We start from the raw sequence: 56,093 nt of genomic DNA on the forward strand, positions 1-56,093 counted from the left end.
GACGCCGTCGACGACGCGCTGGGGGCCCTGGTGGAGCCCGGCGGCAACGCGGTGCGCGCGGTCCGGGCGGCCGCGCTGCGACCCGGGGATCGGGCGCTCGTGCTCGGCCCCGGGACGATCGGGCTGCTCGTCGCGATGTTCGCCCGGGCCGCCGGCGCCGAGGTGCACGTCCTCGGCGTGACCGAGCGGTCGCTCGCGTTCGCGCGCACGCTCGGCCTCGACGGCGTCTGGGGGCCCGAGGAGCTGCCCGGCCTGCGCTGGGACGCGGTGATCGACGCGTCCACCGGCTCCCGGGTTCCCGCGGAGGCGGTGCGGCTCGTCGAGCCGGGCAAGCGGGTCGTGCTCATCGGCGTCGCCGGCAGCCGCAGCCCGATCGACAGCCGGGAGCTCGTGCTGAAGGACGTGACGGCGGTCGGGGTGCTGAGCGCGTCCGGAGGGCTCCAGCAGGCGATCGACGCCTACGCAGCGGGCGCGGTCGATCCGCGTCCGCTGGTGGCCGCGACGGTCGCGCTCGACGGGGTCGCTGCCGTCCTCGCGGGGGAGCGACCCGCGGAGGCCGGCGACGGCCCGAAGGTCCACGTCATGATCCGCTGACCGCAGCACGAACGCCGTCGGGCGGTCGGCCCCCCAGCCGACCGCCCACGGCGCTTCGCGGGTCCGGCGTCTCGAGCCTCAGCCCCCCAGCTGATGCGAGCATCCGGTGCAGCAACCCTAGGCACACCCTCGCGGATCGCGCGCCCCCAGTTGACGGGCCGTGCGCTCAGCCGCGGAACGCGGCCGTGAGGATCCCGGCCAGCCGCACGAGCGACGGCTTCGCGGCGAAGCGCGTCATCCGCCTCCCTGTGGTCGCTGCCGTACGAGCCGTGACGAACCAGGGCGGCCGCGGTGAGAGCGCCGGCTCGCCGGCGAGCACCGAGGCGGGGAACGGCCTGAACGGACCGCGGACGACCGTCCGCTCCGGGCCGTCGAGCAGCAACGCGTTGTGCACCACGCCCCGGCCGCTGCCGACGTCGGTGATCGGGTTGCCCGGGTAGGCGCCCCACGGCGCGGCCGCGAGCAGGAAGCCGACTCCCGTCCAGGCGTTGATCGCGATCGTGCCGTAGCGCAGCGCCTCGACGGCACGGTCGAAGCGGCTCCCGAGCGCCCGGCGCGTGTCGGGGCGGATGAGGACGTTGGCGCCCAGGCTGCCCGCGAGGTCGTCGTTCGCGGTCCGCACGGCCGCGTCCAGGAAGTCGGCGCCGGTGCCGGGCAGCTCGAGCACGCCGAGGACCGGCGCGAAGTACTCCGTGCCGGCCACGTCCGCGGCGGCGTCCGCGGCGATCAGCAGCCGCCCGCCGTCGGGGCCGAGGCGCGCGGCGTCGGGATGCCGTTCGAGCGCCGCGGCCGATCGGTCGGCGCTGCCCGGGTACCAGGGGACGCGTCCCGGCGCCTCGTCGAGCACGCGCCGCAGGTGTCCGAGGAACGCGTCCTTCTGCGCCCAGTCGCGGCTGATCAGCACGACCTGGGCGGCGATGCAGTTGTAGCCGCCGTTGTGCAGCCGCTGCGTCGCCACGTGCTCCGCCTGGAACGCGAGCTCCTGCTCGGTCCAGCGGCCGGGGACGACGATCACCGGGGAGACGCCACCGAGCTCGCTCGTGATCGGCTTGTCGAGCAGCGGCGTGCCGGCGGCCTTGCGGCGGGCTCCGTCCTCGCCGGTGCCGAAGACGACCGCGTCGTGGGTCGCCGCGCTGCCCGTGATGTGGACGTGCGCGACCGACGGGTGGTGCGCGAGGTACGCCCCGACCTCCGCCCCGCCCTGCACGATGCGCAGCAGGCCGAAGCGGACGAGGGGGTCGAGCGCGTCGTTGTACGGCTCGAGCATCCCGGCCATCACCGGGTTCAGCTTCAGGATCACGGACCGGTTGTTCGCGATCAGCTCGGCGAGCACGTCGAGCGGCGGGATCGAGGTGATGTTGCCCGCGCCGAGCACCAGGCCGACGCCGCCCTGCTCGCCGGGTCGTCCCGCGCCGAGCCCCGCGGCGGCGATCGCCTGCTCGTCGGTGACCCCGGGCGGGAACCACACCTCGGCCGAGAAGCCGTTCAGCAGCAGCGAGTCCGCCCAGGTGAGGGGCAGGACGTCGACCGCGCGCCGTCCGCCCGGGGCGGCATGGAACCGGGCGCCGGCGATCGGGCTGCGGCCGGCCGCGAGGTCGTCGAGCGATCGCCCCAGCCGATCGGTGGCGCTCAGGACGGCGTACGGCCCGCTGAGCCACTCCTCGCCGACCGCCGCCGACGCCGGGTCGAGCTGCTTCGCCGTCGCCGCCGCGCGGGTCCACGGGTCCGCCGCCCGGCCGACGTGCTCGTGCACCGAGCGGATCAGGGCCGCCCGGTCGGCGAGCGTGGTCGCTGCCCACCGGACCGCGCCGGCGGCGAGCTCCTCGAGCAGCCGATCGAGCTCCGGGGAGCCGCCCGTGGCGGGACCCGGCGCATCGGTGGCGGTGTCGGTTCCCATGGATCTCCTTCGACGACGGGCGCCGCGCCGCTTCGGGAGCGAGCACGGTGCTCATTCAACCCCTCCGCCGCACGGCGGCCCGTCCGGATCGTCGATCAGTGCGCGAGCGCGGGTGCCTCCCGGCCCGTCGGCGCCGGGGCGGTGCTCGCGGCGGTCGCGGGGCGACGCGGCCGGAACAGCAGCACCGCGAGCACGGCCCCGAGCACGAACAGCCCTGCATCGAACCAGTACGCGATGGCGTAGCCGTGCACGGCCGCCTGGGCGATCACGGCCCTGGTCGGCGGCAGATGGTCCTGCACGTAGGTGGTCGCCGTGGTCGTGGCCAGCGTGTTCAGCAGGGCGGTCCCGATGGAGCCGCCGACCTGCTGGCTCGTGTTCACGAGCGCCGACGCCACCCCGGCGAACCGGACGTCGACCCCGAGCGTCGCCGACTGCATCGACCCGGGCATCACCGTGCCCATGCCGAGGCCCATGACCATGAGCGCCGGCAGCAGACCGCCCGCGTACGAGCTCTGCAGGTCGAGCCTCGTGAAGAGCACCATCGCGGTGGCGACGAGCAGCATGCCGATCGGCACGAGCACCCGCGGGCCGAACCGCGGCAGTAGCACGTTCGTGCCGAGCTGCGCGGCGAGCACGAGGCAGGCGATCATCGGCAGGAACGCCAGCCCGGTCTGGATGGGGGAGTACCCGAGCGACGCCTGGGCGTAGTAGGTGACGAACAGGAAGATCGCGAACATGCCGGCGCCGGCGATGAGCACCGACGCGAATGCGGCACCCCGGTTCCGGTCGAGCAGCACGCCGAGCGGCAGCAGCGGATGCGCGGCGCGGCGCTGCCAGAGCACGAACGCCACGAGCAGCACCACGGCCACCGCGAGGGGACCCCACGTCCAGCCGGAGCTCCAGCTGTCGGTCTCCGCGTTCGAGAAGCCGTAGACCAGCCCGAACAGGGAGCCGGAGACGAGCAGGGTGCCCGGCACGTCGAGCTTGGGGCGGGGCCCCTGCCGGTGCAGCGCGGGCACGAGGGTCACGGCGCCGATCACGGCGACGGCGGCGATGAACACGTTGATGTAGAGGCTCCACCGCCAGCTCAGGTCCTGCGTCAGGAAGCCGCCGAGCAGCAGGCCGATCGCGCCCCCGGCGCCGGCGATCGCGCCGAAGACGCCGAACGCCCGCGAGCGCTCCCGGGGCACCGTGAAGGTCGTGGTGAGCACGGCCAGGGCCGTCGGCGCCAGCAGTGCGCCGAACGCGCCCTGCACGGCCCGGGCCGTGACGAGCATCCCGAAGCTGGTCGCCGCGCCGCCCAGGGCCGAGGCGAGCGCGAAGCCCACCAGCCCGAGCACGAACGTTCGCTTGCGCCCGATCAGGTCGGAGAGGCGGCCGCCGAGCAGCAGCAGGCTGCCGAAGGCGAGGGAGTACGCGGTGACGATCCACTGGCGGTCGCCGTTGGAGAAGCCCAGGTCGTGCTGGGCGGAGGGGAGGGCGATGTTCACGACCGTGTTGTCGAGCACGACCATGAGCTGGGCCAGGCCGACCACCACGAGGGTGAGCCACCGGCGGGACGGGGGAGCGGCGGATGTCGGCGGGAGCGCCGCCGCCGTGCTGGTCGAGGTCATGGGGAGGGAGCATATACGGAACCGGTTAGTTTCGGAAACGGCAAGTTCCGAAACGTTCAGGTTCTTGTTACACTGTCGACATGGAAGGGACGGAGCCGGTGCGATGACGCAGCTCGATTCCGCGCCTGCGACGCAGCAGGCCGTCCGGCCCGGGCGCAAGCGGGACCACACGCGCGACCCCGAGATCATGACGGCGGCGATGGACGTGCTGGCCGAGGTCGGGTACGAGCGGATGACCGTCGACATGGTCGCCGCGCGGGCGAAGGCCGGCAAGGCCACGCTCTACCGGCGCTGGCCCTCCAAGGCCGACCTCGTGCTCGACGCGGTCAGCTGCATGGGCGCGGCGAAGGCGGGCGTCCTGCCCGACACGGGGAGCCTGCGCGGCGACCTCGTCGCGCTCCTCTCGCCGCGCACGGTGCACGACGCCGACCACAAGCTGAAGGTGATGCTGGGGCTCGCCTCGGTCATCGCGCACTCGCCCGAGCTGGCCGAGTCGATCCGCGAGGCCTTCCTCGAGCCGCGGGCCGCCGTCACCAGGGCGCTGCTGCAGCGGGCGAAGGAGCGGGGCGAGATCGCTCCCGACTGCGACGTCGAGCTGCTCTCCACCGTGAGCTCGTCGATGGTGATCTCGCGCGCCATGCTCGAGCACCGCCCGGTCGACCGGGCGTTCCTGCTGTCGGTGATCGACGGCGTGATCATCCCGGCCGCGGGCACCGGCCCGGCCCGCTGACGCAGCGGGGTTTCCTGGGCCGGTACGGTGAGCGCCATGCGCGCGGGCCGGGTGGAGGCGTTCAGCGACGGGGTCATCGCGATCCTCATCACGGTGATGGTGCTCGAGCTGCACCGGCCCGACGGAGCGACGTGGGCGGCGCTCGGCCACGTCGCGGCGGTGCTGCTCGCCTACCTGCTGAGCTTCGTCTACCTCGGCATCTACTGGAACAACCACCACCACATGTTCCGGCTCGTCACCCTGGTCCGCGGCGGGGTGCTCTGGGCGAACCTGCACCTGCTGTTCTGGCTGTCGCTCGTGCCGTTCGTCACCGGCTGGATGAGCGAGGAGCGCTTCGCCACCGTACCGACAGCGGTCTACGGCATCGTGCTGCTGCTCGCCGCGTCCGCCTTCTCCATCCTGCGGAGCACGCTCATCCGGGTGCAGGGCCCGTCGTCGCGGCTGAAGACCGCCACCGGGCGCGACCTCAAGGGGAAGGTCTCGCTCGTCCTCTACTGCACCGGCATCGCGCTCACCTTCGTGGACCCCCGGCTCGGGCTCGCGCTCTACGTCGTGGTCGCGGTCGTCTGGGTCCTGCCGGACACCCGCGTCGAGCGGGAGCTCGCGCGGGACGACGGCGGTCCGGCGGAGTCGGCGGACTCGGAGATCGTCTGAGCCACGCCGTGCACCGGTTGCCGGCTCGCCGCGGTACTCGGATGGTGACCGCACGTCCTACCGGCTCACGCTGTACGGCCTGCAGCTCGTGCTGCACGCGGCGTGGCTGCTCGCGATCGCGGCGCAGGCGGTCGTCGCGGGGGCGCTGCTCCGGGGCGTGTTCGTGGTCGTCGTCGCACTGGACCTCGTGCCCGGCGCCGCCGCGGCCGCGGCAGGGCGCCCCGCCAGGGCGGCGAGCGTCCTGCTGCTCGTGATGCTCGCCTGGCTGCTCCACGGCACCGTGCTCTCGGCCGCGGCGACGGCCGTCCGCGGGGGCTGATGTGCTCGGCGCCTCCAGCCGTGGCAGGGTGCGGGGATGGTGTCGACGGTCGCGGTGCTCTCGGACGTGCACGGGGTGCTGCCCGCGCTCGACCGGGTGCTCGCCGAGCGGCTCGTCGCCGCGGCCGATCTCGTCGTCGTGACCGGCGACTCGACGTGGGGGCCGCAGCCGGCCGAGGTGCTCGACCGGCTCGTCGCCCTCGGCGACCGGGCGGTGCTCGTGCGCGGGAACGCCGACCGGGAGCTGCTGCGGATGGCCAGCGGTGTCGACGTCGGGCTCGGCGGCGATCCGCTGTCGGTCTGGGGCGCCGCCCAGCTGCGGCCAGATCACCTGACGCTGCTCGAAGCGATGCCCGAGCAGGTGACGCTCGTGGTCGACGGCTTCGGTCCCGTCCGCTTCTGCCACGCCACCCCGCGGGACGACGAGGAGGTCGTGCTCGTCGACAGCCGGATCGGCCGATGGACGGCGGTGCTCGACGGCCTGCCGGCCGACGTGCGCACGGTCGTCTGCGGCCACACCCACATGCCGTACCTGCGGCTCGTGGACGGCCGCCTGGTCGTGAACCCCGGCAGCGTCGGCCTGCCGTACGGGCGCGCGGGCGCGCACTGGGCGGTGCTCGGCGAGGGTGGCGTCACGTTCCGCCGCACCCTGGTGGATCCGGACGTGCTGATCCGCGAGGTCGTGGCCGGGTCGGGCCTGCCCGATGTGCGGGCGTGGGCGGAGGAGCACCTGCGCGAACCGGCCGGCGACCTGGAGGTCCTCGAGGTCTTCGGCCCGCGCGACGGGCGCTGACGGCCCGCCTCAGGCGCCCGTGGCCGCGCGGGCCTCGTCCTGCCGCTGCTGCTCCGCTCCCGACGCGATCGCGGCGCGCAGGTGGCCCTGCTCGTAGCCGAACGCATCGGCGAGGGCGACGGCGTGCGGCCGGAGTGCGGCGAGCAGCGCGTCGAGAGTCACGGGCACGGCCCTGGCGCGTTGACGGTTCAGGCGGCCCCGCACGAGGTACCAGTCCAGGTCGTGCTCGATCAGGCCGAGCGCGAACACGTCGCGCAGCTGCCCGAGGGTGAGCCGGGTGGATCCGGACGCGTCCCCCACCGCCCGGTCGAACGCCTGCCACTGGCGCAGCCGTGCGAAGGCGCGCGCCGTCTCGACGAGCGCGTGCTGGTTGCGCCCGAGCAGCTCCGCGGCCTGCTCGGGCGTGGCCCGGCCGGCGGGGCGGAGACGCGCGGCGAGCTCGGCGACCGCGACCTCGACGCGGTCCGTGAGCAGCCGCTCCTGGACGGCGCGATCGCGCAGCGCGTGGGAGGCCCTGGTGCTCGATGCGCCGTCCGCGAGGCGCTGTCCGACGGCCGTCGCGCCCGAGAGGCCTGCGACCCCGCCGACGATCTGCTTGGCGAGGATGCCGGCGACGGTCGCCGGAGGGGCGCCCGTGAACCGCTTGCCGTAGTCGGTGAGCAGGCGCTTGCCGACGAGCTGCAGCAGCACGGTGTTGTCGCCCTCGAACGTCGCGTAGACGTCGAGGTCGGAGTGCAGACGCCCGAACCGGTTCTCGGCGAGGAAGCCCGCGCCGCCGCACGCCTCGCGGCACTCCTGGATCGTCTCGAGCGAGAACCAGGTCGTCTCCGCCTTCATGGCGGCGGCGAACGTCTCGAGGTCCTGGCGGGCCTCGTCGGTGTCGTGCTCCCCGCTGAACACCGCGTGGAAGTCCGTCAGCAGCTCGTTCAGGGCGAACGAGGCCGCGTAGCTCGTCGCGATGCGCGGCAGGAGCCGGCGCTGGTGGCGCGGGTAGTCGAGCAGCACGGTCTCGTCGCGGCCGGCGCCGGGGAACTGACGGCGCTCGGCGGCGTAGCGCACGGCGATCTGCAGGGCGACCTGCGCACCGGTGTTCGTGGCGAGCGCGAGCGAGACGCGGCCCTGGACGAGCGTGCCGAGCATCGTGAAGAAGCGGCGGCCGGGGCTCGCGATGGGGGAGGAGTAGGTGCCGTCGGCCGCGACGTCGCCGTACCGGTTCAGCAGGTCGGTGCGCGGGATGCGCACGTCGCTGAAGTGCAGCCGGCCGTTGTCCACGCCGTTGAGGCCGCCCTTCGGGCCGTCGTCCTCGCCGCCGACGCCGGGGAGGAATGCGCCGGACTCGTCGCGGATCGGCACGTAGAACGCGTGGACGCCGCGCCGCTGCCCCTGCGTCTCGAGCTGGGCGAACACCACCGCGGCGTGGGCGTCGACGGCGGCGTTGCCGATGTAGTCCTTCCAGGCGGCACGGAACGGGGTCGAGATCACGAACTCCTCGGCGGCCGGATCGTAGGTGGCCGTCGTCGCGATCGAGGCGACGTCCGAGCCGTGCCCGGTCTCCGTCATCGCGAAGCCGCCGAGCACGCGCAGCTCGATCGCGTCCGCGAGGAAGCGCTCGTGGTGGGTGCGGGTGCCGAGGTGCAGGATCGCGGCGGTGAACAGGCCCCACTGGACGCCGGCCTTGATCTGCAGCGAGGGATCCGCGGTCACGATCTCGGCGAACGCCGCGAGGTTGCCGCCCGCGTCGCTGCGGCCGCCGAACTCCGGCGGGAAGGGCAGGCGCGGCGCGCCGGTCTCGAGGAGCGTGTGCAGGGTGGCGGTCACCCGGGAGCGCTGATCGGCGACGCTCTCGTCGTCGCGGAGGTGGAAGACCGGGTCGAGCATCCGGTCCCGGGCAGCGAGCCGGGTCTCGCGCCACTCGCCGAGCAGCAGATCGCGCAGCGCCGTCGCGTCGACGCCGGTGCTCGTGCCGACCGCCACCTCGGGGGTCGGCACCGGCGCGGCCGGTGCCGGCTGCGGCGCGACCGAGATCGCGTCGCGCTCCTCGCGCTCGAGTCGCGTCTCGACCGCCGTGCTCCGATCGCCCATGCCGGACCTCCCTCTGCTGCTGCTGCTGCTGCTGCCCTCGGCTCGGGGACGGTAATCGACGTTCCCCGCATCCGCCGACTCCGTGTGAGGGAATCGCGGGATCGTGGCGGGCAGACGAGGCCGGAGTTGCAGATCCGCACAAATCGGGCGGGTACCGGGCGATGGCGCGGTTCCGCCGGCGCGCAGCGGGTCGGCGCCCGGACCGCACGTCCAGGACGCCGGGCCGCGAGCTGGAGGAAGAGCTCGCAGGCCGGCGTCCGTCGACGACTCGGGGTATCGGGTTGGTACCGTCACGTCCGTCTGGGGATACCGGCGTGCCGTGTTCCGTGCGCCGAGGCGGGGTGGGCCTCGGTTCGGCGACCCGGAGGCCGCCTGTCAGAACAGTAGGACAGAACGATCTGTCTGTCCTCACCCCACTTCGGGTGCCCGCGGGCCCGTCGGCAAGCCGTCCCGGCGCGGCGCCGGTACGGCTAGGAGCGGAACGCGGCCACGGCGGTGAGGCCGCCGAGGAGCACCTGTGCCGCGAGCCGGGGCGCGAACGGGACGGCGAGCGCGCCGAACCGCTCCGGATGCCGGGCGGCGTAGGCGTTCGCCGGGAAGACCGCGGCGAGGAAGAGCAGGAGGCACCCGCCCGCGAGGCGCCGGGTGCCGGGGACCAGGAGCCCGGCCGCCCCGGCGAGCTCGCACGCGCCGGTCAGCCGCACGAGCGACGCGGGAGCGAGCACGCCCCGACCGCGCAGCGAGGGCGGGATGATCGCCGCCATCGCGCGGGCCGGCCCCGGCCGGAGGTGCAGGACGCCCATGCCGGCGAACCCGGCGGCGAGCAGCAGGCGGACGGCCGGGGTCGCCGTGCGGATCAGTCCGCGCGCCGTTTCGCGGCCGCCTTGTCCTTCTTCTCGGTCCGCTTCTCCTTCAGGGTCTTCGCAGCCGCGGTCTTCGCCGTGGACTTCTTGGGGCTCTTGTCGCTCATGGTGGTTCCTCCTCGGAACTCGTGAGGCCGACACTAGGCCGACGGGCGGCTCCGTGGGGGCGGCGTGCCGTCCGTTCCGCATCCTCCCGGACCGGCGATGTCACTCGCTGCGGAACGTCGCCGCGGCAGGGCAGTCGAAGGGGTCCGCCGCCTTGATGCCGACCCGGTGCAGGTAGCGCACGACGATCACCCACGACTGCAGCAGCGTCGTCTCGGTGTACCGGATGCCCCGCTCCCGGCAGTAGGCCTGCACGAGCGGCCGCGCCCGGCGCAGGTTCACGCTCGGCATGCTGGGGAAGAGGTGGTGCTCGATCTGGAAGTTCAAGCCGCCCATCGCCTTCTCGATCAGCCAGCCGCCCGTGATGTTCCGCGACGTGAGCACCTGGCGGCGCAGGTAGTCGGTGCGCACCCCCGGCTCGATCAGGGGCATCCCCTTGTGGTTGGGCGCGAAGCTCCCGCCCATCGTGAAGCCGAAGACGGCCAGCTGCACCCCCATGAAGGCGGCGCCGATCCCCGGTCCGGCGGCGAGGACGACGAGCGTCGGGAAGCCGAGCAGCCGGATCGCGAGCAGCGACCCCTCGATCAGCCGGTGGTCGACCGAGCGTCCGTGCAGCACCGCCAGCACGGCGTTGCGGTGCAGGTCGATGCCGGCGAGCAGCAGGATCGGGAAGAAGAACCAGCCCTGGCGGGCCATCAGCCAGGCGGCGACCCCGGTCCGTCCGGCGGCGTCCTGCGGCGTGAACACGACGGCGCCGGGGCGGATGTCCCGATCGGTCCCGATCGTGTTCGGGTGCGCGTGGTGGCGCGAGTGCTTGTCGAGCCACCACCCGTAGCTGAGCCCGATGCCGAGGTTGCCGATCAGCCGGGAGAAGAGCACACCGCGGGCGCCGGACTCGAAGATCTGCTTGTGGGCGCTGTCATGCGCGAGGAACGCCGTCTGGGTGAAGAGCACGCCGAAGTAGGCGGCGGTGAGCAGCTGCCACCACGAGGCGCCGAGGCCGAAGAGCACGGCGAATCCGATGCCGAACAGGGCGAGCAGCACCAGGGTGCGGCCGACGTACCAGCCGCGCCGTCGTCCCAGCAGACCGGCGGCCCGCACCTCCGCGAGCAGGACACCGAACTCCTTGACGTGGTCGTCCTGCGCGGTCCCCGCAGTGCGCCGTCGCGGGGCGACCCTCCGCACAGGGGACGGGTCGAGCGATACGGCATACGGGTCCAAGGGCGCCCCTCCGGTTCGGTGCTGCACCGCCGTCAGGGTCTGGGACGACACGACCAGGCTAGGGCCGCAGCGGGCGCGCGCGGTGCATTCGCAGGGCGGTTGCAGGACAGCCGCAGCCTCTGCGAAGCGCGGCCTCGGCCTGCACTACATCCAGCCCCCGTCCACCACCCAGTTCTGCGCGGTGCAGCTGCGCGAGTCGTCCGCGGCGAGCCAGAGCAGCATCCGGGCGACGTCGTCGGGAACGAGCTTCTGCGGCAGGCACTGGTTGCGGGCGATCGACGCCTCGGCTTCGGGCGTCACCCAGTGCGTCAGCTGCTTCTCCGTCATGATCCAGCCCGGGATGATGCAGTTCACCCGGATCGCCCACGGTCCGAGCTCGCGGGCGAGGGTGCGGGTGAGGCCCTCGACTCCGGCCTTCGCCGTGATGTATCCCGGCAGGTCCAGCAGGTCGATGTGGGCGCTGATCGAACCGAGGTTGACGATCGACCCGCCGCCTGCGTCGCGCATCATGGGTGCCACGGCCTGCGCCGCGAAGAAGTGGTGCCGCACGTTGACCGCGATCCGGTCGTCCCAGGTGGCCTCGTCCAGCTGCATGACGGGATCCCGCTGATCGTTCGCCGCGTTGTTCACGAGGACGCGGATCGGCCCGAGCGCGTCCGCGACGTCGTGGATGGCGGCGCGCAGCGCGGTCACATCCCGGACGTCGCAGGGCAGGAACCGGGCCGACAGGCCCTGATCGGTGAGGTCGGCGGCGACCGCCGCACCTCGTTCCTCGTCGAGATCGACGAAACCGACTGCGGTGCGCTGCTCCGCGAGTCGTCGCACGAACGCCTCGCCGAGGCCCGACGCGCCGCCGCTGACGAAGGCGACGCGGCCGGCCAGCGAGGGGTAGACCGCGAACGCCGATCCCTCGGCGCTCACGGCCGGCACCGTTCGGTCATCTGTACGCTCCGTTCGAGAAGGTGGGACGGGAAGGGAAGCCATGCGGGTGCTCGGGGTGCTGGGAGCGGCGGGGATCGCCCCGGCCGCGGTGCTGACGCCGGTGCGGCGTCGCGACGACGTGGTGGTCGGCGCCGTCGCGTCGCGGTCGGGCGCCAGGGACTACGCCGACCGCTACGGCATCCCCGCCGCGTACGACTCCTACGCCGCGCTGCTCGCCGATCCGTCGATCGACCTCGTGTACAACGCGCTGCCGCCGTCGCTGCACGCCGAGTGGACCGTCGCGGCGCTCAGGGCGGGCAAGGACGTGCTCTGCGAGAAGCCGTTCACGATGACCGCCGCCGAGGCGCGGCGGGTCGCCGCCACCGCGGAGGAGACCGGGCGCCGCGCGGTGGAGGCGTTCCACGACTTCTACCATCCGCTGCAGGGGCTCGTCAGGGGGCTGCTCGCCGAGGGCGTGCTGGGGCGGATCCGCGCGGTGGAGGCCGTGTTCGACGGCTCGAACCCCTACGAGCCGAACACCATCCGGCACGAGCCGTCGCTCGGCGGCGGCGCGCTGATGGACCTCGGCTGCTATCCGGTGCACTGGGTGCGGTCGATGTTCGGGGAGCCGACCGTCGTGCGGGCCGAGGCGGACCGCAACCCGTCCGGCGCCGACCTCACGATGCGTGCCGAGCTCACCGTCGGGCCGGATGCGGCACCCGTCTCGCTGCACTGCAGCATGGTCGAGGGCGTTGCGCTGCGCTCCACGATCGTCGTGCAGGGCGAGCTCGGTGCGCTGCAGGTCGAGAACCTCGTCTTCCCGTCCGCCGGGCACTCCGTGCGGCTGACCCTGGGGGACGTCCCCCACGTCTCGACGGTGGCGGGGCGGCAGACCTACGACCACCAGCTGGAGGCCGTGCTCGCCGCGCTCGACTCGGGGGCGCCGCTGCCGACCGAGGGCGACGACCCCGTCCTCAACATGGCCGTGATCGACGCGATCTACGCTGCGGCCGGCTTCGAGCGGCCCTGGTCCTGACGTCTCAGCCGTCCAGCCAGGTCGCCCGCGGCGGCACCATCCGCTCGAGCTCGTCCCACAACCCGTCGGGGACCGCCGTTCCCGCGAGCGCGACGGTCTCCGCCACCCGCTCCGGCGCGGAGACTCCCACCACCGTGGAATCGATGAACGGGGCACGCGTCGAGAGCTGCAGCGCGGCCGCCGCGAGCGGGACGCCGGCCTCGTTGCAGGCCGCCTGCATCGCCCGGGCCGCTTCGGCGATGCGGGGGTCGCGCTCCCCGTAGGCGTACTTCGGCTGCGCCGCAGGGCCCCTGGCGAGCATCCCGCCCCCGTAGGGTGCCGCGTTCAGCACTCCCAGCCCCGCCTCGTGGGCCCGCCGGAAGAGCGGCTCGGCGGAGCGGTCGAGCAGGGTGTAGCGGTTGTGGGTCAGCACGACGTCGAACGCGCCGGTGTCGAGGTACGACTGCAGCAGTCCGACCGGGCCGCCCGCGACGCCGATCGCGCGGGCGAGCCCCTCGTCGCGCAGCGCGACGAGCGCGTCGACGGGGCCGCCCCTCGCGACCCCCTCCTCGAACGGGATGCGCTCGGGGTCGTGGAGGTGCAGCAGGTCGACACGGTCGAGGCCGAGCCGCTCGAGGCTCTCCTCGAGCGAGGCCCGCACGCGGTCCCCGGAGAAGTCTCCGGTGCGGGGATCGGGATCGACCTTGGTGGCGAGCACCACACCGGAGGGGAGCCCGCCCGCCTGCCGGATCGCCTCGCCGATGCGGCGCTCGGCGCTGCCGTCCTCGCCGTAGCCGTTCGACGTGTCGAGGAAGCGCACGGGACTGTCGAACACGGCCTGCACGGTGGCGACCGCGCGCTCCTCGCCCACCTCGTACCCGTACAGCCGCGCCATGCTCGCGAGCGGGCTCGTGCCGACGCAGAGCGCGGTCACGGCGAGCCCCGTCGATCCGAGCGGCGCGGTGGGGAGCACGGCGGTCACGATGCCACCGGTTGCGGAGCGTGAGCCGCGAACACCTCCGCCGCCGCGTGGTACGCCGTCACGATGCGGTCGAGCACCTCGTCCGTCGCCGCGTCGCTCCCGGTCGACGAGGGATGCCCGGCGCGCCATGCGGCCATGCGCGCCGCGGCGCGGTGGAACGTGAGGCGCGGCGCGAACCCGGGCACGACCGTGCGCAGCTTGGTCGTGTCGAACACCGCGCTGTGGCCGATGTCACCCACCGTCTCGCCCGACCAGAACCAGTCCGGTGCGACCAGCGGGAACATCTCCGAGGCGACGTGCACGAGCCGCGCCTCGGTGCCGAAGGCGGCGGCGACGATCGTGTAGATCTGGTCCCAGGTGTAGACGTCGGATCCGGTGATGTTGAACACCTCGCCGATCGTCCTGGGGTTGCCGAGCAGCCCGACGAGGCCCTGCGCGAAGTCCTCCGCGTGAGTGAGCGTCCAGAGGGACGTGCCGTCGCCGTGCACCGGGATCTCCTTGCCGGCGAGCATCCGGTGGACGACCGTCCAGCCGCCGGGCAGGGGCGGATTGGCGTCGTCGTACGTGTGCGACGGGCGCACGACGGTGACGGGGAAGCCCGTCGCGCGGTGCGCCGCGAGCAGCGCCTCCTCGGCCCGCAGCTTCGCCTGCGCGTACTCGAGCGCCGCGTTCGGCGCGACCGGGGTCGACTCGGTGATCGGCACCTGCTGCACGGGCTTCGCGTAGATGGAGCCGGAGCTGATGTGCACGTACTGGCCCGTGCGGCCGCCGAACAGCGCGACCATCCGGCCGGCGTCGTCCGCGTCGTAGGAGAGGAAGTTCACGACCGCGTCGTAGTCGCGCCCGGCGAGCGCCTGCTCGAGCCCGGCCGGATCCGACACGTCGGCCGTGATCGACCCGACGCCGTCGGGCAGCGTGCGTTCCGCCCCGTTGCGTCCCCGGTTCAGCACGTCGACCCGCATGCCGGCCGCCACGGACGCGCGCACGCAGGACGCGCTGATGGTGCCGGTCCCGCCGATGTACAGGATCCGCAAGGGCGCCTCGTCGAACTGCAACATGTTCCGTATCTCCTTCTGGGACCGGTCAGAGCCGGCCCGCGTACCGGTCCTCGAAGCCGCAGGGATGGTGGCCCATCCGCTACTCCCGCGTCGGTGGTGCGATCAGGTCGCGCACCGAGTCGAGCATCCGCATGACCTCGATCGCGTTCTCGATCGGATGCACGGGGGAGTCGGTCAGGCCGTCGGCGACGGCCTGCGCGATCGCGGTCGACTGCCAGGCGAGGCCCTCGCGCAGCACGAGGCCCGAGGTGTCCTCCCAGACCTGCTCGTCCGACCCGGTCCGAACCGCAAACCGTGCCGGGAAGACCAACGGATCGAGGAAGCGGATGGCGCCGCCCGTGCCGACGATCGAGCCGAGGCCGGTGTTCCCCGCGGCCATGGACACGGTGACGGCGGCCATGCGGTGGTCGGCACCCGTGACGACCGCCGCGAGCTGGTCGTCGACGCCCTCCGCGGCGAAGCTGCCGACGGCCTCGATGCGGTGCGCGGCGCCGATCGCGAACCGGGCGAACCAGAAGGCGTACACGCCCATGTCGAGGAGGGCGCCGCCGCCCAGCGCCGGGTCCCAGAGCCGCGGAGCGGCAGTGCGCGGCACCTGCCAACCGATGTCGGCGGTCGCGAGGCGGACGTCGCCGATGTCGCCGTTCTGCAGCAGCTGCGCCACGACCGAGAACCCGGGCAGGTAGCGCGTCCACATCGCCTCGGCCGCGAGGACGCCGGCGCGTCGTGCCGCGTCGCGGACCGCGATCGCGTCGTCCGCCGTCAGGCCGATCGGCTTCTCGATGAGCACGTGCTTCCCCGCGTCGGCGGCGAGCACACCCAGGCGGCGGTGCTCGCTGTGCGGCGTCGCGACGTACACGGCGTCGACCTCGGGATCGGCGACGAGGGCCTCCGGCGAGCCGACCGCGCGCTCGACGCCGTGCTCGGCCGCGAAGCGCTCGGCCCGCTCGAGCGACCTCGAGCCGACGGCCACGACCCGCTGCCCGGTGTTCCGGAGCACCGTGTCGACCCAGTCGCCGGCGATGCCGCCGGGCCCGATCACGCCCCAGCGGAGCGTCGGGCCCCCGCGGAGCGGCGTGACATCGGCGTGGGGGAGGGCGTGCACGGCGTCGGTCTCCGTTCTGCTTCTCGGGCCGGTCAGGCCGCGTCGAGCCAGAGGCCCGGCGAGGGGAGCAGGGCGTTCGCCCGGGTCCAGAACTCCTCCGGGATCGGGTGGTCGAGGCTGCCGAGCAGCCGGGACAGGCGCTCGGGCTTGGAGAATCCGACGACGGTCGTCGCGATCCGCGGGTCGCGGAGCGAGTGCTGCACCGCGGCGTCGGGGAGGGAGACGTCGAGCTCGTCCGCGAGGTCGTGCAGGGCGCGGGCGGCGTCGAGGATCTCGGGAAGCGCGGCACGGAATCCGTACAGCGGTTTCGCCGTGCGGGAGGCCAGCAGACCGCCGCCGAGCACTGCGGCGTTCATGACGCCGAGTCCCGCCTCGACCGCCCGGTCGACGAGCTCGTCGGCGGTCCGGTCGAGGAGCGTGAGCCGCGAGTGGGTCAGCACCACCTCGAACGCGCCGGTGTCGAGCATCCGGTGCATCGTCGGCACATGGCCCCCGGCCACGCCGAGGTGGCCGATCACGCCCTCGTCGCGCAGCGCGACCAGCGCCTCCACGGCGCCGCCGGGCCGCTCGAAGCCGGCGTCAGGGTGGAACTCGGGATCGTGCAGCTGGACGAGCGGCAGCACCTCCAGGCCGAGCCGGTCCTGACTCTCCAGGATCGAGCGTCGCACGCGCTCGCCCGAGTAGTCGCCGTCCTTCGCGTCGACCTTCGTGGCGATCAGGAAGTCGGCGGGCGCGCCGCCGACGTCGCGCAGCGCCGCGCCGATGCGCTGCTCGCTCTTCCCGGCCGAGTACCCGTTGGCGGTGTCGATCACGCGGATGGCGCTGCCGAGGATGTCGCGGACGAGGTCGATGCCCTGCCGCTCCGGCACGTCGTATCCGAACAGCTCCGGCATCCCCCCGATCGGGCCGCCGCCGGCAGCGATCGCGGACACCTGCAGTCCGGTCGCCCCGAGCGGGCGGATCCAGTTCGCGCTCGATGTGGTCGGGACGGTGGTCATGACGCGGCCGTGGGGTAGGACACGTAGGCGAACCGGCGCGAATCGGGCGCCCAGCTGTTCACGTTGATCGTGCCCTGACCGCCGGGGAACGGGATCCTCGCCACCGGCGTGGTCCAGTCGTCCGTGCGGACGACGACGAGGGTCACCTCCCGGTCCGCCGGGTGGCCGAGCGTTCCCGGCGGGAACTCGAGGTAGACGGCGGTGCGCCCGTCCGGCGCCAGGTGCGGGAACCAGTCCACCGTGCCGCTCGACACGAGCCGCTCCACGTCGCCCCCGCCGTCCGGGATGCGGGCGATCTGCGCGTGACCGGGTTCGGACGCCCAGTGCTCCGAGTTGAAGTAGATCCAGCTGCCGTCGGGAGACCACTCCGGGCCGTCGATGTGACCCGCGCCCGTGTCGACGACGGAGCTCTCGCCGCCGGCCGCCGGCATGATCGTGAGCAGTCCGGGCTGGTCGAAGGTCGTGATCCGCACGTACGCGAGCCGCTCGCCGTCGGGGGACACCCCGTGGAGGAAGTGCCAGACACCCTCGTCCGAGGTGACCTTCCTGACGGAGCCACCCGCGAGCGCGCCGTGGTAGATGTGCCCGTCCATGGCCGACAGGTAGATGGCGTCGCCGCTCGGATCGAGGACGTGGTCGTTGTTCACCTCGGGCAGGCCCTCGAACTCGATCGGCCGCGGCGTCGCGCCCGTCTCGGGCGCGAGCGACCACACGAGGCCGCGCCCGTTGATGAGCAGCGCTTCCCCGTCGACCGACCAGTTCGGTGCCTCGAGGAGGACGTCGGTGGACTCGTGCACGACGACGTCCTCGCCGGTGACGGCGTCATGGACGTGGATGCGTGCGGACTGTCCGGGCGCGAGCTCGCGATAGGGCATGGAGGTGGTCCTGTTCGGTGGAGGAGCGGTCAAGCGGCGACGGCCGTGTGCGGTCGCTGAGGAGGAGCGCTCCGCCGGGTTCGTGACGCTGCTCGCGTCCGCGTCGGTGTGCTCCGAGAAGACATCGTTGGTTCTCTTCCGCGTGCTCCGGCGACGTGCTCCGTCGTGGCGAGCCTATTGCGGGCTCCTGTCGTTAGCAACAGGTGGGTAAGAAAGAAAGACGGGCGGGAGGGTCGGCCCGGTCACGCCGTGTGGTGGGGCGTCAGCCGGCGGTGCAGGACGAGCGACGCCGCTCCCACGGCGGCGGCGTTCGGATCGACCGACCGCAGCTGCACCTCGACCGGATGCAGGGTGTGGACGTAGGAGGTGTCGAGCGCTGCCCGGACCGCGCCGAGGAAGATCTGACCGGCGTCGGCGAAGCCGGGGCCGGCGAGGAACACGAGGTCGAGGTCGAGCGTGTTGGCCATACCGACCACCGCGGTCGCCAGGTACTCCGCCGCTTCCTGGATCACGGCGAGGGCGGTCGGCCGTCCCGCTGCGGCGCTCGCCGCGACGGCGGAGTAGATCGATCGGGGGGAGGCGTCCCCCGCGAGCCCGAGCTCCGCCATCAGGTCGGGCATGCGGCTCACGCGTCGAGCGACGGCCTGCGGCGTGCCGGTCACCTCGAGGCAGCCCTGTCGCCCGCACCAGCACGGTGTCCGTCCCCGATCGACGTAGACGTGACCGATCTCCCCCGCATGCGCGGACCGTCCGCGGTAGACGTCGCCGTCGATCACGATGCCGGCGCCGATCCCGTCGGCCGCGTAGACGACTGCGAAGTCGTGGCCGGCGGCGATGCCGCCCGACCAGAACTCGTTGAGCGCGGCGCAGTTCGCGTCGTTCTCGAGGAGCACCTCGATGCCGGTGAGCTCCGCCAGGCGGATGTCGACCGGCGTGCGCTCGGTCCAGTCGGTGATGACGGCCTCTGGGTCCTGGTACCCCCGGCGCCCCGCCACTGCGACACCGATGCCGATGGCGCTGCTCGGCGCGATGGTGCGGCCGTCGAGGAGCTCGAGGATCGCCGCAGCCACGCGCCGAAGTATCTCGTCCGGGTCGTCGTCCGGTGCCGGCCGGATGTCGATCGAGCTCACCCGCGACCCGTCGATCGCGCAGAGCACCACCACGATGTGGGTGAGGTCGAGCACGACGCCTACCGACCACAGCGTCGAGGTGTCGAGCCGGAGCAGCGTGGCGGGCTTCCCGCCCGTCGACTCGGTGCGCCCCGACTCGACGATGACGCCCTTCGCGAGCAGGTCCTTCACGACCTTCGAGATGGTCGCTTCCGTGAGTGCCGCCCGTCGGGACAGCTCCACCCGGGTGATCTCGCCGCTCGACCGGATGAGATCGAGGACGGCGCTGCTCGTCTCCGCGAACGATCGGCCGCGGAGGCTTTGCGGCGCCGACGGCTCGGTACTCATGGATATCCTCGACTTTCTGCGGAAGTCTACATGGGGCGGGAGGGCGCGGCATTTCGCTGAATCCGTGCGTTCGGCGGAAGCGATTCCCCGGTCTTCTCGTCGGGAATTCGACGATGAATATCCCTCGGCCCGGCGAGCAATTCCCTGCACCATTCGAATCGCGCGCATCGTCTCGACCGCCCTTTTCGGGCGACCACTACGCTGGCCGCATGTCACGGATCCTGCCGCTCGGCGGCTTGGAGATCACCGACGCGTTCTACGCGCAGCTCGAGGCCGAGGACCGCGAGCTGCGGTTCGATCGGTTCGAGCACGCCGACGGTATCGCGGTCGGGCAGCACCTGCTCCGCGCGGCGAGCGAGCGTGGCCTGTCGATCGCGGGAGCGCTCTGGATCGGTGGTCAGACGGTGTTCTCCTTCGCCCTGCCGGGCACGTCCGCCGACAACGACGTGTGGCTCGCGCGGAAGGCGGCGGTCGTGCGCCGCTACGACGCGAGCTCGTTCCTCGCGGCCGCCAGGTGGTCCGTCCTCGGTGCGGCGCCCGGCGCGGAGGTCGGCGTCGACACGATCGCGTACGCCTTCGCGGGTGGAGCGGTGCCGATCCGGATCGGCGCGACGCAGGTCGGCGTCGTCGGCGCGACCGGGGTGAACGACTTCGTCGAGCACGACCTCGTCGTCGAGGCCCTTCGTGCCCGCCTGAGCGACTCGGCCGGCACCGCCTAGCCCGTCCCGATCAGGCCGATCGCTCCTCGTCCTGCTCCTGCTCGACGTCTCGCATCCGCGCCAGCGCGTCCTTCATGGCGCGCACCCGGCGCAGGTGGGCCTCCGAGCTCCGCAGCGCGACCGCGGTCGCGAGCACGTCCACGACCACCAGCCCGGCCAGGCGGCTGACCGTCGGGGTGAACATGTCGGTGTCCTCGAAGGTGCTGAGACGGATGTCGACGTCGGCGTAGGACGACAGCGGTCCGTCGTCGCCGGTAATGGTGACGACCCGGCCGCCGGCTTCGCGGGCGGCGGCCGCGATCCGCACCGTCTCGGCCGTGTGCCCCGTGTGCGAGATCGCGACCGTGACGGTTCGCGGCGTGCTCATCGAGACCGCGATGAACTGCTGATGGAAGTCCGCCGGCGCGTCGCACGGGACGCCGAAGAGGGGGAACTTCTGCTGCGCGTCCTGCGCGATGATGCCGCTCGCGCCGAAACCGACGAAGATCAGGGAACTCGCGCCGGCGAGCAGTCCGACCGCGCGGTCGAGGGCCGCCGGATCCAGCCTGCGCCTCGCCCTGTCGAGGCTGGCGATCGAGTGATCGAAGATCTTCTCGGCGAGCTGCGCGGGCGAGTCGTGCCGGTCCAGGCCCGAGTGCGCGATCGGCAGCCCGACGGCGACCGCCTGCGCCAACGCGATCTTGAACGTCCGGAAGCCGTCGAATCCGATCGCGCTGCAGAACCGCATGACGGTGGGCTCGCTCACGCCGGCCGCGTCCGCGAGGCCGGCCATGTTGTGATCGAGCGCTCCGATCGGATCGGCGAGCACGAGGGCGGCGACCTTCTGCTCCGAGGGCCGGAGCTCCGGCATGCCCGCGGCGATCGCGCCCAGCAGCGTGTCCACATCGCCCGCGTGAGCCGGAAGTGTCACCGCGTACTCCTCGCCAGCTCGGACAGCCGGTCGAACGACGGACCTCGAGGCGGAATCGCGATGTGGAACACCTCGGCGATGACCTGGGTCCAACCGTGGAGGAAGTATATCCAGCCGTCCTCCACCGTCAGGCCGGCACTGGAGGCCTGGGCACGCGCCTGGTCGAGGAAGACCAGCCGTCCCCGGTAGTTGAGGTCCCAGGCGTATCCGTTCCCGGGGAAGCGGGCCGCGTCCGTGAGCGGCGACCCGGGGGCGTCCTTGCCGAGACCGGTGGCGTTCACGACGAGCGACCCGGGTGGCGCGGCATCGACGAGCCGGTCGTTGTCCGCCGGCGTCGGCGCATGCACGAGATCGAACGGGACATCGGTCTCGAACTCGTCGAGCACGGGGCGCAGCGACTCGAGCCGGCCGGTGGAGCGGTTCGTGACGACGATCCGGCGGGGCCGGTCGGTCCCACGTGCGGGACGGCTCAGATACCACGCGATCGCGATGCTCGAACCGCCAGCGCCCAGCACCACCGCATCGGCGTCCGACGTGCGCCAGACCCCGTCGGGCAGGAACGCGTCCAGCGCCAGCCCGCTCGAGATCGGATCCTTCGCATGGCAGACGAGCCGGCCCTCCGACTTCGAGATGCAGCTCGTCTCGCCCATCATCCGGGCGAGCGGGTCGACGACGTCGAACAGATCCGCGGCTGCGCGGAAGAGGTCGATCTTGTGCGTCGTCACGAGCGCGCCCAGGCTCAGCGGATCGTCCATGAGGAAGCGGACGACCCTCCGGTAGTCGTCGGCCGGCGCGTGCACGGGCAGATCGACGCCCTGCAGGACGGCGTCGTCGAGTCCGAGCTCCGCCGCCCAGCGGGGGAACACGGTCTGGATCGACGAGCTGCCGGTCGTCACGCCGATGAAGTAGAGCGTCGGCCGCGTCGCGGGCACCAGCGCGTCCGGCCCGACGCTCGGAAGGATCACCGGCCCGCCCCGCTGGTCCGGTAGCCGACATGGTCGGGGTTGTCCCGCAGCCCCCAGCCGTCCCCGGTGGCGACGACGAGGCTGCGCATGCCGCCGGCATCGCCGATCACCGAGTAGTCCTGACCCGCGTCCGTGGCGTAGCAGAACAGGGTGCTGAAGGGCTCGTCACCGGTGTTCACGCTCCGGTGGATCCAGTGCCCCGGCACATGGACGGCGACACCGGGCGTGATCTCGAGTGCCCGGGTGTCGCCGGTCGTCGTCTCGAGCAGCATCACGCCGTGCCCGCTCAGGCCGTAGTAGAGCTCGGCGTGGACGGGATCGGCGTGGATGTGGCCGCGGGTCATGGCGAACTCCTCGCCCACCCGTCCCGGCAGCAGCGTGCTGATGCCGATGCTCAGTGCGCCGGGTCCGTGCTCCACGATGCTCGTCTCGACCCAGTAGGCGAGGGCGTCCCCGCTGCTTCGCAGCACCGCGGCGAACGCCTCCTCGTCCCGGTAGAGCCCTTCGAGATCCGCGATCCGCTTCTCGTATCGGTCGGTCGAGCCGCTCATCGTTCCCCGGCCGGGTTCGAGGAGCAGTGTCGCCGGTGAGGCGGGACGTCCGTCGGTGGTGGCCATGCCGAATCCTTCCGCGGTGGAGTAGTACTACGACGAGCTCGCGGCCGAGGCGTCGAACCAGGGTTCGAGTCGGGCGTAGGCGTCCAGGAATCGCTCGTGCGCGACGGCGTAGGCGCTGTGACGCGCCGGGTCCGGATCCACGGGTCGCGATCGCTCGGAGAGCCTCGCGCCGATCGAGAAGTCGTCGAAGACGCCGACCCCGACGCCGCCGACGACCGCCGCCCCGAGGGAGGTCGCTTCGTCGACGAGGCTCCGCCGGGCCACGGGCACGCCCCAGGTGTCCGCGAAGAGCCGCAGCAGCAGGTCCGAGTGCGCCGCGCCACCGATGGCGTCCATCCGCGTCGCGGGCGAGCCGTTCTCGGCGAACGCCTGCAGGCCCGTCAGCAGGTTGAACGCGACCCCTTCGAGGACGGCGCGCACGAGGTGGGCGCGCGTGTGGTGACGCGCGAGTCCGACGAACGCGGCCCGCGCGGCCGGGTTCCAGTAGGGGGAGCGTTCGCCGAGGAGGTGCGGCAGGAAGTAGAGGTCCTCGGCGCTCGCCTCGACATCGGCCGCCTCGTCGAGCAGCCCCTCGTAGCGGCGGTCGCCGGACGGGGCGAGCACCTCCGTGATCCACTGCAGCGAGGCCCCGCCGGCCTGCATGGTGGCCGTCGGGACGAACATGCCGGGGACGACGTGGTTGAACGTCATCGTCCGCATCGCCTCGTCGTGGAGCGGTGCGGTCGCGGCGAGCGAGACCCAGGACGACGAGCCGAGATACGCGTACGCGCCCGAGTCGGGACCGATGATCCCCGCGCCGAGGGCGGCCATCGGTCCATCGCCGCCGCCGAGCACGACCGGTGTGCCGGCGAGCAGCCCGCACGCCGCGGCGGCGGCCGGCGTCACGCCGCCGATGACGCTCGTCGACGGCAGGACCTCGGGGAGGAGGGCACGCGGGACCTCGGCGGCGTCGAGGATCGCATCCGACCAGTCGCCCGTCGCCTGGTCGAACGCGTTGGTGCTGCTCGCGTCGGAGGGGTCGGTCGCGAACCGGCCCGTGAGCCGATGCACCACGAAGTCCTTCGCGAGCACGACGTGACGGGTCCTCGCGAAGGCCTCCGGTTCGTGCTCCCGGACCCACATGACCTTCGACAACGAGTAGGTCGCGTTGAATCGGTGACCGGTGACGCGGTAGGCCTCGCGCATCCCGAACCGTTCCACGAGCAGCCGGGCCTCGGCGACCGACCGCGTGTCGGCCCAGATGATCGCCGGCCGCACCGGGTCGCCCGCGTCGTCGAGCAGCACCGCTCCCATCATCTGGCCGGAGAAGCTGACCGCGGCGATGTCGCGCTCGACGCCCGGCCGATCGGCCAGCAGCAGCCGCGTCGCAGCACAGACCGCGCGCCACCAGTCCTCCGCGGACTGCTCGGCCTTGCCGCCGGCGCCGAAGTCCGCCGGGTAGGGGACCGACACCGCGGCGATGAGGGCGCCGTCCGCCGAGATCAGGGTCGCCTTGTCGCCGGTCGTGCCGAGGTCGTGCGCGAGGATCACCGCGCCTGTGCGGGTCACGGTCAGACCAGCGAGTAGCCACCGTCGACCAGCAGCTCCGTGCCCTGGCAGAAGGCGGCGTCGTCGCTCAGCAGGTACGCGACGGCCGCTGCGACCTCCTGGACGCGGCCGAACCGGCCGAGCGGGGTGCGGTCGAGCCACTCGCCGTGCATCGACGTCTTCAGCGCGTTCAGGGGCGTGTCCACATAGCCGGGCGAGACGGCGTTCACCCGGACGCCCCGGGCGCCCCATTCGACGGCGAGGGACCGCGTCAGGGCCGACACCGCAGCCTTGCTCGAGTTGTAGACGCTCTGGCGCTGGGGGACGTTCACGACCGCGTTGCCGGACATGGAGGCGATGTTGACGATGGCGCCTCCGCCGTGCTCGAGGAGCGCGGCGCCGAAGTCCCGGCACGTCAGGTAGACGCCGCGGAGGTTGACGGCCATCACGCGGTCGAAGAGGTCCATGGGCATCACCTCGGCCGCGACGTCGTTCTCGACGATCCCGGCGGAGTTGACGAGCGAGACCGGCGACGCATCGTTCCGGTACAGGCGCTCCACCACCCCGGCGACGGAGCCCTCGTCGGTGAGGTCCATCTCGATCGCGGTGACGCCCTGCTGCATGGTGTCGAGCCCCTGGCGATCGAGGCCGTACACCGTGGCGCCCTCGTCGAGCAGCCGCGTGCAGATGGCGCTGCCGATGCCGCCCGCGGCCCCCACGACGGCGATCCTGCGGTCGGCCAATCGGTCCTGCATGGTTGCTCCTTCGCGCGTCCGGACGACGCACGGTTGGGTCCGCCCGGATCGATCTGTAGTATTCCTACACGCTCGGCCGGATCGCGTCGACCCCGCGACGTGAGGAACCCGATGGAGAAGCCCCTGGTACTCGTCTCACCGCGCTCGGTGACCGCGCGTCCGCTCGGCGAGGTCGCCGAGCTCGAACCGCTGCGGGCGGCGGGGTACGAGCTGGTGGCCGGAGGCCTCGGCGCGATGCCCTCGGAGGAGGAGCTGCTCGAACTCGTGCCGCGGTGCGTCGGGTGGCTCGCCGGCGTCGAACCCGTCACCGCGCGCGTGCTCGCGGCCGCGCCGCGGCTGCGTGCGATCAGCCGGAACGGCACCGGCGTGGACAACATCGACCTCGCGGCCGCTGCCGCGCACGGAGTCGTGGTCGAGCGGGCAGCCGGTGCCAACGCGCAGGGGGTGACCGAGCTGACGTTCGCGCTCGTGCTCGCCGCACTGCGCGGCATCCCCTGGTCGGCCGACGCCTTGCGCTCCGGGCGCTGGGAGCGCGCAGCCGGCCGTGAGCTCGGCGACGTCACGGTCGGTGTCGTCGGCCTGGGCGAGATCGGGCGGCGGGTCGCCCGGGGGTTCACCGCCCTCGGCGCGCGGGTGATCGGTCACGATCCGTTCGTCACGACCACGGAGTTCACGACGATGCCACTCGACCGTCTCCTCGCGTCCGCCGACGTGCTGACCCTGCACGTGCCGGCCTTGCAGGACGGCCCCCTGATCACCGTCGACGCGGTCGCGCGGCTGCACGACGGCGCGGTCCTCGTCAACACGGCCCGCGCAGCGCTCGTCGACGACGACGCGGTCCTCGCCGCCCTCGAATCCGGTCGGCTCGCGGCCTACGCGGTCGACGCGTTCGACGCGGAGCCCCCGGCGCCGTCCCGGCTGCTCGCCCACCCGCACGTGATCGCGACGCCGCATCTCGGCGGGTACACCGACGCGAGCATCCGCCGGGCCGTCGCCGAAGCCGCCGACCGGCTCGTCGTCGCGCTCGCCGAGACGGAGGGACGACGATGACGGAGGCCCCGCCCCCGGTTCCCGCCGGCCTGCGCGCCGCCGGGGTCGTCGCCGTTCTCCGGGCACCCGATGCCGATGCCGCCGTGTCGGCGACGGACGCGCTCGTCCGGGGTGGGGTCACCGGTATCGAGATCACCTACAGCACACCGGACGCAGCCGAGGCGATCGCGCGCATCGCCGAACGGCACGGCGACGCCGTGTACCTCGGCGCCGGCACCGTGCTGACGCCCGAGCACGCCGTCGAGGCGGTGGGCGCCGGCGCGGTGTTCCTGGTGAGTCCCGGCCTCGACGAATCGCTCGCCATCGCGATGCGGGCCACCGGTGCGGCGGTGCTGCTCGGCGCGCTCACCCCGACCGAGGTGATGGCCGCCCGCCGGCTCGGCAGCGCGGTCGTCAAGCTCTTCCCGGCGTCGCTCGGCGGCCCCTCCTACCTCCGATCGCTTCGCGGCCCGTTCCCGACCACCCCGCTCATGCCCACGGGTGGTGTCACCTCGGAGAACCTGGGGGAGTGGTACGCCGCAGGCGCCGTGGCCGTCGGCGCCGGGTCCGAGCTGTGCAGCCGCGCCGCGATGGCTGCGGGACGCTGGGACGAGATCGAGGCGACGGCCCGACGCTTCGCCGCCGCGCTGGCCGCCGTGCCGGATGCGCAGCGAGCGCAGGCGATCGGGCCGACGGCATGATCTCCCGCGTCCGGACCGCGCTCGGCGACGTCGACGCCGCCGAGCTCGGCCGTGTCGACTACCACGAGCACCTGTTCCAGGTGTCGCCCCTGCTGCCGGAGGACGATCTCGACGACGAGCGGGCCAGTGGCGAGGAGGCGGCCGCGCTCGCCGCATCGGGGTTCGAGGCGATGGTCGATGCGACGCCGACCGGGCTCGGCCGCCGTCCGGCGGCGGCGGCGCGCATCGCCGCCGCCGCTGCGCTCCACGTGGTGCTGTCCACCGGTGCCCACCGCGAGGAGCACTACGGTGACGGCCATCCGCTGCTCAGCCGATCGGAGCGGCAGCTCGCCGACGCCTTCCGGGCGGACGTCGTGGACGGTCTGCGGCAGGAGGACCGCCCGCACGCGGCTCCGGCCCTCGACCCGGCCGGTCGGCCGGTTCGCGCCGGCCTGCTGAAAGCCGGTATCGGGTACTGGAGGATCACGCCGTTCGAGCACCGGGTGCTCACCGCCGTCGCGTCGGTGCACGCCGCGACGGGTGCCCCCGTGATGGTGCATCTCGAGCACGGCAGCGCCGGCTTCGAGGTGCTCGAGGTGCTCGCGGCCGCCGGGGTGCCCGCCGCCGCGATCGTGCTCGCCCACGTCGACCGAGCGCCCGACCCCGGTCTGCACGCCGATCTCGCGGCTGCCGGTGCCTACCTCGGATACGACGGCTGGGCCCGGTACCGCGAGTGGCCCGACTCCGTCCTCGTCGCCTGCGTGGCTCGTGCGATCGAGCTCGGGGCGGCCGAGCGCATCCTGCTGGGCGGCGACGTCGCACGCCGGTCCCGGTACATCGCCTACGGCGGCATGCCAGGACTCGCCTACCTCGGCCACCGGGCGCTGCCGGCGCTGCGCGCCGAGGTCGGTGAGGCAGCCATGCGGGCGATGCTCGTCGACAACCCGGCGCGGCTGCTCGGCCGGTTCTGACGCTCACCGGAGGTCGATGACGGCCTTCACGCAGGCGCTGCCGGCGACGGCGGCCAGAGCGTCGCCGTAGTGCTCGAGGTCGAACCGGTGCGTGATGAGGCCGTCGGTCCGGACCGTGCCGAGCCGGAGCGCGGCGAGGGCGCGGTCGAACGAGAACTGCTGGGCGAAGGATCCCTTGATGGTCAGCTCGCGCCGGAACACCTCGTAGGCGGGTACCGGCCAGCGCGCCGACTCCGGCGTCATCCCGTACACGAACACCGTGCCGCCGGTCCTCGTCAGGGGGATCGCCTGCTCGAGCACCGGGACGGCGCCCGTCGCGTCGACGACGACGTCGAAGCCGTCCTCGGTGAGCGCGCGCAGGGCGACGGCGGCGTCGGCGGGCGCGGCTCTGTCGATGGGGACCACGTGACGTGCGCCGAGCGCGGCGGCCAGCTCGAGCTTGTGCGCGCTGGGCGCGGCGACCGTCACCCTTCCGCCGGTCGTGGCGACGAGCAGCTGCGTCAGCAGCAGGCCGGTCGGGCCCGCGCCGAACACGAGCACGTCGACTCCGGCAGCCGGCCGGAGCACGTCCAGCCCGTGCACGACGCATGCCGTGGGTTCCGCGAACACCGCCGTGTCGGGCTCGAGATCGTTCACGAGGAAGCAGCGATCCGCGCTCGCGACGACGAGCTCGGCGAACCCCCCGGGTGCGTTGACCCCCTGGGCGAGGAGCCGTCGGCAGAACGCGGGGCGCCCGCGGCGGCATTCGACGCAGTGGCCGCAGGCGGCCGTGTTGTCGAGAACGACGCGGTCGCCGGGCTCGAGTCCGACGACCGCGTTCCCGAGACGTCGCACCTCGCCGACGATCTCATGCCCGGGCGTCAGCGGGTAGGTCGGGCCGAACTCGCCGTCGTGCAGGTGCAGGTCGGTGCCGCAGACGCCGGCGACGAGGACGCGGAGCAGCACCTCGTCGTCGCGGATCTCGGGGTCGTCCACGGTCGTCAGCGCGAAGGAGCCCGGGCGGTCGTACACGATGGCCTTCATCTGTGGTCCTTCCGGTGCACGGCCCGGTTCAGATGCGCGCGACGCGGAGGCCCAGCACGTCGCCGACGAGCTGGAGTCGTCTGGTCACGTCGCCGACGGCGAGCACAGCGTGGTGCGACGGAAGGGCCTCGACGTAGCGGTAGCCGTCCTCGACGCGGAGCACGGCTCCGTTCAAGCAGTCGGAGTGCTCGTACTGCTCGTAGTTCGTCAGCACCGCAGGCGTGACCGTCAGCTCGGTCGCGGTGCTGTCGATCTTCACGACGGTCAGGTCGCCCTCCGGGAAGCGGGCGTCGAGCGCATGCGCGTTCTCGTCCACGATCTCGAGCACCCGTGGTCGGATGGCCCACGAGGTCGACCACGACTGCGGGACGATCCCGAAGTAGCCGCAGTGCGCCGCCAGGATGTGGTTCTGCGGATCCTCGACCACGGGGAAGTAGGGGATGCGTTCGTGCTTGAGGGCCGCGTCGCCCATGAGGAACGGGTAGAGGTTCGTCATCATCACCGGGGTGCGGAGCGACTCCCAGGTGAGGAACTTCGTGATCATCGAGGTCAGATCGGCCTCGCAGCCCCAGATGAGACCGCGCTCCTCGAACAGGAGGCTCCAGGCGAGGCACGGCGTCGTCGTCGAGGTGCCCGACTCGTTCAGGCAGTTGATCCCGGCCGCGATGACTCCGGAGGTCTCATCGAGCTCGTCGGCGAGCGCGAGCTTCAGCCGGAGGGCGTCCATGCGAGAACGGCGTGCGACGTCCGAGGCGATCGGCACGGTCCGCTCGACGGAGGCGAGCTCCTCGAGCACGCGGCTCTCGGGGAGCGCCAGCGCCCGCGCCCACAGCGCCTTGTAGCTGCGCCGCTCCACTCGCACCCCGAGCTGCTCGCGCAGCACATCGACGCACTCGTCCTCCCACCAGAAGAACCGTTTGAAGATGTCGGGCTGCTTCCCGGCGCCGAGCTCGTCCTGGTAGGCGAGCATCACCGAGGAGCGGAGCCGCTGCTTCACGTCCAGCGCGCGGCACAGATCCGTGAACTCCTCGAGGGACGTGGGAGCGACGGTGGCGACCCCACGCCGGCGGAGGAAGTCCCGGATCTCCCAGTCCCACATCGACACGGTGCCGAACTCGCTCGTCACGATCAGGATCGGCACCTCGATGGCCTGGAAGGCCGCGAGCGATCGGTACGCCGTACCGGTCATGTCGGGCACGACGACCGCATCGCAGGCCACGCCCGCGGCGTCGCGGATGTGGACCGGATCGAGCCAGTCGACCCCGTCGCCCGCGAGCGCGTGCAGGGTGTCGAGCTGGCGGACGAACGACGGCTGCGGGGTCTCCTCCAGCCGCACGGGCAGCAGACGGGCGGGCATACCCCTCAGCCCTCCATCCAGGGCTCGTCCTCGACGACGACAGCCGATCCCGTTCGCGCCGCCTCTTCGACGGCGAGGCCCACGCGATGATCGTGCAGACCCTGCGCCAACGGGTACGGCGCCGGTCCGTCGCCCCGCGTCCACGCACCCATGGTCGCGAGCAGCTCCGCGACGCCGATCTCGTCGTCGGAGAGCCGGCCGCCCTCGAAGCGGTTGCGGAACACCACCCGGCCCTCGAACGAGAGGTGCGTCAGGTCCGTGCCCTCGTAGTTCATGCCGATTCCGGTCACAGCCCGCTCGATCCGGGACACCACGGGGGTCACGGGATCGGCCATGCGCACGACGGACTCGTCGTGGATCTCGCCGTGCGAACCGCGGATCGTCATGCGGTCGGGTCGGAGCGGGTTCCACCACTGGTTGTCAGTGAAGTCGTACAGGCCGACCCGGTCGCCCGCGAACCGAACGGTGGCGAGCACGCTGGTCAGCTCCTTCGGCGTCGTGTCGTGGGTCCAACCGGTCGGCGTGATCGGGTCGACGAGCGGCGCGCTCCACTCCACGGCCGACACGGTGGCCGGCGTGATCCCGAGCCCGAGGTGCGATCGCAGCAGGGACACCGCGTGGTAGAGATGCGTCGAGCTGACATGGGCCGAGGTCGGCGTGCCGATGACGCCCTCCCGGACGATGGCGAGTCGTGCGGCGTGCAGCGGCATCAGCGCGTACTGCTCGGCGATCTGCACGAGGTCGGCCGTGCCCACGTCGGACCACAGCGCGTGCATCCCGTCGACGTCCGGCGCGGGCGGCGTCTCGGCGAGCACCGGGACGTCGGCGGCGACGAGGGTGCGCGTCAGCTCGGGCGTGAGCGGCCATGGGACGCTGAGCACCACGAACTCGGGGTGCTGCTGCTGCAGCAGCTCCTCGATCGTGCGGTACGTCGGAACGCCGAAGTCCCGTTCGATCGCCTCGCCGGGCTCCGGGCGCCTCGTGACGACGCCGACGACGTCGAACATGTCCGGCAGCACCGCGCCGAGCCGCAGGTAGACGGTGGAGCGCCAGCCGTTGCCGACGAGGGCGTACCGCACCCGTCCCGGCCGGTCCGTCCGCTTCGTCGTGACGGCGACCGGCACCATCGCCGGGGTGACGACCCGCCGATCGAGACCTCCGCTCACGCGTCGTCGCCCCCCGCCAGGAATCCCGCGAGCCACTGGCCGCTGTCCTTCACCGTCCGCTCGAGCGATCCGTAGTCCACTCGGACGAGGCCGAAGCGCCTGCTGAAGCCCCACGCCCACTCCCAGTTGTCCGTGAGGGTCCAGATGAAGTAGCCGACGAGCGGCAGCCCCTGCTCGATCGCCCGGGCGCAGGCGTCGATGTGGGACTCGAGGAACGCCCGGCGGTCCTCGTCGTGGACCGCGCCGTCCTCGACCCGATCGTCGTACGCGGCACCGTTCTCGGTGATCGCGATCGGCAGCTCCGGCCGGCGGTCGTGGACCATCGAGATCACCTCGATGATGCCGTCGGGCGTGATCGGCCAGCCCATGTGGGTGCGGCGGTCCGTCGTGGAGTAGAAGCGCACCGGTGTGCTCGTCGGATGATCGAGCCGCGGCTCCGTGTCGTGATCGCCGGCCCCGACCGTGTTGCGGAAGTAGTAGTTGATCCCGACGAAGTCGATCGGAGCCGCGATGACCGCGAGATCGGCGTCCTTCGTCGGCGCGAGCCAGTCGCCGAGCTCGAGGTCCTCGACGACGTCGTCGGGGTACGCGCCGGTCAGGACGGGATCGAGGAAGAGCCGGTTCGTCAGGCCGTCGATGCGGCGGGCGGCCTCGACGTCCTCGGGCCGTTCGGTGCGGGCCACGCTCGGCGTGAGGTTCAGGGTGATGCCCACCGACGCCGACGGGTCGGCGGCGCGGATGGCGGGGACCGCCAGGCCGTGGCCGAGCATGAGGTGGTGGGCGGCGCGCCCTGCGAGCTTGCCGACGCGGCGGCCGGGTGCGTGCGCTCCGGCCGCATAGCCGAGGAACGCCGAGCACCAGGGCTCATTCAGCGTGATCCAGTGCGCGACGCCGCTGCCCAGCGCCTCGCTCACGATGCCCGCGTAGTCCGCGAACCGGTTCGCCGTGTCGCGATCCAACCAGCCGCCCTCGTCCTCGAGCGACTGCGGGAGGTCCCAGTGGTACAGCGTCGCGTACGCCGCGATGCCCTGGGCCTGCAGCTCGTCGACGAGGCGCCGGTAGAAGTCGAGCCCGGCCTGGTTCGCCGCCCCCGACCCCGTCGGCTGGATGCGCGGCCACGCGATCGAGAAGCGGTACGAGTTGAGGCCGAGATCCGCCATGAGCCGGACGTCCTCACGGAACCGGTGGTAGTGATCGTCGGCGACGTCACCGGTGGAGCCGTCGTTGATCGCCCCGTGGCTCCGGGCGAACACGTCCCAGATGCTCGTGCCGCGGCCGTCGACCTCGGTCGCGCCTTCGTTCTGGTAGGAGGCCGTGGCCGTTCCCCAGGCGAAGTCGGTCGGGAAGTCCCGGCGCGAGACGGTCATGCGTCCGCCCCGGCGCGACCGCCGGCGGCGGGTGCCGCCCCCCGGATGATCGTCGTGTCGTCGTCGAACACGTGGCCTCCCTCGGCTGCTCGCTCCCCGTGCGGTAGGGCTGGGGTCCCAGCCTCCGCTGCGGCTGCGTAGTGAAACTACACACTTTCTCTCGCGTGTGGGGGTAAGCCGGTTCTAGCATCCAGGTGGCGATCGCGACGCGCGGCTCTGTCGACCTGGTCGCCGTTCGAGAACGGGGCCACCTCGATGACGGAAGCGACGAGCTCGACGGGGCTGGAGACGGGACGGTGGCCGGGGCGGAGCGACCTTCAGGCCGGCCAGGTCTCGCAGCTGATCGTCGCGGACGCGGAGGACGGCACGCAGCGCCTGGTGCTGCAGACCGATCGGCTCATCGAGTCGCCGAACTGGACGCCCGACGGCGAGTGGCTGATCGTCAACGGGCAGGGGAGCCTGTACCGCGTCCGAGCGGATGGCAGCGGGGATCTCGAGCGGATCCCGGTCGGTGGGGTCGGGGGAGTGAACAACGACCACGTGCTGTCGCCCGACGGCCGCCGGATCTACTTCAGCGCCGACGGCCATCTCTACTGCGTGCCGGTGGAGGGCGGCGACGCCCGCCGCGTCTCCAACATGCATCCGGAGGAGCAGCGCTACAGCTACTGGCTGCACGGGGTGTCGCCGGATGAGCAGACCCTCGCCTACGTCTCGGTCGAGCCGGAGGGCGACCAGCCCCGTGCCCGCCGCAACCTGGCGACGATCCCTGCGGCCGGCGGCCCGGACCATCAGCTGACGGAGGGGGTCAACGGCTACGACGGCCCCGAGTTCTCGCCCGACGGCGAGTGGATCTACTACAACTCGGAGGACGCCGCGACGCGCCCCGGGCACGCCCAGATCTTCCGCATGGCCCCCGACGGCGGCGGGCGCGAGCGGCTCACGTTCGACGAGCGGGTGAACTGGTTCCCGCACCTCACCCCGGACGGGACATCGTTCGTCTACATCAGCTACGAGCCGGGCACCGTCACGCATCCGGCCGACCTCCCGGTGGAGCTGCGCATCCTCCCCGCGAACGGCGGCGAGCCGAGGACCCTCGTGACGCTCTTCGGGGGACAGGGCACGTTGAACACCAACAGCTGGGCCCCGGACAGCCGGCGGTTCGGGTTCGTCGCATATCCCTCGACCCGGTAGGGGTCCGCGGGCGGGGCGTGGTGGGAAAGTCACGACACGGCACGTCTTTCTTTCGGAGCTATTGCTATCTCTCCTCGTGGCGACGTAGGCTCCCCGCGTCACAGCACCGAGGCGAGGCGCAGGGAGCGTCGCCTCCATCACCGACGGGAAAACAATGCCGTTTTCAAGAATGAGGCGCGCCGTTGCGGCGGCCGTCAGCGGAGCAGTCCTCGTGTCGTTGGCCCTCACGGGCTGCGGAAGCCAGGCGGCCCCCAGCAACGGTGGCTCGGCCACCAAGGGGGCGATCAACTGGTGGTCGTGGACGCCGGACAACGACCTCGCAGCTCGCGAGATCGCCGCGTTCAACAAGCAGTACCCGAACATCAAGGTGACCTACAAGAAGGTCCCGATCGACAACTACGCCGCGGTCCTGCGCCCGGCGCTCTCGTCGAGCTCCGGCCCTGACGTCTTCTCGGTGAATGCGAGCGGTGCGTTCTCGGGCAAGACGTTCGCCGCGTACGCGTACGACCTGACTCCTGCGATGAAGAAGCTGCTCGGTGCGGACTGGAAGTCGAAGATCGACCCCGGCAGCACGAAGGCCTTCACCATCAACGGTCGCCTCGTCGCTCAGACGTTCGGCCGGGTGGGCGCGGGCATGATGTGGATCAACCAGGACATCTTCAACAAGTACAACCTGAAGCCGCCGACGAACATGGCCGAGTGGAAGTCGCTCTGCGCCACCTTCCGGTCGAAGGGCCTCGGCTGCTTCCGCGAGGGACTGTCCGGCACCGCCGGCTTCGTCGTCGACACGCTGCACTCGATCGCCAACAACGTCGAGCCCGGCTACTGGACCGGGGCCCTCGCGGGTAAGCGGAAGTGGGACGACCCGACCATGGTGAAGTCCCTCCAGATCTTGGGGGACATGGCGCACAACGGGATCCTCGACAAGGGCGCCACCGGCATCCTGCAGTACCCGGACGTCAACAACGCGTTCCTCTCGGGCAAGGTCCCGATGGTGCAGATGGGCACCTGGTACTCGCAGTACGCGACGGTGAGCAGCTTGACCGCCGCTCTGGCCGGCGCCGGTGTCCCGGCCGGCACGAAGCACATCTCGATCATGCCGACCACGTTCCCGGACGTCGCCGGCACCGGTAACGCGGTGTCCCTGTTCGCCGACCCGGACGTCGCGCAGGCGGTCAACGCGAAGTCGAAGAATCGGAACGCGGCGGTCACCTTCGCGATCTGGCTCGGCAGCACCAAGCCGGGCGCTGAGGTCGTCGCCAACAACATGGACGAGCTCCCGGTCCTCCAGGGCTCCGGTCCCGACTTCACCAAGATCACGCTGGTGAACAAGGCCCAGCAACCCGCGCTCGTGAACGTCATCGCGCAGCTGGCGAAGGCCAACGAGCCCCGGAACCTGGGACTGGCGGACCAGACCAACCAGGCCATCATCAACGCGGCGCAGGGCGTGGTGAACGGTACCAAGAGCGCCAAGGACGGTGCGGCCGGCGTCGCCGCCGCGGCCGCGTCAGCGGGTCAGTGAGCACCCGGTCCTTCGGAGGAACGATGAACGTCTGGACATCGAAGTGACCAGCACAACAGCAGCGACCACGGAGTCCGGCGCGACGATGACCACATCGTCGCCGCGCCGGGCCTCCCGGCTCAAGATGCCGAACGGGCTGCCGTGGATCCTCCCGGCGATGATCTACTCGGTCGGGATCCTCTACTACTGCATCCTCTACACGGGCTACATCTCCACGCTCAGATGGGATGGCACGAGCCCGCTGCAGGAGCAGGTCGGCGCGGCGAACTTCGTGCACATGCTCCAGGACCCGGTCTTCTGGGGCGCGCTCGCGCACACGGCGATCTTCTTCGTCGTCACCTTCACGGTGCAGGTCGCACTGGGCATCCTGTTCGCGTGCCTCCTGCACTCGAAGCTGTACCTCAAGACCCTCTACAAGGTGCTGATCTTCATCCCCGTCGTGCTCGCGACGGCCACGGTCGCGCCGGTGTTCCGGCTGATCTACGCGCCGGACGGCGCCCTGAACGGGGTGCTCACCGCGGTCGGGCTCGGCTCACTCGCCCAGCCCTGGTTCTCGAGCGGTACCTTCTCGCTGATCATCGTGATCTCCGTGCAGATCTGGCAGTCGACCGGGGTGGTGTTCGTCCTCTACTTCGCGGCGGTCGGCCAGATCGACCCCTCGATCATCGAGGCGGCGCGGATCGACGGGGCCGGGGACGTGCGGATCATCCGATCGATCATCCTTCCAGGGGTTCAGGGGACGACGATCGCGATCGCGACCCTCAGCGCCATCGGGTCGTTGAAGACCTTCGACATCCCCTTCCTCATCACCGGTGGCGGGCCGAGCTACGCGACGGAGTTCCTCGGCACGCTCATCTACCGTGTCAGCATCTCGTTCGCGCAGGTCGGATACGGCGCCGCGCTCTCGGTCGTGCTGCTGGTGCTCGCGATCGCCACCGCGGTCATCATCCGCACCGGCGGCCGCCGAGTGGGGAGCAGCGATGTTTGAGACCAGGCGGCTTCGCTCCCGGATCGGGCTGCAGCTCCTGCTCACCGTTCTCGTCATCCCCTTCCTGTTCCCGCTCATCGCGATGGTGCAGGGGTCGCTGGTCGGGGCGGGCTGGGGCAACTATGCGACGGTGCTCTCGCTGCCGCTGCTGCCGGGCTTCTTCCTCAACAGCGCAGTCATCGCGGTGTCGGTCATCGCGATCACCCTGGTCCTCACACTGACGGCGGCGTTCGGGTTCTCGAAGCTGCGCATCGTGGGCAAGGAGATCTACTTCTGGCTCCTGCTCGCCGCGCTCACCCTGCCCGGGGTCGTCCTGCTCGCACCGCTGTTCGCCACCGTCACGCAGGTCGGCGCGTACAACACGCTGTGGGCCGTCATCCTGCCGCTGGCGGCGCTCCAGGTGCCGTTCACCGTGCTGCTGGCACGGAACTTCGTCGACGGCATCCCCAACGAGCTGATCGAGGCGGCGCGCGTCGACGGCGCGGGCATGATCAAGACCTTCTGGCACGTCATGCTGCCGCTCACGAGGCCGATCATCGCGGCGATCCTCGTGCTCGTGTTCATCAACTCGTGGAACGAGTTCCTGCTGCCGTTGCTGTTCCTGCAGACGCCGGACCAGCAGACCGTCACGCTCGTTCCGCAGTACTTCGTGGGCCAGTACAACAACGACCAGACGAAAGTGCTCGCCGCGGCCGTGCTGACCGGTCTTCCGGTCGTCATCCTCTACATCAGCCTTCAGCGCTTCTTCGAGCGCGGCCTGGCCGCCGGCGCGCTGAAGTGACGATCACGCTCCACAGAATCACCCCGAAAGAAGGAACGAATGCCGCACGCCCGGATCGATCTGCACCGCGTCTACCAGCCGCGCCTCAAGGAGTTCAGCAGAGCGGTGCTGGCCGGGATGGTGCGCGGCTTCGACATGCCGGAGGACGACCTGTTCCAGATCTTCCGGCTGCACGACGAGGGCGAGCTGGTCTACTCGCCGACGTTCCCGAACCAGGAGCGCGATGACATCATCTTCGTCGAGCTCGTCGCTCAGGTCGGGTTCACCGACGAGCAGAAGCAGGCGGCGATGGCCGCGATCTCGGACGAGATCGCGGCGCTGGGGGTGAAGCGGGACAACGTGCTGTGCGTCATCCTCGAGGTGCACGGCGCGGCCTGGTACGCCGCCGAGTCGCCGAGGTGATGTGGTCCGCCCGTCCGGGGGCGGGTGCACAGACCGCGACGGCGGGGCGGGCATGCGGCTGACATGATCGGGGGCGCCACCAGTCCCGGGGCCCGTCGGCGCCTGCCGCTCGTCGTCTGGGTGCTCGGGGCCGTGGCCTTCCTCATGGGGACGAGCGAGCTGATCGTCGTCGGGCTCCTGCCCCAGTTCGCCGCGACGTTCTCCGTCCCGACGGCGGACGCCGGGCTCCTCGTCACCGTCTTCGCAGTCGGCATGATGCTCGGCGCGCCGGTGATGTCGCTGGCGACGCTGCGGATGTCCCGCCGAACGGCCCTGATCGCCGCGCTCCTCGCGTTCGCCGCGGCGCAGATCGTCATCGCGGTCAGCGTCGTCTTCCCGCTCACCCTCGTCGCGCGGTTCGTCGCCGCTGCCGCGAACGGGACGTTCTGGGCCGTCGGTGCCGTCGTCGCGACGGCCGCGGTCGGGGCCGGCAGCAGCGCGCGAGCCCTGTCGGTCATGGTGAGCGGCTTCACCCTCGCGAACGTGGTCGGAGCGCCCCTCGGGACGGTGCTGGGGCTGGCGCTGGGCTGGCCCGGCCCGTTCCTGGTGCTCGCCGTGCTCGCGCTCGCCGCGACGGCGCTCGTCGTCAGGCAGGTTCCTGGCGATCCTCCCGCGCGCACGGACATCCGATCCGCGGTCCGGTCGGAGACGGCGGTGCTGAAGCGGCCGTCGATGTGGCTGATCTACGCCGCGACCGCGCTCATCCCCGGTGGGCTGCTCGCGACCTACAGCTACGTCGCGCCGCTGCTGATCGAACGCGCCCACCTGCCGAGCGCCGCCGTCCCGCTGGGGCTGCTCGCGTACGGGCTGGGTTCCCTCGCGGGGGTGGTGCTCGCCGGCCGCTGGGGGGACCACCGGCCGCTCCTCGTGCTCGTCGCCGCCGTGGGCGTGCTGGTCGCGGTGCAGGTCGCGATGGCGCTGTGGGGCGACGACGGCCCGCTCACGATCGCGCTGCTGGTCGTCCTCGGTGCCGCAGGACTGATCGTCAACCCCGTGCTGGTGGCACTCGTCGTCCGGGCCACGGACGGCGGGAAGACGCTCGCCGTCGCGCTCAGCACCTCGGCCTTCAACCTCGGGATCGCCCTCGGATCGGCGCTCGGTGGGGTGGCCCTGTCCGGCGCGCTCGGCCTGCAGGGGCCTCCGATCGTCGGCTCGGTGCTCACCGCGCTCGCCCTGCTGCCCCTGGCCGGGCTCGCCTGGAGCGGACGACGCGGCGCGCCTGCGCTCCTGGGACGGACGGTCGGCGAACCCCCCGTTCCCCGCGACGCGGGGGACATCCGACGATCCGCCGACGACGACAGGAGTCGCATGCATCACATCCCGGCCCGTGGACCGGATCCCCGAACCGGGCGGGGGAGCGGGCGATGATCCCGGAGCACCGGCTCGGCGAGGCGGTCGTCACCGTGCTGAGCGCCGACGGCGCCCCGCTCGCCGACACCGAGGTGACGGTGGAGCAGCGGCGGCACGCGTTCGGCTTCGGCAACATCGGCTTCGACTTCGTGCGGATGATCGGCGGCGACGACCCCGAGGGGGCGGAGGCGGTCGAGGCGTTCGGCGGCAGCGCCGCGCTCGACCCGGCGCGGTACGCCGACGAGTGGCTGCGGCTCTTCAACCTCGCCACGCTCCCGTTCTACTGGGGCCGCTACGAGCCGCGGCGGGGACGGCCCGACCGGAGCCGGCTCGAGCGGACCGCGCGGTGGCTGCACGACGCCGGCGTGACGGTCAAGGGGCATCCGCTCGTCTGGCACACCGTGCAGCCCGACTGGCTGCTCGGTCTCCCGCTCGACGAGGTGGAGACGCTCCTCCGGTCGAGGGTCCGGGAGCTGACCGCCGCGTTCGCAGGAACCATCGACCTCTGGGACGCCATCAACGAGGCGGTGATCATGCCGGTCTTCGCGAACGGCGACAACGCCGTCACGCCGCTCGCGGCGGCGAGAGGCCGCGTCGGCATGGTGCGCCTCGCCGTCGAGGAGGCCCGGGCCGGCAACCCGCGGGTCCGGCTCGCCGTCAACGACTTCGACCTGTCGCCCGCGTACGAGCGGCTGATCGAGGAGGTGCTCGAGGCGGGGATCCGCGTCGACGCGATCGGGCTGCAGACCCACATGCACCAGGGGTACCGCGGCGAGGAGGCGGTGCTCGCCGTCGTCGACCGCTTCGCGCGCTTCGGGCTGCCGATCCAGATGACCGAGACCACGCTCGTGTCCGGCCACCTCATGCCGCCCGAGATCGGGGACCTCAACGACTACCGGATCCCCGAGTGGCCGTCGACGCCGGAGGGTGAGGCGCGCCAGGCCGACGAGGTCGAGCGGCACTACCGCTCCCTCTTCGGGCATCCGGCGGTCGAGTCGATCACCTACTGGGGCTTCACGGACGCCGGGGCGTGGCTCGGCGCACCGGTCGGCTTCGTGCGGGCCGACGGCAGCCGCAAGCCGTCATACGACGTGCTCGACCGGCTCGTGAACGACGAGTGGCGGCTCGCCCCGGCACGGCTGCGCACCGACGGATCCGGCCGCCTGACCGTGCGGGGCCCGCTCGGTTCGTACGAGGTCACTGCCGGCGGAGCGACGGCGTCGTTCGAGGTCGACCGGACCCGGACGGCCACGACGGCCGTGCGGCTGCCCTGACCGGAGCGCCGGCGGCGTACTCGGATGGGGGGATGGCTGCCCTTCGCGGCGCGGTTCGGGACGCTCCACCCCGACGCGAGCGTCCCGAACTGCGCCGCCGATCGTCGGATCCGACCCTCGGTGGTCGTCCGGTCTGCTTCGCTGGGTCCGGCCCGTGCAGGGCCGCTTCGCCCACCGATCGAGGAGTGCCCGATGCCCGACCAGTCCGTGGATCAGAACCGCCGCCTCACGGTGGCCGTGCTGGGGCTCGGCGCGATGGGCCTGCCGATGGCCCGCCGACTCTCGCAGGACTTCGCGGTGCGCGGGTTCGACATCGATCCGGCCCGACGGGCGCTCGCGGCCGTTGACGGAGCCGCCGACTGCCGGACGGCCCGCGAGGCGGCATCGGCGGCGGACGTCGTACTCGTCGCCGTGCGCAACGGCGAGCAGCTGGAGCAGGCCCTGCTGGGGGGCGAAGGTGTCGTCGCGGTGATGCCCGCCGGCGCGGTCGTGCTGCTCACGAGCACCGTCGGGGTCGAGGCCGTGCGCGCCGTCGCCGACCGGCTGGCCGGCACGGGGGTCGCCCTCGTCGACGCCCCGCTCTCGGGCGGCCCTCTCAGGGCGGCGCAGGGCGACCTGCTGATCCTCGTCGGGGGCGACCCCTCCGACGTGGCCGGAGCGCGGCCCGTTCTCGATGCGTTGGGCTCCACCGTCACGGTGGTGGGCCGCCGCCCCGGTGACGGCCAGGCCGTGAAGACCGTGAACCAGCTGCTCTGCGGCGTGCACATCGCTGCGGCGGCGGAGGCGCTCGCCCTGGCGGCCGCGCTGGGCCTGGACGGCCCCGCCACGCTCGAGGCGCTGCAGGCAGGGGCGGCGGGATCCTTCATGCTCGGGAACCGGGGGCCGCGGATGCTCGAGGCGTACGACGAGGGCGGCGCCGAGGTGCTCAGCCGGCTCGACATCTTCGTCAAGGACCTCGGGATCGTCGGCGACGCGACCAGGCGGCTCGGGGTGCCGTCACCGGTCGCCGCCGCGGCCGAGCAGCTCTTCCTGCTCGGTCAGGCGCAGGGGCTCGGCGCTGAGGACGACTCGGCCGTCATCCGGGTGCTGGCACCCGAACGGCGGCTCTGACGAGCCGTGGAGGCGAGCCGTGCGGACGACGACAATGGACGCGTGGAACGGGTCTGCTTCCAGCTCCAGCTGAAACCGGAGCGGATCGACGAGTACGTGGCGCGGCACCGGGCGGTGTGGCCGTCGATGCTTCGCGCGATCGAGCGCGCCGGCCGACGCAACTACTCGCTGTTCCTGCGGGAGGACGGCCTGCTGATCGGCTACTACGAGACGGACGACGACGACGCCTCGGCGCGGGCGCTCGCGGCGGATCCGGACACGGCGGCCTGGGAGGCGGAGGCCGCCGGGTTCTTCGAGACGCTGCCGGGCGCCCGGCCGGATCAGGGCGCTCGGCGACTCGCGGAGGTCTTCCACCTCGAGGAGCAGCTCGCCGCGCTCGCGGACTGAGTCCCTCCGCGACAGCCCCTGCCGCCGATCGGCGGTGCGGTCACGCGGATCGCCGGACCGCGATCGGCGTCGCCGACGTCAGTGCTCGTGCTTGATGACGAAGTACGACCCGCGGATCGTGCCGGCCAGCTTCGACCGCTGACGGGCGAACTTGAACCGCGACGCGAGCTCCTCCGGCACCTCCATGCCGTCGGAGAGCTTGAAACCCACCGCCCGCTTCCCCGCGTCCGTGATCGTGTACATGACGTTGATCGAGAGGCCGCTCTCGTAGAAGACGTACGCGATCCTGGTGCCCTCGACCTCGAACGCCGTCGCTTCGAGCGGGCGCGACGCGATGACGAGGTCCCGCTCGTCCTTCAGGATGCCGTGCACCCAGTCGATGACCGCGGCGGCCTCCTCGGCCGGCTCGACCGTGAAGGTGTGGTCGTACTTGTTCTTGAAGTACCGGGCTTCGTTCGCGCGGAGGCCCGCGAGCGCGGGCGCGACCGGGGACGACTCGAGGCCGGTCGTCGAGACGTCGGTGAAGTCGACGACGTAGGACATGTGATGGCCTCCGGATGGGTCGAGGAGCGGGCGCTCCCGCGGGCGGAACAGGTGCTCGGAGCGTACCGACTCGGCCACCTCGGGGCGTTCCGCCCCTCGGACCGGGCGACCGCGGTCAGGGCCGCGTGCGGGCCAGCACCCCGGCGAGCACGGCGTGCAGGAGGGGGAGCGCCGACCCCGCCATCAGCACCGTGCCCAGGACGAGGTCGGTGGGCCGCGCCAGCACGCCGCCGATGAGGAGCGTCGCGAAGAGGATCGCCGAGACGAAGCGTCCCGCGATCCGTTCGATCGCGCGGATGCGCCGATTCAGCCCCGGCGTCTCGACGGCGATCTCCCCGTCCTCGAGTCGCGTGGCCAGATCCGTCAGGCGACGGGGGAGCCGCACCGCGAGCTCGGCGATCGAGACCGCCTCCCGGGCGGCGGATCCCACGAGACCGCCGCGCTCATCGCGGAGCAGCTGCTCCGCGTACGGCTCGACGGCGTCCCAGATGTTGAAGTCCGGGTCGAGCGTGCTGCTGAGCCCCGAGGTGAGCGACACCGCGCGGATGATGAGCAGGAAGTTCTCCGGCAGCTGGAACGGCAGCACGCGGAGCGCCTCACCGAACTCGTCCGCGAACCGACGGAGCTCGGCCGGGTCCACGGTCTGCAGCGACGTGATCGCGACGCCGGCGAAGCGATCGAAGATCGCCGACATGGTGCGCTCGAGCTCCCGCGTGTCGGCGCCCGGCAGCAGGAGCCCGAGATCCCGCATGGTCGACACCAGGCGACGGCCGTCTCGCGCAGCGACCGCGATCAGGAACTGGCGCAGCTTCCCGCGCAGCCCGTCGGGGACCTCGCCCATCATCCCGAAGTCGACGAACGTCAGCGCCCAGGGTGCCCGATCGTCGGCGGATCCCGGCGCCCCTTCGGCGAGCGGCGTCACGAAGAGGTTGCCGGGATGCGCGTCCGCGTGGAAGAAGCCGCCGATGAACAGCTGGTCGAACATCACCGTCACGAACCGGTCGGCCACCGCGGACGGGTCGATCCCCGCGGCTCGCATCGCCCCGAGGTCGTTCACCTTGATCGCGCCGACGTCCTGCAGCGTCAGCACCCGTCGCGTCGTGTGGTCCCAGGCGATGCCCGGCACGCGGACACCCGGGTTCTCCTCGAACTGCTGCGCGAACCGCTCCGCGTTCTGCGCCTCGTGCAGGTAGTCGATCTCCTCGAGACTCGTCGCGGCGAACTCCTCCGCGAGGGCCGGCGGGTTGACCCGTCTGGAGACGAGCTGCACTCGGTTCAGCCAGCCGGCCACACGGCGGAGGGCGGCGAGGTCGACGTCGACGATCATCCCGATGTCCGGGCGCTGCACCTTCACGACGACGTCGCTGAAGCCCGCGTCCGCGGCGGCCTCCGGCGTCAGGCGCGCCCGGTGCGCCTGACCGAGCGACGCGGCGGCGATCGGGGTGGGGTCGAAGGCGCTGTACGCCTGGTCGAGCGGCGCACCGAGCTCGGACTCGGCGAGGGCGCGGATCGCGGCGAAGTCCTCCTGCGGCACCTCGTCCTGGAGGCCCTCGAGCTCTCGCGTGACCTCGGGCGGCAGCACATCGAGCCGCGTGGAGAGGAACTGGCCCACCTTGATCATGAGCCCGCCGAGCTCGGTGGCGAGCCCGTAGAAGTTGCGCGCCATCCGGCGCCACCGCCGGGTACGCCCCCGTGCGCCGAGCGCGGCGAGACCGACGCGCGGCAGAAAGAGCTCGAACCACCAGTTCTCGGCGAGATACCGCATCGCGAACCGCAGGATGCGCCGGTACCGGGCACGCCCACGCCGGTCGTACGCCATCGGTCCGCCTCGATTCCGTGTGCGCGCGGGACGCCGGCTCTCGGCGGGTGAAGCTCGAGTATCGCCCGTGGGACGGCGCACCCTGCGCCGCCCGCGCATGTCGCGAGGGACGCCGCTCTGCGAGGACGGATCGAGGCGACCCTTCGACGCGGAGGGCGTCCCCGTACTAGCGTGCGAATCCTCATGACCGACGTCAGCGTGCTCATCGCTTCGAGAAATCCAGGCTCTGCCCTTGCAGGGCTCGTCCACTCCCTCGACGGGCAGTCCCTCACCGCCGGCGCCTTCGAGGTGGTGATCGTCGACGCGTCCGACGACGGGAGCGCGGACCGGCTGCGGCAGCTGGCCGATCGGCGCGTGAACGTGACGGTGCTGACGGCCGGCGCTGACCGGTCGGATGCGGACCGGCTCGAGACGGCGCTCGGCCGGGCCACGGGGGAGTACGCGATCGCCCTGGGGCAGGACTGGCGGCTGGCGCCCCTCGCGCTCGAGCTGCTGCTGGACCGGGCTCGGAGCACCGGTGCGGACCTCGTGGTCGGCCGTGTCGCCGACGGCGCCGTCTCCGGCTCGACCGCGGTGCCGGATGACGCCGATCGGGTCGATCCCACCCCGGTCGACCTCACCGGCTGCCTCGGGCTGTTCCAGCGCTCGTCGCCGCGCCTGCGCCACGAACCGGGCCTCGACCTCCTCCATCCCGCGAGCCTGGTGATGGCGTCCAGCGTCGTGAGCGCCGTGGGGCGGTACGCCTGCGCCACCCGCGACGGGGGTGAGGTCGGGTCGCCCGCGGACGTGTCGATCGACGCCGCACGCTTCCGGTGGAGCGATGGGCTGCTGCGGCTCACCGTCGGGATCCGTGTCCCGGAGCCCCGGCCGTCCGGGCTCCGCGCCTGGCTGGTCCTGACGCAGGGACTGACGGAGGTCGCGCTGCCGGCGGAGGTCGGCCCGGACGACGGGGACGGCACCGGTGACGTGGCGCGCTGCCTCCTCGACCCCGCGACCGCCGGCGGAGGACGTCCCCTCGACGACGGCCCGTGGGACCTGCGGCTGCGGCTCGCGCTCCCGGGCGGCGAGATCACTCGGCCGCTGCCCGCCGGCCCGCCCTGCTCGGCCGTCGTCGAAGGACGCCCCCACGTCCTCGGCTCGGACGGAGGGTTCGCGCAACTCGATGCGGGCGCGACCCGTACCAGTGTGATCGGCCGGGTGGAGCCGTCGGAGACGTCGATCGTGGAGTCGGCGCGCGGGATCCTCGTGACGCTGGAGCACCCCGATGTGCACGTCCACGGCGACGCGGTGCTCGACGCCCGGCTGCTGCTCGACAAGTTCCGCCTGCCGGCGCGCCTCGTGTGCCGCGACGGTCGGGCGCGGCTCGAGTCGTACGTGAGCTCACTGGCGGGCGTCCGCGTGATCTCGGTCGTCGCGGGGGGAGGCAAGCCGGTGCCGACCGGGCTTCAGCTCCGGGTCGACGGTGCCGGCGCCGTGGCGCTGGAGGCCGTCCCGCCGAAGGCGCCGACGCCCCCGCCTGCCACGGGCGCCGACGTGCCGCTGGCTCAGCGGCTGCGGCGTCGGGTGCCGGGGGCGCTCGACCCCGCGCTGCGGCTGCTCGTCCGTGTGCCGGTCGTCCGGCGCACCTATCGGCTGCTCATCGGCCGCTGACGGCCGCGGGCGCGAACCCGGCGCCGAGGTCCTGCCGCACGGACTCCGCGATCGCGCGCTGCGTGTCGGTGCCGGCTCGTTCAGCGCCGGCGATGACCTCGAGCACACCGCTGTCCAGCAGTCGCTGGGGCGGCATCACGGTCAACCGGTCCAGGAGGTGCGGCGGCACGGGTTGCGGGTCGACCCGGCGGAACTCGGCCAGGATGGCGTCGAAGGAATCGGTCAGGGTGGTGTCGGTCGGATCGAGCGCCGTCACGAGCAGCAGCCCGGTGGGCCGCGTGCCGACCGGCACCACGACGAGGTCCGGCCGGAAGCGGGCCAGCACCTCGACCATGCCGTAGACGTCACCCGTCCATCCGTCGGTGTGCCGTTCTCGCGCCGCCTCGTCGATGCTGCGGGGCAGCATGTCGTCGAACACGATCACGCCGCGCGGGGAGCTGTGTCGCTCGGCGTGCATGAAGTCGCGGAGCGCGAACTCGAACAGGTGCAGCCCGTCGATGAACGTGAGGTCGAACGGTGTGCCGTTCGTGGCCGCCAGGGGGTCGGGCCGTGCGAAGTACTCGTCGCTCGTGGTCCGAAACAGCGCGACGTCGCCGTCGAGCTCGGCGGTGATGCTGAACGCCGGATCGATGCCGACGGCTCTGCAGCGGGCCTGGGCCAGGCTGCCGCCCAGTCGGACACCGATCTCCAGGTAGGCGCGGGGCGCGAGGCGTCGGTGCAGCTCGGCGAGGAACGCGTAGTAGTGCACGGGCCAACGGTAACGGTCCCTCGAGATCTCCGAACGGGTGATCTCCGTCGTGGCCCCTCGACCCCATGGACCTCGGACCGTTGACGCGTGCCGCTGGAGCCGAGATCATCGGGCGCGCCAGATGCCGGCCCCGACGGGGGGAGAGATGCTGCAGGCGATCGGGCGCAGCCGGGACGGTGATGATGCGCGCTGATCGGCAAGGGGCGACGAGTGGACGACGCGCCCGCGGCCGGTCGCTCGCGGTCCCGGTCACGACCGTGCTAGGGGTCGTCGCGATGGCCGGGTGCTCGTCGTCCTCACCCGGTCGTCCCTCGGCGGCCGCGTCCTCGGCGGCGCCCGCGTCCGTGCCCGCCGGCTGCCCGAATCCGGATGGAGGAACGTGCGTCGGCCCGCTGCAGGCGGGCAGGAGCTGCACCACCTCGGTGTTCGCGCCGGCGATCACCTACGTCGTCCCCGAAGCGGGGTGGATCGACGAGGAGGATCTGCAGGGCAACGTCCTGCTCCTGCCCCCGGGGAACACGCTGCCCGATGTCAACGCCGGGACGTCCGACTTCATCGGCGTCTACGCCTCGATCGCGCCGGCACGGTTCACGGCGCTGCCGAGCTGTGCGACCGAGTCGGTCGTCGAGGTGGCGGACACGCCGAACGCCTTCGCTGCGTGGCTGGGGCGGCAGAAGGATGTGAGTGCCACCTCGCCGGTGCCCGTCTCGGTCGGCGGTCTACGCGGTCTTCGCATCGACCTCTCCGTCAAGCCGCGTGCCGCGCTGGCGCGGTGCACCGACGACGAGAGCGGCGACCCGGTGCGCTACCGGCCGATCCTGACGGGGGAGGGCGCCTCGTCGCTGGACCACGGGCTCATCGCCGATCTCACGATGCGCCTCCACCTGCTGGCCTGGAAGCAGGGCGTGCTGGCGATCGAGGTGGATGACGTCGAGAAGGCCCCGGGGACCCTGACCTCACCGTCCGCCGTCGCCGAGACGCTCCGGTTCGCGGACCCGGGCTCGGGGAACGGGTGAGATCCATCGCTGTCATGGCAGACGTGGCGGGCACCCCCGGTGTCGGCGGGCGGGTGCGGGCGAACGGCCGACTAGAGTGCTTGAGGTTTCCGAGAGTTTCCTAATAGCGTTGGAGGGGGAGAATGGTCCCGGGGCCTCCGAGAAGGAGCTCCCGTTCATGTGACGGTGACCGTGCGGCGCGAGGATGTGGCTGATGGAGCGCAAGCAGGTGCGGCTGACGGATGTGGCCGCCCGCGCCGGGGTGACCGTCGGGACCGCGTCGAAGGCCCTCGCCGGCACGGGCTCACTCCGGCTCGAGACCCGGCAGCGGGTCCTGGCCGCCGCCGAGTTCCTGCACTACTTCCCGAACCAGCAGGCGAGGACCCTGCTCTCCGGGCGGTCGTACACCGTCGGGCTCATCACCTCGGACGCGCCCGGCCGATTCAGCGTCCCCGTCATGCAGGGTGCGGAGGACTCGCTCGCGACCGGCCAGATGGCGATCCTGTTCTGCGACGCCCGCGGGGACTCGGTTCGGGAGCAGCACTGGATCCGCACGCTCGTGGCGCGGAACGTCGACGGGTTCATCGTGACGTCCCACCGCAGCGACCCGCGAAGCTCGATCAGCGCCGAAGTTCCGGTCCCCGTCGTCTACGCCTACTCCCCGTCGGAGGACGCGGCCGACGTGTCCGTCGTCCCCGACGACGTGCAAGGCGGCCGGCTCGCAGGCGAGCACCTGCTGGAGGTGGGCAGGCGCCGCATCGCCTATGTGGGCGGCCCGGACTCCTACCTGGCGTCACATCTCCGCATGCAGGGGTTCGTCGAGGCCCTGGCCGCTTCCGGGCTCACCCCTGCCACCGCGCCGCTGTTCGTGCCGTGGGAGGAGGAGGCCGGCCGTCGCGCCGCCCGGATCCTCACCGCTCGAGGGGACGACCTCGACGCCGTGTTCTGCGCGAGCGATCAGATCGCACGCGGCCTCCTCGACGAGTTGTCGGCGCAGGGCGTCCGCGTCCCGCAGGACATCGCCGTCGTCGGCTTCGACGACTGGGACGTCATGACGCTGGCCGCCCGGCCCCAGTTGACGAGCGTCGGCATGAACCTCACCCGAGTGGGCCAGGTCGCGGCGGTCCGGCTGCTCGAAGCCATCAGCGGGCAGCGGTCGCCGGGGCTGGAGCTCGTGCCGTGCGAGCTCGCCATCCGCGCATCCAGCGCCTGAGCGCGGCCGGTCTCCCCGGCTCGCCGAGGCGGTGACCCCGCCCTCGCAGCGGCCATGACCGACCTCTGCGGTCGCGCCTGCCCGGCACCCGTGACGACTTCCCCCGCGCCTCGGCGCGCAAGTTGACGCGTGCGATCGCTGCCCTCTAAGGTCGACTTGTTTCCGATACGGAAACGGATTTCCTAAAAGGGGACACATGGGCGGCGACGCGAAGAAGAGTGGCGGCCTTCGGGTCGCCGTGGTCGGGCTGCAGTTCGGGGCGGAGTTCGTGCCGATCTACCAGGCGCACCCCGACGTGGGCCAGGTGGTCGTCGCGGACCTCGACGAGGACCAGCTGGCGACGGTCGGCGACCGGTTCGGCGTCGAGCGACGGATGTCCGGCCTGGAGGAGGTGCTGGCCTCGAGCGACGTCGATGCGGTGCATCTCGTCACGCCGGTCACGCTCCACGGGGAGCAGACCATCGCCGCGCTGGAAGCGGGCAAGCACGTCGCCTGCACCATCCCGGCCGCGCTCGACACCGAGGTGCTGCGGCGCATCGTGGAGCTCGAGCGTGCCACCGGGCTCACCTACATGATGATGGAGACCGCGGTCTACACCCGCGAGTTCCTCTACGTGCAGGACCTCGTGAACTCGGGGGCGTTCGGCCGGCTCGCCTTCGCCAGGGCAGCGCACCTCCAGGACATGGAGGGGTGGCCCGGCTACTGGCAGGGGTTCCCGCCGCTCGCGCACATCACCCATGCGCTCGCGCCCGTTCTCGCGCTCACCGGTGCGACCGCGAGGTCGGTGCACTCCTTCGGGTCGGGACGCCTCCCCGAGGACAAGCGGCGGGTCTACGGCAACCCCTACCCGGTCGAGACCTCCATCTTCCAGCTGCACGACGTCGACATCGCCGTCGAGGTCACTCGATCGATGTTCGAGATGGCGCGCTCCTACACCGAGAGCTTCTGCCTCTACGGCGATCGACTGGGCTTCGAGTGGCCGCAGCTCGAGGAGGAGCGCCCGCTCCTGTTCGAGATGGCGCCGCTGGCGGCCGGGAGGGGCCGACCGATCGAGGCACGACGGATCGAGGTTCCCGATCGCGCCGATCTCCTGCCGGAGCCGATCCGCAAGTTCACCCGCTCGTTCGTCTACGAGTCGGGCGATCACCTCTCGTTCGTCCAGGGCGGCGGCCACAGCGGATCGCATCCCCACCTCGTGCACGAGTTCGTCAGCGCCGTGACCGAGGGCCGGCCGTCCCGCATCGACGCCGCCACCGCGGCGAACTGGACCGCGGCGGGACTCGCCGCGCATCAGTCCGCGATGAGCGACGGCGAGGCCGTCGAGGTGCCGCGCTTCGACCTGCAACCCGCGAACTGACCCCTCCCACCCCTCACCACGAAGAAAGAGTCTGCGCAATGACGCTCAAACCACAGCGATCCGTCTTCCGGAGGGTGGCGGCCGTCGCGGCCGCCGTCCTCGTCACGGTCGGCCTCGGGGCCTGCTCCGGCCAGTCCGGATCCGGCGGCTCGACCGGCTCCGGGATCCACCGCGGCGACACCCTGGTGCTCTGGGACTACCAGCAGAACCCGGCCCCGAAGGAGTACCTGAAGCGGCTGTCCGACTTCACCGCGAAGACCGGCGTGAAGGTGAAGCGGGTCTCCATCGCCTACGACCAGTTCCTCAGCAAGGTGCAGCAGGCCGCGGCCGCGCACTCGCTGCCGGACATCGTGATGGTCGACAACCCGTGGAACTCGGCGCTCGCCGATCAGGGAGTGCTCACCGACCTCTCGGACCGCGTCTCCTCATGGGGGCAGTGGAAGAACTACTTCTCCGGACCGGCGCAGTCGGCGACGTGGAAGGGGAAGGTCTACGGCGTTCCCAACGAGAGCAACGACCTGATCATGTACTACGACAAGACGGTGCTCGACAAGGCCGGGCTCAAGGCGCCGACCACCTGGGACGAGCTGCGGACCGACGCGAAGCAGCTGACCACCCCGAGCCGCTACGGCTTCTCGACGTCCATGACGAAGAGCGAGAACGCGGTCTTCGTGTTCGAGTCGCTGCTCTGGCAGGCGGGCGCAGACCTCGACTCCCTGAACTCGCCCAAGGCGCTGCAGGCGATGACCTACCTGCAGTCGCTCCAGCAGGACGGCTCGCTGTCCAAGGATGCCCTCACCTGGGACCTGCGGGCCGGCGTGACGCAGCTGGTGAACGGCAAGTCGGCGATCGCGTTCGGCGGCACCTGGGACTACCCCTGGCTGAAGCAGAACATGAAGGACGAGCTGGCCGTCGCCCTGCTGCCGGCCGGGCCGGCCGGCCAGGCGTCCAACCTGGGCGGCGAGAACTGGGCCATCTCCTCCAGCTCCAAGCATCAGGACGAGGCCTGGAAGCTGATCACCTCCGCCGTCGCGCCCAAGCCGTCGCTCGCGTACCTGAAGGAGTCGGGCCAGCTTCCCGCTCGCAAGGACGTGGCGGCGATCGCGCCCTTCTACCAGTCCGCGCCGATGCCGACGATGCTCGACCAGCTCAAGGTCGCGAAGGCCCGTGTGTACGGGCCGAACTACCCGCAGATGGCCGACGCGCTGATGACGGCGTACCAGTCGGTGCTGAGCGGACAGCAGACGCCCAAGGCGGCGCTCGCCCAGGCGGCCTCCGTCGTCGACCCGCTGTTGGCCAAGAAGTGATCTGACGGGACCGGGCCGGGAGGCGGCGTTCGCCGCCCTCCCGGCCCGGTCCCTCTCAGGCGTCCGACACGAGGGAGTCGAGGAAGATGACCAAGCAGCTCGCCAAGTTCTGGAGAGGGCCGGCCGTGCTGGCCGTGCCGGCGTGCGGGTTCCTGCTCGCGTTCGCGGTGTACCCGCTCGCGACGACGGTGGTGTACAGCTTCCGGCATGTCACGATCAGTGGCCTGCTGACCGGCGACATGGCGTTCGTCGGGGTCGACAACTTCGCGGACGCGTTCAAGGACCCGTTGCTGGCGCACTCCACCTGGCTCGCCGTGGTCTTCACCGTGAGCTGCGTCGCGGTGCAGTTCGTCCTCGGATTCGTGCTCGCGCTGCTGCTCAACACGTCGTTCCGTGGTCGTGGGCTGCTGCGCGGGCTGCTGATGCTGCCCTGGGTGCTGCCGATCGTGGTCATCGGGGCCACGTTCAAATGGATGTTCCAGAGCTCGGGTCTGGTCAACACCGTGATCGCGGCAGTCAATCCGCAGTGGCAGGTCGGCTGGCTGCAGCAGGCCACCCCCGCGATGATCACGATCATCATCGCCAACATCTGGCTCGGGTTCCCGTTCGCGATGAGCAACCTGCTCACGGCCCTGCAGACGATCCCGGTGCCGGTGCTGGAGGCCGCCCGCATCGACGGCGCGAGCGCGGTTCAGCGGTTCTTCCAGATCGTGCTGCCGCTCATGAAGGCCCCGATCCTGATCCTCCTCACGCTGCAGCTGATCTTCACCTTCAACGTCTTCGAGCTGATCCTCGTCATCACGGGCGGCGGGCCCGCGAACGCGACGTCGCTCATCACCTACTTCGACTACCAGCTCGGATTCCAGTACTTCAACCTCGGGGAGGCGAGCGCGGTGACGGTGCTGATGCTCGTCGTCCTTGCAGTCGTGTCGGCGCTGTACATCCGGCTGGCCACGAGCGACGAGGCCCGCGCATGACCGCGATCAGCGAGACCATCGCCCTGCGACCGGTGGCACCGAGCCGGCGCCGCGGCGTGAGCCGCGGCCGGTGGCTGGTCGTGGCGGCAGCGTTCGCCGCGTCGGGCTTCCTGATGATCCCCGTCTACTGGCTGCTCGTCACCTCGATCCGCCGGCCCGCGGAGCTGCAGGTCGCGACGACCCTCTGGCCCACGAGCCCCTATTGGAAGGGGTACGTGGACGTCCTGCAGGACGCGGGGATCGCCCACAACCTGCTCAACAGCCTCGTGTACGGCGTGGGCGCGCTGGTCGTCGGAGGTGTGCTGGGTTCGGGGGTCGCGTACGCCATCGCCCGATCGAGAAGCCGGTGGTCGAGGGCGGTGCTCTTCGGCATGCTCGTGCTGCAGACCTTCCCGGGCATCATGATGGCGCTCCCGCTGTTCGTGCTGTTCTCGCAGATCGGCCTCGTGAACTCGCCTGTCGCCGTCATCATCGCATTGGGGACCAAGACCGTCCCGTTCTCGGCGCTGATGCTGCGCCCCTACTTCGCGGCCGTCCCGGTCGAGGTGGAGCAGGCCGCCGCGGTCGACGGCTGCACGAGGCTCCAGGCGATGACCCGCGTGGTGCTGCCGCTGGCGCTCCCCGGGATCGTGACCGTCTGCGCGTTCAACTTCGTCACCGGCTGGAGCGACCTTCTCTTCTCCTACACCCTGCTGACCGACCAGAACCTGCAGCCGATCAGCGTCGGCCTCTACAAGTACATGGGGCAGTACGGGATCGACTGGAACCAGTTGATGGCGGCATCCGTGATCGCCGCGGTCCCGTCCATCCTCGTCTTCCTCTTCGCGCAGCGCTTCCTTATCTCCGGCGTGATGGCCGGGGCCACCAATGAGTGACCCGCGGCCGGTCGCCCACTGAACGTGGCCGTGGTCGGCCTCGAGTTCGGGGCGGAGTTCATCCCCATCCACCAGGCCCATCCGATGCGCACATGCACGCGATCTGCCAGCGGACCCGGTCGCGTCTCGACGCCGTGGGGGACCGGTTCGGCCTCGCGGCGCGCTACCAGGACTTCGACGACGTGCTCGCCGATCCTGGGGTCGACGTGGTGCACATCGACACACCGCTGCAGCTGCACGCCGATCAGACCGTCGCGGCGCTGAACGCGGGCAAACACGTGGGCTGCACGATCCCGATGGCCACGACGGTCGAGGACTGCCGGCGGATCGTGGAGGCCCAGCAGCGTTCGGGGCGGGTCTACATGATGATGGAGACCCGCCTCTACAGCCGAGAGTTCCTCCATCTGAAGGATCTCTACCTCCGAGGGGAGCTCGGCCGCCTGCAGTTCCTGCGCGCCTCGCACCACCAGGACATGACGGGCTGGCCCGCCTACTGGGAGGGGATGCCGCCGATGCACAACGCCACCCACGCGATCGCCCCCACCCTGGGCCTCGCCGGTCATCAGGCCGAGTCCGTCGCCTGCACCGGATACGGCGCGATCCACCCCGAGATGGCGGCCGCGTACGGCTCGCCGTTCGCGATCGAGTCCACCCACATCCGGTTCCTCGGCTCCGAGGTGGCGGCGGAGGTGACGCGGCATCTCTGGGCGGTCGCCCGGCAGTACCGCGAGAGCTTCGACGACTACGGGTCCATCCGCTCGTTCGAGTGGGCGCAGGTGGAGGGAGGACCGCACCGCATCCACCTGGGAGAGCAGCCGCTGGAGAGTGAGATCCCCGACTTCGCCGATCGGCTCCCGCCGGCCATCCGGCGGTTCACCCGCGCCGGCGTCTACGGCGAGGGCGACGAGACCCACCGCTCGTTCGTGCAGGGCGGCGGCCACGGGGGGATCGCACCCGCACCTCGTCGACGCGCTGATCTCGGCCGTGCTCGGCACCGTCCGGCCCTACCCCGACGCCGTTCGTGCTGCCAACATCACCTGCCCCGGCCTGCTGTCGCACGCCTCGGCGATGGCCGGCGCTACCCGTCTGCCGCTCCCCGACTGGACCCTCTCCGACCTCCGGCCCCCTGGAGCTGCCCCTCGGACCGGCGCGGCCCGGATGGGTCGCCCTGACCGCAGCCGCTGCGTCCTGAGCGAGGCAGGGATCCGCCATGAGGACCTCGCGGGACCCGGCCGCCGAGCACCGTCAGGATCGTCGGCGCGCAGCGCTGTCTCGAACGACGAGCGTGGGAGCGCTCGGAGACGGGATGACCTCGCGACCCTCGATGGCCGCGAGGAGCACCTCGAGGCTGGAGCGCGCGAGCGCACCGAAGTCCTGGCGCACCGTCGTGAGCGGCGGCCGGAAGAAGTCCGATCCCTCCACGTCGTCGAACCCGACCACGCTCACGTCTTCGGGAACCCGAAGTCCCTTCTCCGCCACCGCCCGGATCAGCCCCAAGGCGGTGTGGTCGCTGACCGCGAAGATCGCTTCAGGGAGGGCGCCCTCATCGATCAGGCGCAGCCCGGTCTCGTAGGCCCATCGGGGACTCCAGTCCCCCTCGAGGTACAGCCCCGGGGACAGGCCGGCGTCCCGCAACGCGGCCTCCCAGCCCCGCTTCCGCGATCGTGCGTCGAACCACTCCGAGGATCCGCCGAGGTGCGCGATGTCCGTGTGCCCCAGATCGATCAGATACCTGGTCGCCATCCGCGCGCCCAGCTCCTGGTTCTCCGAATAGGTCACCACATCAGGTGTGGAGGACACCCCGGCGGCGATCATCTCCACGGGCACCCGCACCTTGGCGTTCCAGACAGGAGCGGCCATCGACAGGAGCGGCGCGATGACGATGACGCCCGCGACACCGGCGTCCTCCAGCGCCTCGAGCGCGGTCTCCACCGAGCCCTCGTACGGCTCTTCCACGGTCACCACCGTGGTGCCGTATCCCTTCAGCCGCGCCTCCTTCTCCAGCGCGACCAGGGTCCCGATCGGACCGAACCGAGGCGAATCGCTGGTGACGATCCCGACGGCGGTCGAACGGTTCGTGACGAGGGCGGTGGCCACGCGGTTCCGCCGGTAGCCCACGTCCTCGATCACCTGCAGGATCCGCTGCCGGGTCTCCGCGTTGACGTCGGTCGCGTTGTTGATGACTCGGGAGACGGTCTGGTAGGAGACCCCGGCGATGCGGGCGACGTCGGTGATGCTGGGTTTCCGCTCGGCCCGACTCGCCGATGCACCTGCCGGCCTGCTCGCCAATCGACTTCCTCTCGCCTGAGCCTGCTCGAGACGTTCTCCAGGAGCGCGACGGCACCCTCCCCGGTTCCGCTGTCGTCGCCGGCTTCTCCGGGGTGGAGCGCAACCGTTCACGCGCCTTCATCCTCCCAGGGGCGGTGAGGTCCCTCACGCCACCGATTCCCACTCGGTCCTGGGCGCGGTGCCCTCGAACGTCAGTAGGCGGGCATCGGTGGGAGGAGGTCCGGCTGCGGGAGGGCGGAGGGCGACCCGTTCCGCACCAGGGCCCGGTCGCTCCGACGAGCGGGGAGCCGGGCTTGACATGGCGGTCGTGAACGTTCACGATATGGGACACCGTGAACGTTCACGGAGCACGTGAACCGCACCTCAGCGTAGAGGGGACAGTCCGCCGATGAGTCGTCAGCATCAGGAGGCCGTCCTCGGTGCCCCGTCCTGTCGAGGACGGTTCCGGCTGCGACCGGGCGCTCCCGGTTCCGCCATCCGCCGATCGATCGATGGGCGGCCCTTCATGTTCAAAGGAGAATGTCGATGAGACGTGCTGTTGCGTTGATGGCGGCCACGGGAGCCGTGCTCGCCGGCCTGGTGGGCTGCAGCTCGACGAGTGGGGCCGGCACGACCAGTGCCAGCAACGCGGACGTGAAGAAGGCGGAAGCCGCCCTGGCGTCCATGGGGACGGGCGCGGTGCTCAGCAAGGGGCCGCACGGCGAGACGGCGGATCCGGCGAGCTCCGCGAACCTGACGGCCGATGACATCGCCGCGGTCAAGGCGAAGCACGCGACCGCCGCGATCGTCATGCACTACGGCGGGAACGACTGGGCGACCGCCCAGATCGCGGGCCTGAAGAGCGAGTTCGCCCAGCTGGGGATCCAGCTCATCGCCACCACGGACGCGAACTTCAAGCCGGACCTGCAG

General features: G+C 71.8%; 52 protein-coding genes and 1 pseudogene (1 of these 53 running past the window's edge). 28 read left to right on the forward strand and 25 right to left on the reverse strand.

What is annotated here, in order from left to right:
- Positions 1-594: zinc-binding dehydrogenase (locus tag JWQ92_RS14315; RefSeq protein ID WP_297345136.1), on the forward strand; the 594-nt coding region annotated here is incomplete at its 5' end.
- 166 nt (positions 595-760) lie between these two features.
- Here JWQ92_RS14315 and JWQ92_RS14320 read toward each other — a convergent pair.
- Together JWQ92_RS14320 and JWQ92_RS14325 are read right to left on the reverse strand one after the other, a co-directional pair.
- Positions 761-2,491 (reverse strand): aldehyde dehydrogenase family protein, encoded by a 1,731-nt coding sequence (locus JWQ92_RS14320; RefSeq protein ID WP_297345137.1) that lies wholly within the window; start codon positions 2,489-2,491, stop codon positions 761-763.
- A 95-nt stretch (positions 2,492-2,586) separates the two neighbouring features.
- Positions 2,587-4,104 (reverse strand): MFS transporter, encoded by a 1,518-nt coding sequence (locus tag JWQ92_RS14325; RefSeq protein WP_297345138.1) that lies wholly within the window; start codon positions 4,102-4,104, stop codon positions 2,587-2,589.
- 103 nt (positions 4,105-4,207) lie between these two features.
- Here JWQ92_RS14325 and JWQ92_RS14330 point away from each other — a divergent pair, with 103 nt between their 5' ends.
- The 4 genes and pseudogenes from JWQ92_RS14330 to JWQ92_RS14345 all read left to right on the forward strand — a co-directional run bounded on the left by JWQ92_RS14330 (position 4,208) and on the right by JWQ92_RS14345 (position 6,599).
- Positions 4,208-4,834: a TetR/AcrR family transcriptional regulator gene (locus JWQ92_RS14330; RefSeq protein ID WP_297345139.1), complete on the forward strand. Its 627-nt coding sequence runs from the start codon at positions 4,208-4,210 to the stop codon at positions 4,832-4,834.
- 36 nt (positions 4,835-4,870) lie between these two features.
- On the forward strand, positions 4,871-5,488 hold the full coding sequence (locus JWQ92_RS14335) for a TMEM175 family protein (RefSeq protein ID WP_297345140.1): 618 nt from the start codon (positions 4,871-4,873) through the stop codon (positions 5,486-5,488).
- Positions 5,489-5,552: 64 nt separating this feature from the next.
- A pseudogene (locus JWQ92_RS14340) lies at positions 5,553-5,807 on the forward strand (hypothetical protein); the annotation flags it as partial.
- 36 nt (positions 5,808-5,843) lie between these two features.
- The gene (locus JWQ92_RS14345) at positions 5,844-6,599 is read left to right on the forward strand and encodes a metallophosphoesterase family protein (RefSeq protein ID WP_297345141.1); all 756 of its coding nucleotides are present in this window, start codon (positions 5,844-5,846) and stop codon (positions 6,597-6,599) included.
- A 9-nt stretch (positions 6,600-6,608) separates the two neighbouring features.
- On the opposite strand, the gene JWQ92_RS14350 is transcribed toward JWQ92_RS14345, so the two are convergent.
- From JWQ92_RS14350 to JWQ92_RS14365, 4 genes are all read right to left on the reverse strand, one after another.
- Entirely contained in the window at positions 6,609-8,681 is a 2,073-nt protein-coding gene (locus JWQ92_RS14350; RefSeq protein ID WP_297345142.1) for an acyl-CoA dehydrogenase family protein, read from the reverse strand.
- 470 nt (positions 8,682-9,151) lie between these two features.
- Positions 9,152-9,484 carry a hypothetical protein gene (locus JWQ92_RS14355; protein ID WP_297345143.1) on the reverse strand — a complete coding sequence of 111 codons (333 nt, stop codon included), beginning with the start codon at positions 9,482-9,484 and terminating at the stop codon, positions 9,152-9,154.
- Positions 9,485-9,751: 267 nt separating this feature from the next.
- Positions 9,752-10,921 (reverse strand): acyl-CoA desaturase, encoded by a 1,170-nt coding sequence (locus tag JWQ92_RS14360; RefSeq protein ID WP_297345144.1) that lies wholly within the window; start codon positions 10,919-10,921, stop codon positions 9,752-9,754.
- A 93-nt stretch (positions 10,922-11,014) separates the two neighbouring features.
- The gene (locus JWQ92_RS14365; RefSeq protein WP_297345145.1) at positions 11,015-11,791 is read right to left on the reverse strand and encodes an SDR family oxidoreductase; all 777 of its coding nucleotides are present in this window, start codon (positions 11,789-11,791) and stop codon (positions 11,015-11,017) included.
- 61 nt (positions 11,792-11,852) lie between these two features.
- On the opposite strand from JWQ92_RS14365, the gene JWQ92_RS14370 reads away from it, so the two are divergent.
- Positions 11,853-12,827, forward strand: coding sequence for a Gfo/Idh/MocA family oxidoreductase (locus JWQ92_RS14370; protein WP_297345146.1), 975 nt, complete (start codon positions 11,853-11,855; stop codon positions 12,825-12,827).
- A gap of 4 nt (positions 12,828-12,831) precedes the next feature.
- On the opposite strand, the gene JWQ92_RS14375 is transcribed toward JWQ92_RS14370, so the two are convergent.
- From JWQ92_RS14375 to JWQ92_RS14400, 6 genes are all read right to left on the reverse strand, one after another.
- The gene (locus JWQ92_RS14375; RefSeq protein ID WP_297345147.1) at positions 12,832-13,788 is read right to left on the reverse strand and encodes an aldo/keto reductase; all 957 of its coding nucleotides are present in this window, start codon (positions 13,786-13,788) and stop codon (positions 12,832-12,834) included.
- Positions 13,785-14,846: an NAD-dependent epimerase/dehydratase family protein gene (locus tag JWQ92_RS14380; protein ID WP_297345148.1), complete on the reverse strand. Its 1,062-nt coding sequence runs from the start codon at positions 14,844-14,846 to the stop codon at positions 13,785-13,787. The genes JWQ92_RS14375 and JWQ92_RS14380 overlap by 4 nt, the downstream gene beginning before the upstream one ends.
- Positions 14,847-14,925: 79 nt before the next feature.
- Positions 14,926-15,951, reverse strand: coding sequence for a Gfo/Idh/MocA family oxidoreductase (locus JWQ92_RS14385; protein WP_297345149.1), 1,026 nt, complete (start codon positions 15,949-15,951; stop codon positions 14,926-14,928).
- Between the two features lie 32 nt (positions 15,952-15,983).
- A complete protein-coding gene (locus JWQ92_RS14390) occupies positions 15,984-16,949 on the reverse strand; it encodes an aldo/keto reductase (RefSeq protein ID WP_297345150.1) in 966 nt (321 codons plus the stop codon).
- Positions 16,946-17,824, reverse strand: coding sequence for a biopolymer transporter Tol (locus JWQ92_RS14395; protein WP_297345151.1), 879 nt, complete (start codon positions 17,822-17,824; stop codon positions 16,946-16,948). Before JWQ92_RS14395 ends, JWQ92_RS14390 begins: the two co-directional genes overlap by 4 nt.
- Positions 17,825-18,066: 242 nt before the next feature.
- A complete protein-coding gene (locus tag JWQ92_RS14400; protein ID WP_297345152.1) occupies positions 18,067-19,281 on the reverse strand; it encodes an ROK family transcriptional regulator in 1,215 nt (404 codons plus the stop codon).
- A 209-nt stretch (positions 19,282-19,490) separates the two neighbouring features.
- Here JWQ92_RS14400 and JWQ92_RS14405 point away from each other — a divergent pair, with 209 nt between their 5' ends.
- Positions 19,491-20,000 (forward strand): heme-binding protein, encoded by a 510-nt coding sequence (locus tag JWQ92_RS14405; RefSeq protein ID WP_297345153.1) that lies wholly within the window; start codon positions 19,491-19,493, stop codon positions 19,998-20,000.
- A 10-nt stretch (positions 20,001-20,010) separates the two neighbouring features.
- On the opposite strand, the gene JWQ92_RS14410 is transcribed toward JWQ92_RS14405, so the two are convergent.
- From JWQ92_RS14410 to JWQ92_RS14430, 5 genes are read right to left on the reverse strand one after another with little or no spacing between them, the layout of a single operon-like run.
- Entirely contained in the window at positions 20,011-20,910 is a 900-nt protein-coding gene (locus JWQ92_RS14410; protein WP_297345154.1) for an SIS domain-containing protein, read from the reverse strand.
- A complete protein-coding gene (locus JWQ92_RS14415) occupies positions 20,907-21,875 on the reverse strand; it encodes a shikimate dehydrogenase (protein WP_297345155.1) in 969 nt (322 codons plus the stop codon). The genes JWQ92_RS14410 and JWQ92_RS14415 overlap by 4 nt, the downstream gene beginning before the upstream one ends.
- Positions 21,872-22,492, reverse strand: coding sequence for a glucose-6-phosphate isomerase family protein (locus JWQ92_RS14420; RefSeq protein ID WP_297345156.1), 621 nt, complete (start codon positions 22,490-22,492; stop codon positions 21,872-21,874). Before JWQ92_RS14420 ends, JWQ92_RS14415 begins: the two co-directional genes overlap by 4 nt.
- Before the next feature lie 27 nt (positions 22,493-22,519).
- Positions 22,520-24,040 carry a xylulokinase gene (gene xylB, locus JWQ92_RS14425; protein ID WP_297345157.1) on the reverse strand — a complete coding sequence of 507 codons (1,521 nt, stop codon included), beginning with the start codon at positions 24,038-24,040 and terminating at the stop codon, positions 22,520-22,522.
- A 2-nt stretch (positions 24,041-24,042) separates the two neighbouring features.
- Positions 24,043-24,774 carry an SDR family NAD(P)-dependent oxidoreductase gene (locus JWQ92_RS14430; protein WP_297345158.1) on the reverse strand — a complete coding sequence of 244 codons (732 nt, stop codon included), beginning with the start codon at positions 24,772-24,774 and terminating at the stop codon, positions 24,043-24,045.
- 111 nt (positions 24,775-24,885) lie between these two features.
- Here JWQ92_RS14430 and JWQ92_RS14435 point away from each other — a divergent pair, with 111 nt between their 5' ends.
- Genes JWQ92_RS14435 through JWQ92_RS14445 form a run of 3 tightly spaced genes read left to right on the forward strand, consistent with a single transcriptional unit; the run spans position 24,886 to position 27,454 of the window.
- Positions 24,886-25,824 (forward strand): NAD(P)-dependent oxidoreductase, encoded by a 939-nt coding sequence (locus JWQ92_RS14435; RefSeq protein WP_297345159.1) that lies wholly within the window; start codon positions 24,886-24,888, stop codon positions 25,822-25,824.
- Positions 25,821-26,504, forward strand: coding sequence for a bifunctional 4-hydroxy-2-oxoglutarate aldolase/2-dehydro-3-deoxy-phosphogluconate aldolase (locus JWQ92_RS14440; RefSeq protein WP_297345160.1), 684 nt, complete (start codon positions 25,821-25,823; stop codon positions 26,502-26,504). The genes JWQ92_RS14435 and JWQ92_RS14440 overlap by 4 nt, the downstream gene beginning before the upstream one ends.
- Positions 26,501-27,454 carry an aryldialkylphosphatase gene (locus JWQ92_RS14445; RefSeq protein WP_297345161.1) on the forward strand — a complete coding sequence of 318 codons (954 nt, stop codon included), beginning with the start codon at positions 26,501-26,503 and terminating at the stop codon, positions 27,452-27,454. Before JWQ92_RS14440 ends, JWQ92_RS14445 begins: the two co-directional genes overlap by 4 nt.
- 3 nt (positions 27,455-27,457) lie before the next feature.
- Here the strand turns inward: JWQ92_RS14445 and JWQ92_RS14450 are convergent, their stop codons facing one another.
- The 4 genes from JWQ92_RS14450 to JWQ92_RS14465 are packed head-to-tail and all read right to left on the reverse strand — an operon-like array spanning position 27,458 to position 32,367.
- Positions 27,458-28,477: a zinc-dependent alcohol dehydrogenase family protein gene (locus tag JWQ92_RS14450; RefSeq protein ID WP_297345162.1), complete on the reverse strand. Its 1,020-nt coding sequence runs from the start codon at positions 28,475-28,477 to the stop codon at positions 27,458-27,460.
- Between the two features lie 28 nt (positions 28,478-28,505).
- Positions 28,506-29,834 carry a hypothetical protein gene (locus tag JWQ92_RS14455; RefSeq protein WP_297345163.1) on the reverse strand — a complete coding sequence of 443 codons (1,329 nt, stop codon included), beginning with the start codon at positions 29,832-29,834 and terminating at the stop codon, positions 28,506-28,508.
- Positions 29,835-29,839: 5 nt separating this feature from the next.
- Positions 29,840-31,000, reverse strand: a complete 1,161-nt coding sequence (locus JWQ92_RS14460; protein WP_297345164.1) for a Gfo/Idh/MocA family oxidoreductase — start codon at positions 30,998-31,000, stop codon at positions 29,840-29,842.
- Positions 30,997-32,367: a GH1 family beta-glucosidase gene (locus tag JWQ92_RS14465; protein ID WP_297345165.1), complete on the reverse strand. Its 1,371-nt coding sequence runs from the start codon at positions 32,365-32,367 to the stop codon at positions 30,997-30,999. The genes JWQ92_RS14460 and JWQ92_RS14465 overlap by 4 nt, the downstream gene beginning before the upstream one ends.
- A 255-nt stretch (positions 32,368-32,622) precedes the next feature.
- On the opposite strand from JWQ92_RS14465, the gene JWQ92_RS14470 reads away from it, so the two are divergent.
- The 9 genes from JWQ92_RS14470 (at position 32,623) to JWQ92_RS14510 (ending at position 41,411) form a co-directional block, all read left to right on the forward strand.
- Entirely contained in the window at positions 32,623-33,558 is a 936-nt protein-coding gene (locus JWQ92_RS14470) for a biopolymer transporter Tol (protein WP_297345166.1), read from the forward strand.
- 211 nt (positions 33,559-33,769) lie between these two features.
- A complete protein-coding gene (locus JWQ92_RS14475; protein WP_297345167.1) occupies positions 33,770-35,080 on the forward strand; it encodes an ABC transporter substrate-binding protein in 1,311 nt (436 codons plus the stop codon).
- Positions 35,081-35,165: 85 nt separating this feature from the next.
- Positions 35,166-36,068, forward strand: a complete 903-nt coding sequence (locus tag JWQ92_RS14480; protein ID WP_297345168.1) for a carbohydrate ABC transporter permease — start codon at positions 35,166-35,168, stop codon at positions 36,066-36,068.
- On the forward strand, positions 36,061-36,849 hold the full coding sequence (locus JWQ92_RS14485; RefSeq protein ID WP_297345169.1) for a carbohydrate ABC transporter permease: 789 nt from the start codon (positions 36,061-36,063) through the stop codon (positions 36,847-36,849). The genes JWQ92_RS14480 and JWQ92_RS14485 overlap by 8 nt, the downstream gene beginning before the upstream one ends.
- Positions 36,850-36,888: 39 nt before the next feature.
- The gene (locus tag JWQ92_RS14490) at positions 36,889-37,251 is read left to right on the forward strand and encodes a tautomerase family protein (RefSeq protein ID WP_297345170.1); all 363 of its coding nucleotides are present in this window, start codon (positions 36,889-36,891) and stop codon (positions 37,249-37,251) included.
- A 63-nt stretch (positions 37,252-37,314) separates the two neighbouring features.
- Entirely contained in the window at positions 37,315-38,658 is a 1,344-nt protein-coding gene (locus JWQ92_RS14495; RefSeq protein WP_297345171.1) for an MFS transporter, read from the forward strand.
- On the forward strand, positions 38,655-39,914 hold the full coding sequence (locus JWQ92_RS14500; RefSeq protein WP_297345172.1) for an endo-1,4-beta-xylanase: 1,260 nt from the start codon (positions 38,655-38,657) through the stop codon (positions 39,912-39,914). Before JWQ92_RS14495 ends, JWQ92_RS14500 begins: the two co-directional genes overlap by 4 nt.
- Before the next feature lie 192 nt (positions 39,915-40,106).
- Positions 40,107-41,024 carry an NAD(P)-dependent oxidoreductase gene (locus tag JWQ92_RS14505; RefSeq protein ID WP_297345173.1) on the forward strand — a complete coding sequence of 306 codons (918 nt, stop codon included), beginning with the start codon at positions 40,107-40,109 and terminating at the stop codon, positions 41,022-41,024.
- 42 nt (positions 41,025-41,066) lie between these two features.
- The gene (locus JWQ92_RS14510) at positions 41,067-41,411 is read left to right on the forward strand and encodes an L-rhamnose mutarotase (RefSeq protein WP_297345174.1); all 345 of its coding nucleotides are present in this window, start codon (positions 41,067-41,069) and stop codon (positions 41,409-41,411) included.
- A gap of 78 nt (positions 41,412-41,489) precedes the next feature.
- Here JWQ92_RS14510 and JWQ92_RS14515 read toward each other — a convergent pair whose 3' ends face one another.
- Together JWQ92_RS14515 and JWQ92_RS14520 are read right to left on the reverse strand one after the other, a co-directional pair.
- Entirely contained in the window at positions 41,490-41,954 is a 465-nt protein-coding gene (locus tag JWQ92_RS14515) for a phage tail protein (protein WP_297345175.1), read from the reverse strand.
- Positions 41,955-42,069: 115 nt separating this feature from the next.
- On the reverse strand, positions 42,070-43,773 hold the full coding sequence (locus tag JWQ92_RS14520) for an AarF/UbiB family protein (protein ID WP_297345176.1): 1,704 nt from the start codon (positions 43,771-43,773) through the stop codon (positions 42,070-42,072).
- Between the two features lie 183 nt (positions 43,774-43,956).
- On the opposite strand from JWQ92_RS14520, the gene JWQ92_RS14525 reads away from it, so the two are divergent.
- The gene (locus JWQ92_RS14525) at positions 43,957-45,423 is read left to right on the forward strand and encodes a glycosyltransferase (protein WP_297345177.1); all 1,467 of its coding nucleotides are present in this window, start codon (positions 43,957-43,959) and stop codon (positions 45,421-45,423) included.
- On the opposite strand, the gene JWQ92_RS14530 is transcribed toward JWQ92_RS14525, so the two are convergent.
- Positions 45,410-46,171, reverse strand: coding sequence for a class I SAM-dependent methyltransferase (locus tag JWQ92_RS14530; RefSeq protein ID WP_297345178.1), 762 nt, complete (start codon positions 46,169-46,171; stop codon positions 45,410-45,412). The genes JWQ92_RS14525 and JWQ92_RS14530 overlap by 14 nt on opposite strands.
- Before the next feature lie 422 nt (positions 46,172-46,593).
- Between JWQ92_RS14530 and JWQ92_RS14535 the strand changes: the two genes are divergently transcribed.
- From JWQ92_RS14535 to JWQ92_RS14565, 7 genes are all read left to right on the forward strand, one after another.
- A complete protein-coding gene (locus JWQ92_RS14535; protein ID WP_297345179.1) occupies positions 46,594-47,187 on the forward strand; it encodes a hypothetical protein in 594 nt (197 codons plus the stop codon).
- Positions 47,188-47,380: 193 nt separating this feature from the next.
- On the forward strand, positions 47,381-48,379 hold the full coding sequence (locus JWQ92_RS14540) for a LacI family DNA-binding transcriptional regulator (protein ID WP_297345180.1): 999 nt from the start codon (positions 47,381-47,383) through the stop codon (positions 48,377-48,379).
- Positions 48,380-48,575: 196 nt separating this feature from the next.
- Positions 48,576-49,736: a Gfo/Idh/MocA family oxidoreductase gene (locus tag JWQ92_RS14545; RefSeq protein WP_297345181.1), complete on the forward strand. Its 1,161-nt coding sequence runs from the start codon at positions 48,576-48,578 to the stop codon at positions 49,734-49,736.
- A 38-nt stretch (positions 49,737-49,774) separates the two neighbouring features.
- Complete coding sequence (locus JWQ92_RS14550; protein WP_297345182.1) at positions 49,775-51,043, forward strand: sugar ABC transporter substrate-binding protein; 1,269 nt, start codon at positions 49,775-49,777, stop codon at positions 51,041-51,043.
- 86 nt (positions 51,044-51,129) lie between these two features.
- On the forward strand, positions 51,130-52,020 hold the full coding sequence (locus JWQ92_RS14555; protein ID WP_297345183.1) for a carbohydrate ABC transporter permease: 891 nt from the start codon (positions 51,130-51,132) through the stop codon (positions 52,018-52,020).
- Positions 52,017-52,895, forward strand: coding sequence for a carbohydrate ABC transporter permease (locus JWQ92_RS14560; RefSeq protein ID WP_297345184.1), 879 nt, complete (start codon positions 52,017-52,019; stop codon positions 52,893-52,895). Before JWQ92_RS14555 ends, JWQ92_RS14560 begins: the two co-directional genes overlap by 4 nt.
- A gap of 92 nt (positions 52,896-52,987) precedes the next feature.
- Positions 52,988-54,067, forward strand: coding sequence for a Gfo/Idh/MocA family oxidoreductase (locus tag JWQ92_RS14565; protein WP_297345185.1), 1,080 nt, complete (start codon positions 52,988-52,990; stop codon positions 54,065-54,067).
- Positions 54,068-54,140: 73 nt separating this feature from the next.
- Here JWQ92_RS14565 and JWQ92_RS14570 read toward each other — a convergent pair whose 3' ends face one another.
- On the reverse strand, positions 54,141-55,184 hold the full coding sequence (locus tag JWQ92_RS14570; RefSeq protein WP_297345186.1) for a LacI family DNA-binding transcriptional regulator: 1,044 nt from the start codon (positions 55,182-55,184) through the stop codon (positions 54,141-54,143).
- 525 nt (positions 55,185-55,709) lie between these two features.
- Between JWQ92_RS14570 and JWQ92_RS14575 the strand changes: the two genes are divergently transcribed.
- Positions 55,710-56,093 carry part of the coding region annotated (locus JWQ92_RS14575; RefSeq protein ID WP_297345187.1) for a substrate-binding domain-containing protein on the forward strand (this coding region is incomplete at its 3' end). Its footprint extends 276 nt past the window's final position, so 384 of the 660 annotated nt are shown.

It is taken from the genome of Amnibacterium sp. (genome assembly GCF_025463795.1).
Classification (GTDB): Bacteria; Actinomycetota; Actinomycetes; order Actinomycetales; family Microbacteriaceae; genus Amnibacterium.

Excerpts from the sequence above, each read along its gene's own strand:
- JWQ92_RS14320 (WP_297345137.1), bottom strand. The coding sequence starts at position 2,491 with ATGGGAACCGACACCGCCACCGATGCGCCGGGTCCCGCCACGGGCGGC.
- JWQ92_RS14500 (WP_297345172.1), top strand. The coding sequence starts at position 38,655 with ATGATCCCGGAGCACCGGCTCGGCGAGGCGGTCGTCACCGTGCTGAGC.
- JWQ92_RS14445 (WP_297345161.1), top strand. The coding sequence starts at position 26,501 with ATGATCTCCCGCGTCCGGACCGCGCTCGGCGACGTCGACGCCGCCGAG.
- JWQ92_RS14565 (WP_297345185.1), top strand. The coding sequence starts at position 52,988 with ATGCACGCGATCTGCCAGCGGACCCGGTCGCGTCTCGACGCCGTGGGG.
- JWQ92_RS14525 (WP_297345177.1), top strand. The coding sequence starts at position 43,957 with ATGACCGACGTCAGCGTGCTCATCGCTTCGAGAAATCCAGGCTCTGCC.
- JWQ92_RS14440 (WP_297345160.1), top strand. The coding sequence starts at position 25,821 with ATGACGGAGGCCCCGCCCCCGGTTCCCGCCGGCCTGCGCGCCGCCGGG.
- JWQ92_RS14560 (WP_297345184.1), top strand. The coding sequence starts at position 52,017 with ATGACCGCGATCAGCGAGACCATCGCCCTGCGACCGGTGGCACCGAGC.
- JWQ92_RS14325 (WP_297345138.1), bottom strand. The coding sequence starts at position 4,104 with ATGACCTCGACCAGCACGGCGGCGGCGCTCCCGCCGACATCCGCCGCT.
- JWQ92_RS14545 (WP_297345181.1), top strand. The coding sequence starts at position 48,576 with ATGGGCGGCGACGCGAAGAAGAGTGGCGGCCTTCGGGTCGCCGTGGTC.
- JWQ92_RS14555 (WP_297345183.1), top strand. The coding sequence starts at position 51,130 with ATGACCAAGCAGCTCGCCAAGTTCTGGAGAGGGCCGGCCGTGCTGGCC.
- JWQ92_RS14520 (WP_297345176.1), bottom strand. The coding sequence starts at position 43,773 with ATGGCGTACGACCGGCGTGGGCGTGCCCGGTACCGGCGCATCCTGCGG.
- JWQ92_RS14395 (WP_297345151.1), bottom strand. The coding sequence starts at position 17,824 with ATGCCCTATCGCGAGCTCGCGCCCGGACAGTCCGCACGCATCCACGTC.
- JWQ92_RS14450 (WP_297345162.1), bottom strand. The coding sequence starts at position 28,477 with ATGAAGGCCATCGTGTACGACCGCCCGGGCTCCTTCGCGCTGACGACC.
- JWQ92_RS14550 (WP_297345182.1), top strand. The coding sequence starts at position 49,775 with ATGACGCTCAAACCACAGCGATCCGTCTTCCGGAGGGTGGCGGCCGTC.
- JWQ92_RS14495 (WP_297345171.1), top strand. The coding sequence starts at position 37,315 with ATGATCGGGGGCGCCACCAGTCCCGGGGCCCGTCGGCGCCTGCCGCTC.
- JWQ92_RS14515 (WP_297345175.1), bottom strand. The coding sequence starts at position 41,954 with ATGTCCTACGTCGTCGACTTCACCGACGTCTCGACGACCGGCCTCGAG.
- JWQ92_RS14400 (WP_297345152.1), bottom strand. The coding sequence starts at position 19,281 with ATGAGTACCGAGCCGTCGGCGCCGCAAAGCCTCCGCGGCCGATCGTTC.
- JWQ92_RS14380 (WP_297345148.1), bottom strand. The coding sequence starts at position 14,846 with ATGTTGCAGTTCGACGAGGCGCCCTTGCGGATCCTGTACATCGGCGGG.
- JWQ92_RS14355 (WP_297345143.1), bottom strand. The coding sequence starts at position 9,484 with ATGGGCGTCCTGCACCTCCGGCCGGGGCCGGCCCGCGCGATGGCGGCG.
- JWQ92_RS14505 (WP_297345173.1), top strand. The coding sequence starts at position 40,107 with ATGCCCGACCAGTCCGTGGATCAGAACCGCCGCCTCACGGTGGCCGTG.
- JWQ92_RS14390 (WP_297345150.1), bottom strand. The coding sequence starts at position 16,949 with ATGACCACCGTCCCGACCACATCGAGCGCGAACTGGATCCGCCCGCTC.
- JWQ92_RS14420 (WP_297345156.1), bottom strand. The coding sequence starts at position 22,492 with ATGGCCACCACCGACGGACGTCCCGCCTCACCGGCGACACTGCTCCTC.
- JWQ92_RS14370 (WP_297345146.1), top strand. The coding sequence starts at position 11,853 with ATGCGGGTGCTCGGGGTGCTGGGAGCGGCGGGGATCGCCCCGGCCGCG.
- JWQ92_RS14405 (WP_297345153.1), top strand. The coding sequence starts at position 19,491 with ATGTCACGGATCCTGCCGCTCGGCGGCTTGGAGATCACCGACGCGTTC.
- JWQ92_RS14490 (WP_297345170.1), top strand. The coding sequence starts at position 36,889 with ATGCCGCACGCCCGGATCGATCTGCACCGCGTCTACCAGCCGCGCCTC.
- JWQ92_RS14350 (WP_297345142.1), bottom strand. The coding sequence starts at position 8,681 with ATGGGCGATCGGAGCACGGCGGTCGAGACGCGACTCGAGCGCGAGGAG.
- JWQ92_RS14540 (WP_297345180.1), top strand. The coding sequence starts at position 47,381 with ATGGAGCGCAAGCAGGTGCGGCTGACGGATGTGGCCGCCCGCGCCGGG.
- JWQ92_RS14435 (WP_297345159.1), top strand. The coding sequence starts at position 24,886 with ATGGAGAAGCCCCTGGTACTCGTCTCACCGCGCTCGGTGACCGCGCGT.
- JWQ92_RS14470 (WP_297345166.1), top strand. The coding sequence starts at position 32,623 with ATGACGGAAGCGACGAGCTCGACGGGGCTGGAGACGGGACGGTGGCCG.
- JWQ92_RS14480 (WP_297345168.1), top strand. The coding sequence starts at position 35,166 with ATGACCACATCGTCGCCGCGCCGGGCCTCCCGGCTCAAGATGCCGAAC.
- JWQ92_RS14345 (WP_297345141.1), top strand. The coding sequence starts at position 5,844 with ATGGTGTCGACGGTCGCGGTGCTCTCGGACGTGCACGGGGTGCTGCCC.
- JWQ92_RS14465 (WP_297345165.1), bottom strand. The coding sequence starts at position 32,367 with ATGACCGTCTCGCGCCGGGACTTCCCGACCGACTTCGCCTGGGGAACG.
- JWQ92_RS14455 (WP_297345163.1), bottom strand. The coding sequence starts at position 29,834 with ATGCCCGCCCGTCTGCTGCCCGTGCGGCTGGAGGAGACCCCGCAGCCG.
- JWQ92_RS14430 (WP_297345158.1), bottom strand. The coding sequence starts at position 24,774 with ATGCAGGACCGATTGGCCGACCGCAGGATCGCCGTCGTGGGGGCCGCG.
- JWQ92_RS14485 (WP_297345169.1), top strand. The coding sequence starts at position 36,061 with ATGTTTGAGACCAGGCGGCTTCGCTCCCGGATCGGGCTGCAGCTCCTG.
- JWQ92_RS14330 (WP_297345139.1), top strand. The coding sequence starts at position 4,208 with ATGACGCAGCTCGATTCCGCGCCTGCGACGCAGCAGGCCGTCCGGCCC.
- JWQ92_RS14335 (WP_297345140.1), top strand. The coding sequence starts at position 4,871 with ATGCGCGCGGGCCGGGTGGAGGCGTTCAGCGACGGGGTCATCGCGATC.